Here is a 57,671-nt window from a genome sequence, read left to right as displayed (position 1 = left end):
GCATGGAGCTCGGACGCGGCGTGCGAGGGATGATCGGGCACACCCAGCCCCGCCGGATCGCCGCCCGCACCGTCGCCGAGCGCATCGCCGACGAGCTGAACACCCCGCTCGGCGAGACCGTCGGCTGGAAGGTCCGCTTCACCGATCAGGTGAACCAGGAATCCACCTTCGTGAAGCTGATGACGGACGGCATCCTGCTGGCCGAGATCCAGACGGACCGCGAGCTGCTCGCGTACGACACGATCATCATCGACGAGGCCCACGAGCGGTCCCTCAACATCGACTTCCTGCTCGGCTACCTCGCCCAGCTGCTCCCCAAGCGCCCCGACCTCAAGATCGTCATCACCTCGGCGACCATCGACCCGGAGCGCTTCGCCCGGCACTTCGGCGGCTTCGCCTCCGTCGACATGAAGGACAGCGAGGGCGAGGCGCGGCCCAGCGCCCCGATCGTCGAGGTCAGCGGCCGTACGTACCCCGTCGAGGTCCGTTACCGCCCGCTCCTGGAGGACGAGGGCGACGACTCCGACCGCGACCAGATCACGGCCATCGCGGACGCCGTCGACGAGCTCCAGTCCGAGGGCCCCGGCGACGTACTGGTCTTCCTCTCCGGCGAGCGCGAGATCCGCGACACCGCGGACGCCCTCAACAAGCGGCAGCTGAAGCACACCGAAGTGCTGCCGCTCTACGCGCGTCTGAGTCACGCCGAGCAGAACCGTGTGTTCCAGCGCCACACCGGCCGCCGTATCGTCCTCGCCACGAACGTCGCCGAGACCTCGCTGACCGTCCCGGGCATCAAGTACGTCATCGACCCCGGCACCGCCCGCATCTCCCGCTACAGCCACCGCACCAAGGTCCAGCGGCTCCCCATCGAGCGGATCTCGCAGGCCAGCGCCAACCAGCGCAAGGGGCGTTGCGGTCGCACATCCGACGGCATCTGCATCCGGCTGTACTCCGAGGACGACTTCCTCACCCGCCCGGAGTTCACGGACGCCGAGATCCTCCGTACCAACCTGGCCTCCGTCATCCTCCAGATGACCGCCGCCGGCCTCGGCGAGATCGAGAAGTTTCCCTTCATCGACCCCCCGGACCACCGCAACATCCGGGACGGCGTGCAGCTCCTCCAGGAGCTCGGCGCGCTCGACCCGAACGAGAAGGACCCCAGGAGGCGGCTGACCGAGCAGGGCCGCAAGCTGTCCCAGCTGCCGGTCGACCCGCGCCTGGCCCGGATGGTCCTGGAGGCCGACAAGAACGGTTGCGTACGGGAAGTGATGGTGATCGCCTCCGCGCTCTCCATCCAGGACCCGCGCGAGCGCCCGGTCGAGAAGCAGCAGCAGGCGGACCAGAACCACGCCCGCTTCAAGGACGAGACCAGCGACTTCCTCTCCTTCCTCAACATGTGGCGCTACATCCGCGAGCAGCAGAAGGAGCGCGGCTCCTCCTCGTTCCGCCGGATGTGCAAACAGGAGTACCTGAACTTCCTGCGGATCCGTGAGTGGCAGGACATCTACGCCCAGCTCCGGTCCGTGGCCAAGCAGTTGGGAATTCATCCGAACGAGGAGGACGCGCCGGAGGTCTCGGTGCACACCTCTCTGCTCGCCGGTCTCCTCTCCCACATCGGCCTCAAGGACACCGAGAAGAACGAGTACCTGGGCGCCCGCAACGCCAAGTTCGCGATCTTCCCCGGCTCCGCCCTCTTCAAGAAGCAGCCCCGCTTCGTGATGTCCGCCGAGCTGGTCGAGACCTCCCGCCTCTGGGCCCGGGTCAACGCCAGGGTCGAGCCCGAGTGGATCGAGCCGCTCGCCCAGCACCTGCTGAAGCGGACGTACAGCGAACCGCACTGGGAGAAGGACCAGGCGGCGGTGATGGCGTACGAGCGGGTGACCCTGTACGGCGTGCCGATCGTCGCCCAGCGCAAGGTCAACTACGGCCGGATCGACGCCGAGATCTCCCGCGACCTCTTCATCCGCAACGCCCTGGTCGAGGGCGACTGGCGCACCCATCACAAGTTCTTCGCGGACAACCGCAAGCTGCTCACCGAGGTCGAGGAGCTGGAGCACCGGGCCCGCCGCCGCGACATCCTGGTCGACGACGAGACCCTCTTCGACTTCTACGACCACCGGATCCCCGAACACGTCGTCTCCGGCGCCCACTTCGACTCCTGGTGGAAGCACAAGAAGCGCGAGGAACCCGAGCACCTCGACTTCGAGCGCGAGATGCTGATCAACGAGAAGGCCGCGGGGGTGACGAAGGACGACTACCCCGACTCGTGGCGGCAGGGCGCGCTCAAGTTCCGCGTGACGTACCAGTTCGAGCCGGGCGCGGACGCCGACGGCGTCACCGTCCACATCCCCCTCCAGGTCCTCAACCAGGTCACCGACGAGGGCTTCGACTGGCAGATCCCGGGCCTGCGCGAGGAGGTGGTGACGGAACTGATCCGCTCCCTCCCCAAGCCGATCCGCCGGCATTACGTCCCGGCTCCCAACTACGCGGGGAAGTTCCTGGAGCGGGCGGTTCCGTTGCAGGAGCCGATCCACTTCACCCTCGCGCGCGAGCTCCAGAAGATGGTGGGCGTGCCCGTCGCCCCGGCCGACTTCGATCTCTCCCGTATCCCCGACCACCTGAAGATCACCTTCCGGATCGTCGACGAGCGGCGCAAGAACCTCGCCGAGGACAAGGACCTGGAGGCCCTGCGCCTCAAGCTCCGCCCCAAGGCCCGCCAGGCCCTCTCCAAGGCGGCGGCCGCCACGGCGGAGCGCTCCGGCGGCGAGACCATCGAGCGCACCGGCCTCACCGACTGGACGATCGGCACCCTCACCAAGGTCTTCGAGACGAAGCGTGCCGGGCAGCCGGTCAAGGCGTATCCGGCGCTGGTCGACAAGGGCACCTCCGTCTCCGTCCAGCTCTTCGACACCGAGGCCGAGCAGCGGCAGGCCATGTGGGCGGGCACCCGCCGCCTCATCCTCCTCAACATCCCGGTGAACCCCGCCAAGTTCGCCTCGGACAAGCTCACCAACCAGCAGAAGCTCGCCCTGTCCAGCAACCCCCACGGCTCCATCCAGGCCCTCTTCGACGACTGCGCGATGGCCGCCACGGACAAACTGATCGCCGACCACGGCGGCCCGGCCTGGGACGAGGAGTCGTTCCGGAAGCTGTACGACAAGGTGCGCGCGGATCTGGTCGACGCGACCGTACGGACGGTGGGCCAGGTCCAGCAGGTCCTGGCCGCCTGGCAGGCCTGCGAACGCCGCCTGAAGTCCACGAAGAGCCCGGTGCTGCTGGCCAACCTCACGGACGTGCGCAAGCAGCTGGACGTCCTGATGCCGGCCGGGTTCGTGACCAGGACCGGGCTCAAGCGGCTGCCCCACCTCATGCGCTATCTCGTCGCCGCCGACCGCCGCCTGACGCAGATGCCGACCGGCGCCCAGCGCGACACCGCGCGCATGGAGAAGGTCCACGAGATGCAGGACGAGTACGCCTGGCTCCTTGAGCAACTGCCGCAGGGCAGGCCCGTTCCGCAGGAGGTTCGGGAGATCCGCTGGATGATCGAGGAGCTGCGGGTCAGCTACTTCGCACACGCCCTGGGCACCGCGTATCCGGTCTCCGACAAGCGGATCGTGAAGGCGATCGACGCGGCTGCGCCGTAGCCCGGAGCCCCCTTCCGAGCGAGTTCGACTGCACCCTCTGACCTGCTGTACAGTCTGTCTCGCAGCAACACGCACCGCCCGGTGCGAGGAGCTGCGAAGCAAGGTCCTGTGGAGCAGTTTGGAGTGCTCGCCACCCTGTCAAGGTGGAGGCCGCGGGTTCAAATCCCGTCAGGACCGCAGTAGATTCGAGGCCCGCATCTTCACGGATGCGGGCCTCAGGTCATTCCCACGGGAGTACGCCCCGGAGGCCGCGCCCGCGGCGAAGCCGCCGACAGACACAGCACATCCCGTCAGGGCCGCAGGAGATGAAAGCCCCGATCCTTTTGGATCGGGGCTTTCGCACATCTTGACTCCGGCATCTGCCACCGGGTACCCCGGACAGCAGAGACCGGAGGTGACGCATGGCGGCTTCCACCGCGCGGCACGAGACGCGTGCGCTGCTGCGCGCCCATCTGGCCGCCGCCATGAACTACCGGCACCGCACCGAGCACTGCCCGATCTGCCAACGGCTGCTGCTGCTCGCCATGGAACCCGAATGCATCCGCCCGGCTCCCGCTCCCGCTCCCGCGACCGAACCCGGGTCGGCGCCCAGCCCCGATGCCGCCCCCGCGAGCGACCGGGCCGACCCCTCCGCCCCGCAGTCCGGGACTCAGGACAAAGGTCCCCCGAGGACATGACCATTGCCCCGCGACGCGGATCCCCTTTCGGTGGCAAGCTCGGATTTGGCAAGAGTCATGAGCTGTGACGGGTGTCACCGAAAGAGTTTGTGGGACCGGGGCACTTACACCCTTCCTACAACTTCCCAATTTAATATGTGCAATTGCACCTCCCCCATGGTTCTCCCGAAGACCGCCCCAAGCCCTCCCCGGGCCAGGACCACAAGGGGCCCGGCACCCCTCCGGAACGCCGGCTCGTCGCCCTCGGCGGCTGGAGCCCCCGGAGCGGCGGAGACCGGGTCGAGGCACCCCGGAACCCCCGGAAGCCCCGGGAGCGGCCCAGAACGGCACAGGGGCCCACGAGGCGCCCACCGCCTCCCGTACGGGGACCCACCCCTCTGGGGCGCACAAAAAAGATCGCGCTGGACCCGGCGGAGTCCAACGCGATCGGTGACGGGCTCCCGTTGGGGCGGGGGCCTGCCAGGTGGAGCTATGGGGGCACAGGGGTCGAGTTGGGGGACCCGAGTCCGAAATGCCCTGTTGTACTGGGGTGTTGCAAGGTCTCGCCGTTACTGCGGGTAATGCCGTGATGCCTCAAAGCGTGGTGCCGTAAAGCGTGAAGCGGGTAAAACGTGAAGCGGTAATGCGAGGTAATGCGATGCCTCAGGCCTCGCTGCGCTGCTGCGGAATACCCGCAAGCAGTGCGCGAACCTCGGCCTCGCGGTAGCGCCTGTGTCCACCCAGCGTGCGGATGGACGTAAGCTTCCCTGCCTTTGCCCAGCGGGTCACCGTCTTCGGGTCCACGCGGAACATCGTGGCGACCTCAGCCGGCGTCAGCAGCGGCTCGGCGTCAGGGGTGCGAGCGGTCATGAGCGGCCTCCTCGGGAGAACCGAACCTTCACGGTTCTTTCCTCTAAATTCTGCACCTTGACCCGCGTTGCCCGAAATGGCAGACGCGGGCCGAGTCGGTTATAGGACGAACGGCTTGTCCTCGGCACTACAACTACACCATCCGTCCAGCCGCGTGGGCCAAACCGACGGAATTGCCCTCTGAGGTGTTCATCCGCGACGGAAGCCCGTGGACCATGCCATAGCGGACAGTCACGCCACAGTGACGATCAGTCACAGAGCGATCAGGAGTCAACAGACCCCCCATAGAGTGCAATGCCGAGCATTCCGCCCTTAGTTGGACGGAAGGAGCCCTCCCCGGACTCCTTGTCCTATTTTGACACGAGGGCGGGGGATGAGCGCAAGGGGCGATTAAGTGCCGTCCGTCACGCTTGCCACAAAAGCCCGGATCGGGACGTAGGTCCCGAGGCCCTCTGTGTCATCCCGCCTCACCTGTCACACGCACCACATCACGGTCTGGTTCAGCTGTAGCTCAGTTTTTCCTCAAATCGCATTCGGTATGCGGTATTCAATGCCCGCGAAGCGGAAAGACCGGATGGCCCGCAGGCCGCCGGCACGGGTCGCAGCACCCCGGCTCAGTTGGCGAACTGCCGGTCCCTGACCGCCCGCCACCGTTCCGCGAGCCTGCCGTACGCCTCGGCCGCCGCGTCCGGGTCGCCGGCCCGCAGCGCCCCTATTCCTTCGGCCACATCCGCCGCCGACCGGTCCGCCGCCAGTTCCCGCTCGTCCAGTACGTGCGCGAGACCGCCGTAGTCCAGTTCGACGAGGGACCGCGGGTGGAACTCCTCCAGCCACCGCCCCACATCCATCAGCCCCGTCACCAGCGGCCCCTCGTCCATGTGCTCCCGCAGCGTGCGCAGCCCCCGGGCCACCCGGCGCCGCGCCTGCACCATCGGCGTGCGGTAGCGCAGCACCGCGGTGGCGTCCGCCGAGCCCTTCACGTACTCCCGCTCCTCGTCCCCGAAAAGGACGAACCACCGCACCGGCACGTGCCACACCGAGGTCCTGATCCAGGGCCGGGCGTCCGGGTTCCGCTCCCGCCAGCGCTCGTGATCGGCGCCCGCCTGCCGGCGCAGCAGCGGCGGCAGTACGGCGTCCAGGAGGGCGGCCGGGTACTCCCGCTCCAGCTCCTCCAGGGCCAGCCAGCCGCGCAGCCGGGTCCGCCACGGGCAGACCACCAGGACCTCGTCCACCTCGGCCACATAGGCGTCGCCGCTCTCGTGGACGGGCACCACGACGGGCGGGGTGGGCAGCAAGTCGGCCAGCGAGGCACGGAGTTCGTCCTGCGGGGTGGGGTGCTCGGGGCGACGCGCGTAGCGGGCCCAGTGGGTGCGTTCCGGTTCGGGGAAGGCGGCCAGCGGTTCGTACACCCGCAAGGACGACACGTACGGGACGATCACCGATGACGCCAAGGGCACGCCTGCTCCTCACTACGAACCGGACACGAGCCGGAGCGACCGGATGCAAATCGTCCCACGGGTACTTCCGACGGGGGTGATCTGCGGCACTCCGCCTTCATGCATGGCCCACGGGGCCTAATCTCATGCCCATCGGCCCTCTCCACCCATAAGAGGGCTTCCCCGCCTCGTACTTGGGAGTCACCACAGTGACCGCATCTTCCGACGGCGTCCTGCACACCCTGTTCCGCTCGGAGCAGGGGGGACACGAGCAAGTCGTGCTCTGCCAGGACCGCGCCTCCGGCCTCAAGGCCGTCATCGCCCTGCACAACACGGACCTCGGTCCGGGACTCGGCGGCACCCGCTTCTATCCGTACGCGAGCGAGGAGGCTGCCGTCGCGGACGCCCTCAACCTCTCGCGCGGCATGAGCTACAAGAACGCGCTGGCCGGGCTCGACCACGGCGGCGGCAAGGCCGTGATCATCGGCGACCCGGAGCAGATCAAGACCGAGGAGCTGCTGCTGGCCTACGGCCGCTTCGTGGCCTCGCTCGGTGGTCGTTACGTCACGGCCTGCGACGTCGGCACGTACGTCGCGGACATGGACGTCGTCGCCCGCGAATGCCGGTGGACCACCGGCCGCTCCCCCGAGAACGGCGGCGCCGGCGACTCCTCCGTCCTCACCGCCTTCGGTGTCTTCCAGGGCATGCGCGCCTGCGCCCAGCAGCTGTGGGGCGACCCCACGCTGCGCGGCCGCAAGGTCGGCGTGGCGGGCGTCGGCAAGGTGGGGCACTACCTGGTCGAGCACCTCCTTGAGGACGGCGCGGAGGTCGTCATCACCGACGTGCGGGAGGAGTCGGTACGCCGGGTCACCGACAAGCACCCGGGGGTGCGCGTGGTCGCCGACACCGAGGCGCTGATCCGGGTCGAGGGTCTGGACATCTACGCCCCCTGCGCGCTGGGCGGCGCCCTCGACGACCACACCGTCTCCGTGCTCACCGCGACCGTGGTCTGCGGCGCGGCCAACAACCAGCTCGCCCACCCGGGCGTCGAGAAGGACCTCGCGGACCGCGGGATCCTCTACGCGCCGGACTACGTGGTGAACGCGGGCGGGGTGATCCAGGTCGCCGACGAGCTCCACGGCTTCGACTTCGACCGGTGCAAGAAGAAGGCGGCGAAGATCTTCGACACCACCCTGGAAATCTTCGCTCGTGCAAAGAGTGACGGCGTTCCTCCGGCCGCCGCGGCCGACCGGATCGCCGAACAGCGGATGGCTGAGGCGCGCGCACGGCGCTGAAAGTGGCGGCCGGCCCGGCGCACGGGGGAGACATCGCTCACCCCCTGCGGCGGGTCGGGCGTCAGGATGAGGCTAAAATCGCGGTTGACCAGCGGGGACGGATTGTCCCGCGGGTTGTGCTTCGAGGTGTCTCATGCGGGCGGCGTACCGTATGGCCAAAGAAGCAGGTACCGTTGAAGTCCTGCGGACCGGTCTCTTTACGGAGAGCCCGTTCCCAACCATGAACGCGTGTCAAGACTCTGGGGCCGTCGAGCCCCGTCACCGAGGGGGTCGAGCCATGGGGCGCGGCCGGGCAAAGGCCAAGCAGACGAAGGTCGCCCGCCAGCTGAAGTACAGCAGCGGCGGGACTGACCTCTCGCGTCTGGCCAATGAGCTGGGCGCTTCGACTTCGCAACAGCCGCCGAATGGCGAGCCGTTCGAGGACGATGACGAGGAAGACGACCCGTACGCACAGTACGCGTCGCAGTACAACGACGAGGACGAGGACGATGAGTCCGGCCCTTCGTCGCAGCGCCGCGGCGCTTGACGCTTCAGCTCTGGCGCGTTCAGTTCTGCGTTTCTAGTTCTGGCGCTCGTACACCTCAGAAATTTTCATAAGGTTTGAGCAGTACCCACCGGACCCGGTCCGAGGCTTTCGCCCCGGACCGGGTTCTGTGCGTCCCGATCCGCTCTACTTCGCGTAGTCGCCGGTCAGCGCCGCGCCTTCGCGGTGGTCGCCGCGGGCCAGGATCTCGCCCGCGACCCAGGACTCGACGCCCCGGTCCGCCAGCGTGGCCAGGGCCACGTCGACCGACTCCTGCGGGACGACGGCGATCATGCCGACGCCCATGTTGAGGGTCTTCTCCAGCTCCAGGCGCTCCACCTTGCCGGCCTGGCCGACGACGTCGAAGACGGCGCCGGGGGTCCAGGTCGAGCGGTCGACGGTGGCGTGCAGGTTGTCCGGGATCACCCGGGCCAGGTTGTTCGCCAGGCCGCCGCCGGTGACGTGGCTGAAGGCGTGCACCGGGGCGGTGCGGGTAAGGGCCAGGCAGTCCAGCGAGTAGATCTTGGTGGGTTCCAGGAGTTCCTCGCCGAGGGTGCGGCCGAACTCCGCGACCTCCCGGTCCAGGGCCCAGCCCGCACGGTCGAAGACGACGTGCCGCACGAGCGAGTACCCGTTGGAGTGAAGACCGGAGGACGCCATCGCGATCACGGCGTCGCCCTCGCGGATCCGGTCGGGGCCGAGGAGCTGGTCGTACTCCACGACACCGGTGCCGGCGCCCGCGACGTCGAAGTCGTCCGGGCCGAGCAGGCCCGGGTGCTCGGCCGTCTCGCCGCCGACCAGCGCGCAGCCCGCGAGGACACAGCCTTCGGCGATGCCCTTCACGATGGCGGCGACACGCTCGGGGTGCACCTTGCCGACGCAGATGTAGTCGGTCATGAAGAGCGGTTCGGCGCCACAGACGACGAGGTCGTCCACGACCATGCCGACGAGGTCGTGGCCGATGGTGTCGTAGACGCCCATCTGCCGGGCGAGGTCGACCTTCGTGCCGACGCCGTCGGTCGCGGAGGCGAGCAGCGGGCGCTCGTACCGCTTGAGGGCGGAGGCGTCGAAGAGGCCGGCGAAGCCGCCGAGGCCCCCCAGGACCTCGGGGCGCTTCGTCTTCTTCACCCACTCCTTCATCAGTTCTACGGCGCGGTCGCCGGCTTCGATGTCTACGCCTGCGGCTGCGTAGCTGGCACCGGTGCCCGTCTGCGGAGCAGACTCGGAAGACTCAGTAGGCATGGGAGGTGAGAACTTTCGTGTCGTACAACAGGGTGTGACGGGCGCTACTACGGGCGGCGGAGCGCGTCGGCGGCAGCCGTGTCGGCCACTCCCGCCGCGAGCTCGGACTCCAGGAGCTGCTTGCCGAGGATCTCCGGGTCGGGGAGTTCCATCGGGTACTCGCCGTCGAAGCAGGCGCGGCAGAGGTTCGGCTTGTCGATCGTCGTGGACTCGATCATGCCGTCGATGGAGATGTACGAGAGGGAGTCGGCGCCCAGCGAGATGCCGATCTCTTCGATGGTCATGCCGTTGGCGATCAGCTCGGCGCGGGTCGCGAAGTCGATGCCGAAGAAGCAGGGCCACTTGACCGGCGGGGACGAGATCCGGATGTGGATCTCCGCCGCGCCCGCCTCGCGGAGCATCTTGACCAGTGCGCGCTGGGTGTTGCCGCGGACGATCGAGTCGTCGACGACCACCAGGCGCTTGCCCTTGATGACTTCCTTGAGCGGGTTGAGCTTCAGACGGATGCCGAGCTGGCGGATCGTCTGGGACGGCTGGATGAAGGTCCGGCCGACGTAGGCGTTCTTGACGAGTCCCGAACCGTACGGAATCCCGCTGGCTTCGGCGTAACCGATCGCGGCGGGGGTGCCGGATTCGGGCGTAGCTATGACGAGATCGGCCTCGGCAGGGGCTTCCTTGGCCAGTTTCCGGCCCATCTCAACCCGGCTGAGATAGACGTTACGGCCCGCGATGTCGGTGTCGGGGCGCGCCAGGTACACGTACTCGAAGACACAGCCCTTGGGCTTCGCTTCTGCGAATCGGGAGGTACGGAGACCGTTCTCGTCGATCGCGAGCATCTCGCCCGGCTCGACCTCGCGGACGTATGCCGCACCGCAGATGTCGAGGGCGGCGGACTCGGAGGCCACCACCCAGCCGCGCTCCAGACGGCCCAGCACCAGCGGGCGGATGCCCTGCGGGTCACGGGCCGCGTACAGCGTGCCCTCGTCCATGAAGACGAGGGAGAAGGCGCCCATCACCTGAGGGAGCACCTTTGCGGCGGCGTCCTCGATGGTCAGGGGCTTGCCGTCGTCGTCGGTCTGGCCCGCGAGCAGGGCCGTGACCAGGTCGGTGTCATTGGTGGCTGCCACCTGGGTGGCGCGACCGTTCTCCTTGGGGAGATCGGCGACCAGTTCGGCGAGCTGCGCCGTGTTGACCAGGTTTCCGTTGTGGCCCAGCGCGATCGAACCGTGCGCGGTGGCACGGAATGTCGGCTGCGCGTTCTCCCACACCGAGGCACCGGTGGTGGAGTACCGCGCGTGACCGACCGCGATATGGCCCTGGAGGGAGCCGAGAGAGGTTTCGTCGAAGACTTGCGAGACCAGTCCCATGTCCTTGAAGACGAGGATCTGGGACCCGTTGCTAACTGCGATTCCCGCGGACTCTTGTCCACGGTGCTGCAGTGCATACAGTCCGAAATAGGTGAGCTTGGCGACCTCTTCGCCGGGAGCCCAGACACCGAAGACGCCGCAAGCGTCCTGGGGGCCTTTCTCACCGGGGAGCAGGTCGTGGTTGAGTCGTCCATCACCACGAGGCACGGCACCGAGTGTAGGCGAGATCGACCACTGGTCCGAATTGGGGATACGAACAGGCCCTGACCGGGGGCGAAACGGTCCTGCCGAGGGTGGTGCCCAGCACCAGGTCAGGGCCATGATCAGGAGCGCGGCGGGGGCCGGTGAGGGCACCGGTGGCCAGGTCCGCCAGGAGGGCGCCGGGCCGGTCGAGGACGAGGCCCGGGCGAGGGGTGCGGTGGGGCGGGCCCACCTTCCTTAAGAGGGTGTTAAGGGGGGCATAACGCCTGGTGGGGGTGGGTGGCGTGGGGGGTTCGGCGGTCTAGCGTGTGGCGCGCTCGCTCGCATCCGCTCCGTTTCCGCTGTCGAAGGGTTCCCCCATGCGCTCTCCCTCCCCCTTGCGCTCCCGCTCCCGCCTGTCCCTCGGCTCCCGTACGTCAGGTGCGGCGATGGCCTGTGGTGTGGTGCTGGCGGCGGTGGCCGGGGCGCCGGCCGCGTACGCCGCGGAGGGGGACGCCCCCGCCGGCAAGCGGTCCGTGCAGGTGGTGATGGTGAACTTCCAGGACAGCACGCTCACCGGCACGGCCAAGCTCAAGTCGACGCTGGAGGGGACGTACTACGGCGCGAGCGGCTCCCTGACCTCGTACTACAACGAGATCACCCGGAACAAGGCCACCTTCGGGCCGCGCGACGCCGGGCAGAAGGTGCTGGGGCCGCTGACCCTGCCCATGTCGGGGGCGGGCTGCGACACCTCGAAGATGGCGGACGAGACGTACAAGGCACTGGCCGCCCGGGGCATCGCCAAGGACTCCTTCGACCATGTCTCGATCGTCTTCCCCAACAGCACGGCCAAGTGCGAGTTCGCCGGGCTCGGGACGGTCGGCGGCGGGAAGACCTGGATGCCGGCCGAGGAGTTCTCGGCGAACGCGCTGATCCACGAGTTCGGGCACAACCTGGGGTACCACCACCACATGAGGCTGCGCTGCCCCGAGGGTGATCTGGGTGCAGGGTGCAAGGAGGACGGGACCAGCCACAAGTCGGTGATGGGCGGCGGGGGCTCGGCAGCCGGGCTGAGTGCTCCCGAGCTGATCCACAACAAGTGGCTGGGCGGCGCGGAACTGGCGCAGGTGACCAAGTCCGGTACGTACACACTGCGGCCGCTGGCCGGGTCGGGCAGTGGGGTGCGGGCTCTGAGCATCCCGCTCGGCGGGGGCGGTGAGGGCGGTGGCGACCGGCTGATCGTCGATTTCCGGGCCGAGGCGGGAGCGCTGGACGGAAAGATCCAGGGCGTCCACGCCTACCGGGTCACCGAGGGCGACTACGCCGAGTCCGCCTTCATCGACCCGACCCCCGGAGACGGCGAGTCCCCCGACGCCGACGCGCTGAAGCCGGGATCCGAGCTGACGGACACCGCACGGAAGGTCCGGGTGAAGGTGATCTCGGCAGGGACCGGCTCGGCCAAGGTCTCCGTCAGCCTGAACGGGGTCCCGGCCCCCGCCGGGGGTTCGAACCCGGCCCCGCAGACACAGCAGACATCACCCGCCGGTGGAACGGAGAACAGCGGTACGGAGCAGGGCGGCACCGACGACAAGGGCGGTACGCCGTCGGGCGGCACCGCCACACCCGAGTCCCCCGCAGGCTCCCCGGCCGCCGCGCCCGCCACATCCCCGAACAGCGACCTCGCCGCCACCGGGGGAAGTTCCACCACCCTCCCCCTGGCCCTCGGCGGAGCCACCTTCCTCGCCCTCGGCGCGGCGGCGCTGCTCAAGATCCGGCGCCGCCGCGGCTGAACCGGACCAGTGGCGGACGTAGTTGGCTGCCGGGGCTGTTGAACGGGCGGGAAGGCGGCCGAAGTTGCCCGCCTCCCCGCCCCACCCCACTCTGCCCCGCCCCGCTGGTTGCTACTTGGCCGCCTTCGCTGCCAGCCCCTGGCCGTCCGCACCCGTGATGGACAGTGAGGTCCCGTCCACCTGGTAGGTGGTCTTGCCGGACAGGACCTCAAGCAGCTGCTTCTCGACGGCCGAGCCGTCACCCTGGCACATCATCCGGGTGGTCGCGATGCGCCCGAATTCCAGGGTTCCGTCGCCCTGCTTGGCCTTGCCGTTCAGCGAGTTGCAGCCGGTTCGGCCCTGAATCGAGCCGTCCTTGCCGAAGGTGAGATACGCCTTGCCCGCCGTGCTCGCGGGCAGTGACTTGGCCGTCTTGCCTTCCAGGAAGGAGTTGACGGTCCACTTGGTCCCGGCAAGCGGCGTGGCGGGTTCGACCGGCTTCGAGGTGAGCGCGACCGTGTCGCCCCTGGCGGTGGTCAGGGTCAGCCGGCCGTCGTCGAGCTTGGCCTTCATCGGGTCCTTGAACGCCTTGCGCAGCGCGATCTCGAAGTCCTGCTGATCGCAGGCCATCTGGGTCGACAGCAACTTGTCGAGGGAGACGGTGTCGCCCTTGACCGACCCCTTGCCGGTGAAGGAGTTGCAGCCGTAGTTGCCCTTGACCGCACCCTTGCCGTCGATCTCCACGAAGACGTTCTCGGGCGCCGGGGCCTTCTTCCCGCCGACCGTCGAGCTCTCCACGGTCCACCGCACCCCGGTCAGCGGCAGATCGGTCCGGACCGAGCCCTCGCCGCCCTTTCTGTCGCCGCCCGCGCCGGAGCCCGCCCCGGCCTTCTCGGTACCGCACGCACCCAGTGCGAGCAGCGCCAGGGCGGTGACGGAAACGCTGAGCGCCTGCTTCGTGTGCCGCATCTTCCGCGTCTTGAGCTTCGGCTTCGTCTGCATGCCGGTCTGACGGAACAGGTGGGACTACTGGTTCCACTTGACCCGGCACAGGCCCGCGCATCACCCCATGATCGGCAGCACCCCCACCAGATCGGCACGCTCACCACTGGCCATGACCTGGGCTTTCTCCAGGGCGTCCGCCCATTGTGTACGTCCTGTGGCAAGCCGGATCCAGGTCAGCGGATCGGTCTCCACCACATTGGGCGGAGTCCCCCTGGTGTGCCGGGGGCCCTCGATGCACTGCACCACGGCGTACGGCGGAATCCGTACCTCGGTGGAGGCTCCCGGCGCCTTCACGGCGAGCGCGTCCGCCAGTACCCGGGTGCACGCGGCCAGTGCCTGCCTGTCGAACTTCACCTCGGCGCCGGTGGCCCGCGCCAGGTCGTCGCCGTGCACCACGAGCTCCACGCAGCGGGTGACCAGGAAGTCCGCGAACCGCATCGGTCCCACCCGGGTCATGGTGATCCGCTCGTCGTCCGCGCCGGGCAGCACCTCGGCGAGGTCCGCAGCGACCTTCGCGAACAGCTCCTGGACCGGTGCCCCCGCCGCGAGCACCCGGGTGTCCTCGGCGACCTGCCCGGCATGCGGTGCGGTGGTGAACGGCCATTGCTGGAGGCTCACTTCGGCCCGGGCCGGCGCGGGCTCACCCAGGAACCGCACGACCGAACCCAGAGCCATCGACAGATGCGCCGCCAGCTCCCGCACCGTCCACTCCCCCAGCCCGCTGCGCCCCGCCAACTGCTCCTCCGACAGGCCCTCGACGGCCTGGCGGACATGCCCGAACTGGGCGAGCACGGCGGCACGGGTCCTGGCCGCGTCGTAACTGCGCGGGCGCTTCTTCTTGGCGCGGGCGGGCGGGTTCGCGGACGTACCGGACATGGAGGCCATGGAACCGAGGTTAGATGCCGCCACTGACAATGCCGTTGATCGCGCCTGGGGCGCTGCCGTCGGCCACTCCCGGAGCGTCCTCGGGTGCCACGTCGAAGGACTCGCCCGCCCTGGGCACTCCGATGCCGTGCCAGGTGAAGGGCAGTCCGCGGGCGGTGTCCAGGTCGGGGGTGTCCATGAGCTGGAAGTGGAGGTGCGGCTCGGAGGAGTTGCCGCTGTTTCCGCAGCGGGCGAGCTGTTGGCCGGTGGTGACCCTGTCCCCCTCACGGACCGCGAGGGAGCCACGGCGAAGGTGGGCGTAGACGGCGTACGCACCGTCACCCAGATCGAGCACCAGATGGTTGCCGACCACCCTGCGCGGCCCTCCGAGCACCCGCGCGGCCCCCTCCAGGACCATCAGGTAGAGCACTCCCGGCAGGGAGTTGCGGCTGAGGTGGTCGCGCTGGCGGTCCTCCGCGTGCACCACGGTCGCGTCGGCGACGGCGTACAGCGGCGCCCCGAAGGCGGGGAATGCCTCGCTCCGGCGGGCGAGCGGCCAGAACCGGACGGCGGCGGGCCGGGTCTTCGCCGCCCCCTCGCCGTGCTCGGCCAGGATGTCGATCGCGTACGTCTGCGCGTACTTGTGCGTGCCGTGGCTCGGCACCCTGTCCCCCGGGCTGTTCAGTGCGATCCACCGCCCGGTCACCGGTGGGGCGACCTCGATCGGGTCCGGTACCTCCTGGGCCAGACGCCGCCGTCGGGCCTCGTCCCACCGCCACAGCCCGAGCGCGGCGGCCAGCCACAGCGGCACCCCGCCGGCCCAGCCCGGATACGGCAGCTGGACGAAGAACCTCGCGATCTCCTGCGCGACGAAGTACACCGCCAGGACGTACATGAGGTGCCGTGCACCCCGTCGTGCGGTCATGCCCGCGCTCCCTCGGTGGTCGGTCACGGCGTCGCCGACGGTACGTAGCTACGCCGTACCGGGCAAGGCAAGCCGGGATTCCGCCACCCGAGCCACCCGACCTACCCGAGCCACCCGAGCTACCCGAGCCACCCGAGCCACCCGAGCTACCCGAGCTACCCGAGCATCCCCACCACCACCGCGACGACCACCGCCAGCACCACGATCACCGGCCCGAGCGGCATCCCCTGCTCGGCCGGGGTGCTGTCCTCGACGGGGCGGAGTTCCGGGTCGGCGAGCATCGCGCGGATTCCTTCGGCGGCCCGCCCCGCCACATGTCCCTTGGCGGTACGCCGGTCCAGCCGCGCCCAGCCGGTGGGGCGGACGCCGCTGCGGACACCCTCCGGCCCCCGGAACCGGATGCTCTCGTCGTCGTACTCCACCTTCTCGATCTCCGCCCAGAGCAACCGCTTCACCCGCCACCCGCCGGCAATCCAGACCCCCGAACGGTCGGCGGTGATACGCCAGTTGAGTGCCGCCGCGATATAGCTGAGCGAAAAAGGCAGCAGCACCAGCGCGAACCACACCCGCCATCCGCGATCACCGTCCAGGAATGCCCCCACCACACCGATCTCGACCAGCAGAAGAAATACACCCATGGCCCGGCTTACGGGTCCGGCGGACCAACTGATCGCGGTGTCACGGTCGTTGGAGGTGAGATCGCTCAAGGGAATTCCGTTCTCGTTCTTCTTCGTCCGGTTCTCGGCCCGGTTCTTCGTACGTCGACTACTTCGCCCGGCCGGAGCCGTCAGAGCCATCGGAGCCGTCCCCCGCTCCACGGCCACCCGCCCGTCCACACCGTCCGACCCGTCCGCCCCGTCCACCGCGGCGACGTAAGCCAACTCGGCCCCGGCATCGGGGGTTCCGTACAGCACTGCCTCACGCAGCGCCCCCGGCTCAGCGCCCCGCCCCGCCTCTCCGCCCTCGTACGCCCCCCACGCCCGGAACCCGAGCAGCGGCTCGCTCCCGGCACGGTCGTCGGCGGCGTACAACCAGGTCTTCCCGTCCGCACCCTCCCGCACCAGCACCCGCAGGACGGGCTGCGGGTGGCGCAGCCGGGCGGAACGCAGGAGCGCGGCCACACCCTCCACGACCAGCGCGAGCGCGGGTACGCCGGTGACCAGCATGGCCGTGTTGTCGCCCGCCGCGGCCGCCGGTCCGCCCGCGAAGGCGGCCGCCACGAGCAAGGCCGCACCGGCCGCGAGCAGCACGTACGGGCGGCGCCCCCGGCCCGGCACGGTGGGCGGCACCTGCCGTTCCGGCCCGGCCGCCTCCGCCACCTGCTCCCACCGCCGTACGCGAACGGCCCGACGGTGCAGGAGGGCTACGCCGACCAGCGCGGCCCCCGCTCCGACCGCGATCCGCGCCGCCGGAACGGCATCGCCGAGCCCGTCCTCGAAGAGGAGACCGGCGGCGGTCAGCGGGACGAGCAGGGCCAGGGCGAGCGCGGGCCGCCGCCAGATCCAGTACAACTCCAGAAGCAGCAGCCCCAGGAACACCGTGGGCCAGCCCCACCAGGAGGCGGGGCCGGCCATCACGGCGTAGGAGGTGACATAGAGACGGGCGGTGTCGGACGCGATCGGCGGACCGCCGCTCGGCCCGACGGCTCCGAAGGTGTCCGTCAGTCCGGGGAGCCCGCCCGCCCTCATCGGCTCGTACGACCCGTGGTACTCCACCGCAGCGCTGCCGAACAGCGAGAAGTCCGGCCTCGGCGGCTCCGGCATCGCCAGCACCGCCCACACCACCACTCCCACCAGCACCAGCAGCGCCCACCCGGGGTGCGCCCAGCGGGAGGGCACGGTGGCCAGCCAGCGGCGCACCTCGGGCAGCCGCCAGGCGGCCGCGCCGTCGGGCACTCGGGACGGGGGAAGCGGAACGGGCTCCGCACCGGGCGGTGTTGGCTCTTCACTCACCCGCGCATTATGTCCATGACAATCCGCCGCCGGAGCAACAGCCCCGCCCCCGGTCTCCCCGGGGCGGGGCCGCGCTCATCGACGTGCCGTGCGAAGGACGACTCAGGCCAGCAGGCCCGGAATCGTCGCCTCGTGCGCCGCCTTCAGCTCGCTCAGCGGGAGGCTGAACTGGCCCTGGATCTCGATCTCCGCGCCGTCGACGACACCGATGCGGGTGACCGGCAGACCCCGCGCCCCACACATGTCGTTGAAGCGGAGCTCTTCGCTCCGGGGGATCGACACGACCGCGCGGCCCGCCGACTCCGAGAAGAGGAAGACGAACGGGTCGAGACCGTCCGGCACCACCAGACGCGCGCCCTTGCCGCCCTTGAGGCAGGACTCGGTGACCGCCTGGATCAGACCGCCGTCGCTCAGGTCGTGAGCGGCGTCGATCATGCCGTCGCGGGAGGCCGAGATCAGGATCTCGCCGAGCAGCTTCTCGCGCGCCAGGTCGACCTTCGGCGGCATGCCGCCGAGGTGGCCGTGCACGACCTCGGACCAGGCGGAGCCGCCCAGTTCCTCGTGCGTGTCACCGAGGAGGTAGAGGAGCTGTCCCTCTTCGGCGAAGGCCATCGGCGTACGGCGGGCGACGTCGTCGATGACCCCCAGGACCGCGACGACGGGCGTCGGGTGGATCGCCGTCTCCCCGGTCTGGTTGTAGAGAGAAACGTTGCCACCGGTCACCGGAGTTCCCAGTTCCAGGCATCCGTCCGCGAGACCACGGGTGGCCTCGGCGAACTGCCACATCACGTCCGGGTCCTCGGGGGAGCCGAAGTTGAGGCAGTCGGAGATGGCGAGCGGCTTGGCACCGGTCGTCGCCACGTTCCGGTAGGACTCGGCGAGGGCCAGCTGGGCGCCCGTGTACGGGTCCAGCTTGGCGTAGCGGCCGTTGCCGTCGGTCGCCATGGTCACACCGAGGCCGGTCTCGGCGTCGATGCGGACCATGCCCGCGTCCTCGGGCATCGCCAGCACGGTGTTGCCCTGGACGAAGCGGTCGTACTGGTCCGTGATCCACGCCTTGGAGGCCTGGTTCGGGGAGGCGACCAGCTTGAGGACCTGCTCGCGCAGCTCGTCCCCGTTGGCCGGCCGCGCCAGCTTGTTGGCGTCGTCCGCCTGGAGTGCGTCCTGCCAGGAGGGGCGGGCGTACGGCCGGTGGTACGTCGGGCCCTCGTGGGCCACGGACCTCGGCGGTACGTCCACGATCTGCTCGCCGTGCCAGAAGATCTCCAGCTGGGAGCCCTCGGTCACCTCACCGATAACGGTGGCGATGACGTCCCACTTCTCGCAGATCTCCATGAAGCGGTCCACGTGCTGCGGCTCGACGATCGCGCACATGCGCTCCTGCGACTCGCTCATGAGGATTTCCTCGGGCGAAAGCGAGGAGTCGCGCAGCGGAACGGTGTCCAGCTCGACCCGCATGCCACCGGAACCGGCGCTCGCCAGCTCCGAAGTGGCGCAGGACAGTCCGGCGCCACCCAGGTCCTGGATGCCCGCGACCAGCTTCTCCTTGAAGATCTCCAGGGTGCACTCGATGAGGAGCTTCTCCTGGAAGGGGTCGCCGACCTGCACGGCGGGACGCTTCGTCGGCTTGGCGTCGTCGAAGGTCTCCGACGCGAGGACCGAGACACCGCCGATGCCGTCGCCGCCGGTACGGGCGCCGTACAGGATGACCTTGTTGCCGGGGCCGGAGGCCTGCGCGAGGTGGATGTCCTCGTGCTTCATCACACCGATGCAACCGGCGTTGACCAGCGGGTTGCCCTGGTAGCAGGCGTCGAAGACGACCTCGCCGCCGATGTTCGGCAGACCGAGGCAGTTTCCGTACCCGCCGATTCCGGCGACCACGCCGGGCAGCACGCGCCGCGTGTCGGGGTGGTCGGCCGCACCGAAGCGGAGCGGGTCGACGACCGCGACCGGGCGCGCGCCCATGGCGAGGATGTCGCGGACGATGCCGCCGACGCCGGTGGCCGCGCCCTGGTAGGGCTCGATGTACGAGGGGTGGTTGTGCGACTCGACCTTGAAGGTGACCGCGTAACCCTGGCCAACGTCGACGACGCCCGCGTTCTCGCCGATCCCGACGAGCATCGCGTCGTTCTCCGGGACCTTCTCGCCGAACTGCTTGAGGTGGACCTTGCTGCTCTTGTACGAGCAGTGTTCCGACCACATCACCGAGTACATGGCGAGCTCGGCGCCGGTGGGACGGCGGCCGAGGATCTCGCGGATCCGGGCGTACTCGTCCTCCTTGAGGCCGAGTTCCTTCCAGGGCTGCTCGACCTCGGGGGTTCCGGCAGCGTGCTTGACCGTATCGAGCGTCATGCGTTGACCAACTTCTTCAGGATCGAGGTGAAGAATCCGAGCCCGTCGGTACGACCGGTACCGATCAGCGGCTCGACGGCGTGCTCGGGGTGCGGCATCAGACCGACGACGTTGCCCGCCGCGTTGGTGATGCCGGCGATGTCCCGCAGCGAACCGTTGGGGTTGCCGTCCAGGTAGCGGAAGGCGACGCGGCCCTCGGCCTCCAGCTCGTCGAGCGTGTGCTCGTCGGCGACGTACCGCCCGTCCATGTTCTTGAGCGGTACGGAGATCTCCTGGCCCTGCTCGTAATCGAGCGACCAGGCGGTCTCCGCGTTCTCCACCCGCAGCTTCTGATCGCGGCAGATGAAGTGGAGGTGGTTGTTCCGGAGCATCGCACCGGGCAGCAGATGTGCCTCGGTGAGGATCTGGAAGCCGTTGCAGATCCCGAGGACCGGCATTCCGGCCTTCGCCTGCTCGATGATCGTGTCCATCACCGGCGAGAAGCGCGAGATGGCGCCCGCCCGCAGGTAGTCGCCGTAGGAGAACCCTCCGGCGAGGACCACCGCGTCGACCTGGTGGAGGTCCTTGTCCCGGTGCCAGAGCGACACCGGCTCGGCGCCCGCGATCCGGACCGCGCGCAGCGCGTCCTGGTCGTCGAGCGTGCCGGGGAAGGTGACGACTCCGATACGAGCTGTCACTTGTCCTCCACCTTCACGGTGAAGTCCTCGATAACGGTGTTGGCGAGGAACGTTTCGGCCATCTCGTGGATGCGGGCGAGGGCGGCCTCGTCGACCGGCCCCTCCACCTCCAGCTCGAAACGCTTCCCCTGACGGACGTCCGCGATTGACTCGAAGCCGAGACGGGGCAGTGCACGCTGCACCGCCTGTCCCTGCGGGTCGAGAATCTCGGGCTTGAGCATGACGTCGACTACGACGCGTGCCACTGGCACTCCCGGTGTGGTGTGGTGCTTAAGGCGGTTTCACCAGCGTACCCGGCCAAAAATTCTACGCGGGTAGATATCCGGACAGGTGATCACGTTCCGGTATCGGCGGCGACAACGCCGGGAAAAATCAGGGAAAAAATAGGTGCCTGTCATTGCACCCGGACACGCGGACGGAATTGACTGGGCTTCACAATGCAATGACTCCCCCTGTACAAAGGAATACAAGGGAAAGCAGTATTGCTCCAGAGTTACTCAGAAAAGGCCGGAAGGTCGACATCTCCGCACGTCAGCGCGGGGGAGCCGATACCTCGAACCGGCATCCGTCCGCCAGGAAGGACTCATATCCGTGGCTCAGCGCGTAGTGGTCACGCTCTCCGACGACATCGACGGAGGAGAAGCAGCGGAAACGGTGACCTTCGGCCTCGACGGGAAGTCGTACGAGATCGACCTCAATCCCACCAATGCCAAGAAACTGCGCAAGGTGCTGAAGCCGTACGTCGAGGCGGGCCGAAAGCACGCGAAGTCGGGCAATGTGTACCGGCACACGGCGGTGGCCCCGGATCCTGCGGCCGTCCGGGCATGGGCGAGGTCGCACCGGATGGACGTGCCGGCCAGGGGACGTATCCCCAAGAGCGTGTACGAGGCGTTCGCCGAGGCTTCCTGACGGTGCGACAGCTGCGGCCGGCCCGGCCCGGGGGACGTCACCCAGGTCGGCCGGAACCGATTTGCATCACACCCCGGTACCTGGGCTAAAGTCTGGAGCACGCCGAAGGGCAAGGCCGCAAGGCCCCGCCTCACGCAGCGTGCGGGTGTAGTTCAGTAGTAGAACATCCTCCTTCCAGGGGGAAGGCGCAGTGTGCAATTCCTGTCACCCGCTCTGCATCGCTCAACCGGTTACCGGGCATCCCGGCGGATCGGGTAGGCTGATGCCGCACCACCCCAGCAGTACCTTGCGGACGTAGCTCAGTTGGTAGAGCGCAACCTTGCCAAGGTTGAGGTCGCCAGTTCGAACCTGGTCGTCCGCTCCATGAAGTAACCAGAAGGCCCCGGTCATTGCGACCGGGGCCTTTTGCGTATGCGCTGCCGCTCATGACATTTGTCATCGGGAGTCATGACAGCACGCACTGCCCCCGGCCCCCGTCCGACGGGAGTCTTGGGACATGACCACCAACGCAGAGCCTGTCATCGACGTCGAAGGGCTCCGGCGGACCTACGCCGGAGGGTTCGAGGCCGTCCGTTCCGTCTCCTTCTCCGTGGCGCGCGGCGAACTCTTCGCTCTCCTGGGGACCAACGGCGCGGGCAAGACCTCCACCCTGGAGCTGCTCGAAGGTCTCGCGGCGCCGAGCGGCGGCCGGATCCGGGTGCTGGGGCACGACCCGTTCACCGAGCGGGCGCAGGTCCGCCCCCATGTGGGCGTGATGCTCCAGGAGGGCGGCTTCCCTTCGCAGTTGACGGTGCTGGAGACCGCCAGGATGTGGGCGGCCTGCACCAGCGGCGCCCGGCCCGTCGAAGAGGCCCTGGAGCTGGTGGGACTGGCCAAGCGCCATTCCGTACGGGTCATCCAGCTGTCCGGCGGTGAGCGGCGGCGTCTCGACCTGGCGATGGCGGTACTGGGGCGGCCCGAGGTCCTCTTCCTGGACGAGCCGACGACCGGCCTGGACGCCGAAGGGCGGCGCGAGACCTGGGAGTTGGTCCGGGAGCTGCGCGAGCAGGGCACGACCGTACTGCTGACGACGCACTACCTCGAAGAGGCCGAGGAGCTGGCCGACCGGCTGGCGATCATGCACGAGGGCCGGATCGCCGCCGAGGGGCGGGTGGACGAGGTGGTCGCCGCGCACCCGTCGCGGATCAGCTTCGAGCTGCCGGAGGGTTACCACATGGGGGATTTGCCGCCGCTCGGCCGGCTCGGCATCACGGAGCACCAACTGACCGGCAGGCACGTCCAGTTCACGACTCCGACACTGCAACGGGCGGCCACCGGGCTGCTCGTCTGGGCGGAGTCGGTGGGAGTGGAGCTGCGCGGGCTCGATGTGCGGTCGGCCTCGCTGGAGGAGGCGTTCCTGCACATCGCCCGGGACGCGAAGGCAACGACGAACACGACGCACAAGGACAAGGAAGAGGTGGCTGCGCGATGAGCGTGACGCTGACGCAGGGCGCACGCCGGGCGGCCGAAGCCGGAGCGCGCACCACTGCCCCGGTCCGGATGAAGGCGATGGCGCGGGCCGAACTCATCCTGCTGGGACGCAACAGGGCCAGTCTGGTCATGATCCTGGTGATGCCGGTCGTCCTGACCTTCTCCTCCCTGTCGGTGGCCAAGGGCATGGACCTGGAGAAGTACGGTCTTTCGCTCGGCACGATGCTGATCCCGACGGCACTGACGTACGTGATGATCGGCAGCATCTACACCACGCTGGTCGGCACCTACGTCACCCGCCGCGAGGAGCTGGTGCTCAAGCGGCTGCGGACCGGCGAGCAGGGCGACATCGAGATCCTGGCGGGCACCTCCATCGCCGCGCTGGTGGCGGGGCTGGTGCAGAGCGTGCTCCTGCTGGTGGCAGGGGTCCTGCTGCTGGACGCGGAGATGCCGTCCAACGCGCTGTTCGTGGTGGCGGGCATCGCGTTCGGTTTCGTGCTGGCGGTCCTCCTCGCGGTGGCGACCACGGCGTTCACGAAGAGTGCGGAGGGGGCGCAGCTCACCATCGCGCCGGTGATGTTCCTGTCGATGTTCGGCTCCGGGCTGTTCTTCCCGCTGGAGTCGCTTCCGGACACCGCCGCGAGGATCTGCGAACTGCTGCCGTTCTCTCCGGTGGTGGAACTGATGCGGGGCGGCTGGTCCGGCGGGCTGACCTGGTCCGGAGCGCTCGGCGACGTGGCCATCGTGGCGGTCTGGACCGTACTGTCGGTGTACATGGCCAAGAAGCGGTTCCACTGGGAGCCGCGGCGGTAGCAGCCGGACTCCGGCCCCCGCCCCGGTCCGGGGCGGGGGCCGTTTTTTCGAGGCCGGTTCGACGCCGGTTCGAGGCCGGTTCGAGGCCGGCTTTCCGAGGGAGTGGTGACGGGGATGAAGGGCTTCTGGCGGCGGCGCAGCCGGGCCGCGAAGCTGGACCTGTACATGCGGAGCACGCTGTACGCGGTCCCGTGGGCCATCCCGCTGGGGCTGCTGTCCCCGGTGCCCGCGAAGCTGCTGCGGGACCCGGACTCCGCCCCGCTGCTCCAGGGTCTGATCGCCGTGGTGCTGGTGCAGTGCGCGCTCTCGATGTACGCCATGAAGCGCGGGTTCGACCACCGTCTGCTCGGAGCGCCGCCACCGTGGCGGACGGCCTCGGTGTCCCTGCTGCTCGGCGCGGTGACGGTGGTGCTGGCCGTGGCCCTCCAGACCGCGGGCGGGCTCGGCGCCATCGACCCCGTCGGCGCGGACATGGTCCTGTTCATCTACTACGGGCTGCTTCCCGCCGGGTTGTGCGTCTTCGGCCTCTCGACGGTGCGCCGGCTGCTGCTGGGCACGGTGGTGGCCGGGGTCCTGACCGGCGTCGGCGTGTACCTCGCGACGGGAGCGGCGCACCTCGCCCTGCCGGTCGTGCTGACGTTCCCGATCGCGGCCTGACCGTGCTGGCGGTCTACCGCCCCTCGCTCTGGTTCATGGCGATGATCTGGGAGCTCGACCGGGCCCGGGACACCGAATCGCGTCTCGCCGTCGCCGAGGAGCGGCTGAGGTTCGGGCGGGACCTGCACGACGTGATGGGCCGCAACCTCGCCGTGATCGCGCTCAAGAGCGAGCTCGCCGTGCAGCTCGCCCAGCGCGGCAGGCCCGAGGCCGCCGCGCAGATGGCCGAGGTGCAGCGGATCGCACGGGACTCGCAGCGCGAGGTGCGGGCGGTCGTGCGCGGGTACCGGGAGGCCGATCTGCGCAATGAGATCGAGGGGGCGCGTGGGGTGCTCGCCGCCGCCGGCATCAGCTGCGTCGTCGAGGACGGCCTCGCCGCCGACCTGCCGGACGGGGTGCAGTCGGCGCTCGGCTGGGTCGTCCGCGAGGCGACCACCAACGTCCTGCGACACGGCAATCCCAAGAGCTGCACCCTGCGCCTCAGCTCGGACGGGGCCCGCGCGGTCCTGGTCGTGGAGAACGACGGGGCCGGCTCCTCGCCCCCGGTCGGGCCGTCAGGATCGGGCCTGGCGGGGCTGCGGGAGCGGCTGGCCCTGGTGGGCGGTTCGCTCGTCGCGGGGGCCGTGGAGAACGGTCTGTTCCGGGTCAGGGCGGAGATCCCGCTGGCCGCTCCCGACGACCCCTCAGCACGTACGGAAGAGAAAGAAGTCGAGGGCATGGAAATCCCCAACGGCGCGTCGAAGCGCCTTCCCGGCGGGCGGCTGTTCCGACGCGCCGCTTCGAGGGCGGGTGCCGTATGAGTGCGGTCGTACGTGTGCTGCTCGCCGACGACGAGCACCTCATCCGGGGGGCGCTGGCCGCACTGCTCGCGCTGGAGGACGACCTGGAGGTGGTCGCGGAGGCCGCCACCGGGTCCGAGGCCCTCGCCATGGCGCTCCAGCACCGGCCGGACGTGGCGGTGCTGGACCTCCAGATGCCGGGAATGGACGGTGTGGCGGTCGCCACATCCCTGCGCACCCGGCTCCCCGACTGCCGGACCATGATCGTGACCAGCCACGGGCTGCCGGGACACCTGAAGAGGGCCCTGTCGGCAGGGGTGCGCGGCTTCGTTCCGAAGACCGTGAGCGCCCAGCGGCTGGCCGAGATCATCCGTACGGTACGAGCCGGAAACCGTTATGTGGACCCGGAGTTGGCGGCCGACGCGATCGCGGCCGGGGACTCCCCACTGACCGCCCGCGAGGCCGAGGTACTGGAGCTGGCGGCGCACGGGGCACCCATCGCGGAGATCGCCGAGCGGGCGGCGCTGAGCCAGGGCACCGTACGCAACTACCTGTCGTCGGCGGCCTCCAAACTGGGGGCGGAGAACCGTCATACGGCGGTGCGTCTCGCACGGGAGCGAGGTTGGGTATAGTTGTCCTCGCGCCACGGCGCAACGCGGACGTAGCTCAGTTGGTAGAGCGCAACCTTGCCAAGGTTGAGGTCGCCAGTTCGAACCTGGTCGTCCGCTCCATGGGAAAGGCCCCGGTCATCGACCGGGGCCTTTCGCGTTGCTTACGGCCGGTGGGGCTCCGGATTTCCCCGGGGCCCCACCGTCGCTGCTAGGACCAGCTCTGGCCGGTCAGCCGCTCGTACGCCTCGACGTACTTCGCACGCGAGGCGTCCACGATCTCCTGCGGGAGAGCCGGCGGCGGGCTCGAAGACCTGGGGTCCCAGCCGGAGGCGTCCGAGGTCAGCCAGTTGCGGATGAACTGCTTGTCGAAGGACTGCTGGGTGCGGCCCGGCTCCCAGTCGGCGGCGGGCCAGAAGCGGGAGGAGTCCGGGGTGAGGACCTCGTCCGCGATGACCAGCTGCTCGCCGTCGCCGGACGCGGTCGGCTCGTAGCCGAACTCGAACTTGGTGTCCGCGAGGATGATGCCCCGGTCGCGGGCGATGTCGCGGGCCCGCCCGTACACGGCGAGCGTGGCCTGGCGCAGCTGGGCGGCGGTCTCCGCGCCGGTTTGGCGGGCCACTTCCTCGTAGCTGACGTTCTCGTCGTGGTCACCGACGGCCGCCTTGGTGGCCGGGGTGAAGATCGGCGCGGGCAGCTCCGAGCCGTTGACCAGGCCCTCGGGGAGCGCGAGTCCGCAGACCGTGCGGGACTCCTGGTACTCGGCCAGGCCGGAGCCGGTCAGGTAGCCCCGGGCGACGCACTCGACCGGGACCATCCGCAGCGATTTGCAGATGAGGGTACGTCCCTGCCAGTCGGCCGGGGCGCCCTCCGGCAGCTCCGTCGACAGGACGTGGTTGGGGACGAGGTCCGCGAGCTGGTCGAACCACCACAGCGAGAGCTGGGTGAGGACGCGGCCCTTGTCGGGGATGTCGGTGGGCAGCACCCAGTCGAAGGCGCTGGTGCGGTCGCTGGCGACCATCACGAGGTCGCCCGCCTCGTTCTGGTACAGGTCGCGCACCTTGCCGGTGTGCAGATGTACCAGGCCCGGCACCTGCTGAGGCTCGGGCTTTACTACGAATCCGGACACGGTTCCTCCCCGTGGTTATGGCCAATCGATATCGATTCTTCCGTATGCGCGGGGGAAGTCCCCGGTCAGGGTGGCCGGGGCGCGCGGACGGAGTGCGGTGCGGGGGCTCGGGGGCGGGCCCAGCGGCGGGCTCAGCTGCCCTTGGCGATGCGGTCCAGGAGGTTGGCGGTCGCCCTCTGGATGCGGGGGTCCACGTGCCCGGGGCGGTCCAGTGCCGGGGACCAGGCGAAGGTGCCCGACGCGAAGACCAGGGCGCCGCTGGGGGCGCGGTAGAGGGAGGTCTCCTGGTGGCGCAGGGCGCCGTCGTTGTCCCGGTAGGGGGAGTGGGCGAGCAGGATGCGGCCGCGGTGCTCGGGCAGCGCCGTCCGCGGGAAGTACCGGTCGGCCTCCCCCGCGACCAGCCCCTCGATCTCGTCGCCCTCGCTCGCGCCGGTGTTCTCCCAGAGCCAGTGCTCCGCGTTGCGTACGACCAGAGGACTGGGCTCCGGGACTCTTCCCGCGTACTGGATTCCCAGTAACTGCTGTTCGGGCTTGTCCACTTCACGCCACAGTGCGGCCTTGCCGGTGCCCTGCCGCTTGCGGCAGGACAGGAACCGGTCCGGGACGCCGGAGGGCGCGGGGCCCAACTCCACCTGCCAGTACATGGTGTTGGCCGACAGGAAGACCAGGGACGTCCCGGCGTCCCGGGCCCGCTCCGCGGCCCTGCGCATCGGCACCGACCAGTACTCGTCGTGTCCGGGGAAGACCAGCCCCCGGTAGCGCGAGGTGTCGATCCGCCCGGCATGCAGATCCCGCGCGTCCGCGTACGCCAGGTCGTACCCGTAGCGCTCCGCCCAGCGGATGAAGTCGTAGGCGTGCCCGACGTGCAGCGGCAGCCCCTGCCCCGCGTACGGCCGGTCGAAGGAGACCGTGGTCGCGGCGTCCTCCTCGCCGAGCAGCCGGCCGCCCTCGTCCCAGGCGTGGTAGAGGCTGGCGCCGGTGCGGCCGTCCTCCGGGAAGAGGTTGTACGCCTGCCAGGTGACGTCGGGGAGCAGCAGGAGGAAGTCGGCGGGGCGGTCGTCGCGGACCGTGAAGGGGATGTGGCTGCGGTGGCCGTCCGCGCTGGTCAGCACGGCGACGTACGCCCCGAGGCTCCAGTACGAGGGAATCTGGAGGCGCCAGGACTGCCACCAGTGGTGGCAGGAGACGGTGCGGTCGGCGGTCAGCGGGGCGGGCTGGACGATGCCGGAGAGGCGCGGGCTGGTGTCGACCTTGAGGGCGCCGGCGCCGCTGTAGTGGCCGATCCGGTAGACGTATGCGGAGAACTCCTGCGGCGGGTTGACCGTGACGTGGAAGTCGACCGAACCGCCGGGGGCCACCGATCCGGACGAGGCGAAGCCCTTGATCTGGCAGTTCACGTCGTCGGCGGTGCGGGGGCCCTCGTGGCGGCGGGGCTGGGGGACCTTGGCGCCGGTGGCCGGATCCAGCTCGGCGTACCAGGGGACGACCGTGCCGTCCGCGTCGAGATACTGCTCGCCGTCGCGCAGCCAGGGCAGCGGTCCCTGGCCGAAGGGATCCGAGACGGCGTGCGCGAGTGCACCCGATTCCCAGCGAATCTGCTCCGCCCCCACGCCACATCCCTCCCTCGGTCCTCCGGGAAAACACCGGTGCCCCGGAAGAACAGTGATGCATCAGCTGTCAGCTCCAGGACCCCAGCACATCACATAACGCACGCACTCCGTCACCGTTCGTCGCGAATTGGCGAGAAACGGAACCTGATAGTCCGTTCGTGGGACCCGTCGGCGGTTCTGCGCGCCGGGCGGTTACTTCCGGAGTACGGGAGTCAGGCGCGGCCTCCCGGCAGGTCCGCGCCTCGTCCCTCGCCCTCCCGCTCAGCCTCCCTCGTCCGCCCTCCCTCGTCCGCGCTCCGGTCCGGGCGCCGGTCCGGGCGCCGCCAGGTCTCACACCAGCCGTACCGGCTTTTCCGGCCGTACGCCGACGGAGGCGAGCCAGCCGCGCAGCGGGACCGGGTCGCCGTCCTCGACCAGGCTGAGCACCGGGCCGGTGAGGTCGGAGCGGCGCTTGCCCTCGACGAGCAGCGCCGGGCCGTCCAGCCAGTCCAGGCCGGGGGCGGCGCCCGCGGTGTCGACGGCGGCGCAGCAGACCATCGCGGTGACGTGGTCGGCGAGCAGGTCGCGGCCGGTGCGCGGCGGCTGGATGGGGAAGACCGGCAACGGGCCCTCGTCCCAGGTGCCGCCCTCCCACAGCTCGTGGCCGTCGCCGAGCGCGACCGGTTCCGGTGGCGTGGCCAGGGCTTCCTCGCGAGCGGCCTCGGCGGTGATGCCGGCGGCCAGCGCGTCGGTGCGCTCCTCGTCGAGGCGGCCGTCGTCGGGGCCGGGGGCGCCGGTGAGGGCGAGGGGTTCGGCGGCGAGGTGGTCCATGACCCGGGCCAGGGTGGGGCTCGTACCCGTGGTGCCCGCGCGGCCGGGGCCTTCGCTGCCCGAGTGGGCGCCCAGGGCGTCCAGGACGCGGTGCAGACGGGCCGCCTCGGTGCGCCACTTACGGTCGACGACCTCTTCCGGGTACTCCTGCCAGTCGACCGGGGACCAGTCGGGCCCCGGGGTGGCCGGGCCGCCGTGGAAGAGCCTGGCGGCCAGCAGGGAGGCGGCCTCGTCGACGACGCCGGGCTCTTCGAGCAGGTCGCAGGCGGGGCGCTCGCCGAGCCTGGAGGTGAATCCGTCGGCGAGGCGGTCGCGGCGGGAGAGTTCGGTGAGGGCGGAGACCACGCCGACGTCGAGGCGGGACGGCCAGCGGCCCATCCGCCAGGCGGGCAGCGCGACCCTGGTCAGCAGCCGGTCCCAGCCCGCGTAGGCGAGGCCGACCTGCTCCTGGGCGACGATCCGCAGCCCGTAGTCCACAGCCTGTGCACGCTCGGAGGAGGCGGCGGCCACCCCGCGCTCCAGCTGGGTGATGTGCTCGCGGCAGGCGCCGAGCAGCACCCGGGAGATCCGGCCGAGCGGGGCCAGCGCCAGACGGCCGGCCATGCCCCGACCGGGCGCGGCGGCGGTCGCGACGGCCGCGTCCAGCCCCCGTACGAAACGGCGGGCGGCGGCTATGTCGGGGTGGGCGGCGGGTCCGGTGCCGGCGACCACCGGTGCGAGGACGGCCCGCAGCTCGGCGACGCGCATCCACCACAGGAAGGGCGAGCCGATGACCAGGACGGGGGCGGTGGGCCCGCCGCGTATGGACTCGGCGGCGGGGGGCTTCGGGAGCCCGGCGCGGGGTGTGGGGCGGGACGCGGGGTGAGCGCGCTCCTCCAGCCAGCTGTCGCAGTCCGGGGTCAGGGCTATCGCGGACGGCACGGGCACATCGAGCCGCTCCGCCAGGTCCCCGACCAGTCGGTACAGATCGGGCGCGGAGGCCTTGGTGAGCTCCACCGTGGGCGTCACGGCGGGCTTCGCCCCTGCGACCACCGCGGCCACCGCCAGACCGGCCAGGAGCACCACCAGGGCGACGCCGGACACCGCCCAGCGCGCCACGTCCCAGCCGGGACCCGTGAGCCGCCCGGTCGCCCCGCCGATCAGCAGCACGACGGCTGCCGCGGCGGGCAGCAGGGCACCGGTCATCGCCCGGCTGCGCACCCGCAGGATCGCCAGGGCGCGCTCGCGCGCGGCCTGGGCCCCCTGCTCGGGCCCCAGAGCCTGGGAGGGACGCGGCGCGCCCGCACCCTCACCCGGGCCCGAAGCACCGGTCCCACCGGCACGACCAGCGGCTCCGGAGCCGCCGGCACTACCGCCGCCGGACCCGTTCGCACCGGAACCGGACCGAGAACCGGGACCCGTGGAACTTGCACCGGAATCAGAAACACCGGACACGACCGCATTCACCCCCTCTGCCCTGCTCGCCCTTCGATGGGTTGCTCACTCCCCCACTGTGGCACCCGCCACTGACATCGCAATGTCGGTGGGCCAAGTGCCGGAACTGCTTGCGCGGCACCCTAGTTGGGGCTTCGGCACCAGTCATCCGGATGGGCGAGCCGTCACCCGATGGAATGGCTTTGGGTAAAGGTGCTGGCTTCCCGGGCGATCCCGGGATCCACATCGGGGCGGGACTCCCGGGTGGGGGTGCGGAGCGGCGGATCCGGGGGTACTGCGGTTGCGGATCCGCCGCTTCCGGACTGGTGGGCGGTGGGGTGCGGGCTTGTAGGTGGTGGAGTGCGGGCTTGTGGGCGGTGGGGTGCGGGCTTGTGGGCGGTGGGGTGCGGGCGGAGCGCGGGCGGAATGTGGCTGGATGGCGACGGGTGCTGACGGGTGCACGAAGGGGGCGACGGGTGTACGAAGGGGGCGGGCCGGGATGTAAGCCCCCGGCCCGCCCCTTCCTGCACTTCGTGCACCCGACTCAGACCCGCGCGGCCTCTGCGTCCCGTGCCGCCTTCGCCGCGATGTCCGTGCGGTGCTGCGAGCCGTCCAGCCGGATCCGCTCCACCGCGCGGTACGCGCGCTCGCGCGCCTGCGTCAGGTCGGTGCCGGTCGCGGTCACCGACAGCACCCGGCCACCGGCGCTGAGCACCGCGTCGCCGTCCTGCCTGGTGCCCGCGTGCAGCACGTACGCCGCGGGGGCGTCCTGCGCGGCGACGTCGGCCAGGCCCTCGATGGGGTCACCGGTACGGGGCGTTCCGGGGTAGTTGTGCGAGGCGATGACGACGGTGACCGCCGACTCGTCGCGCCAGTTCAGCGGCGGCAGGACGTCCAGCGTGCCGTTGGCCGCACCGAGCAGTACGCCGGCGAGCGGGGTACGGAGCCGGGCGAGGACCACCTGGGTCTCCGGGTCGCCGAAGCGCGCGTTGAACTCGATCACCCGAACACCGCGGCTGGTGATCGCCAGACCCGCGTACAGCAGTCCGGAGAACGGAGTTCCGCGGCGCCGCAGTTCGTCGACGGTCGGCTGGAGCACCGACTCCATGACCTCGTCGACCAGCTTGGGGTCGGCCCACGGCAGCGGCGAATACGCGCCCATGCCACCGGTGTTGGGGCCTTCGTCGCCGTCCAGCGCACGCTTGAAGTCCTGTGCGGGCTGGAGCGGGAGCACGGTCACACCGTCGGTGATCGCGAACAGCGACACCTCGGGCCCGTCCAGGAACTCCTCGATGACGACCCGCTCGCAGGCCAGCGCGTGGGTCCGCGCCTCCTCGACGTCATCGGTCACGACGACGCCCTTGCCGGCGGCGAGACCGTCGTCCTTCACCACGTACGGAGCGCCGAACGCGGCCAGCGCGGAGTCGATCTCCTCCGGCGTCGTACACACATAGCTGCGTGCGGTGGGCACCTCGGCGGCGGCCATCACGTCCTTGGCGAACGCCTTGGACCCTTCCAGCTCGGCCGCCTCCTTGGACGGCCCGAAGACCGGGATCCCGGCCTCCCGTACGGCGTCGGCTACGCCCGCGACCAGCGGGGCCTCCGGTCCGACGACGACAAGACCGGCGCCGAGTTCGGTGGCGAGGCGCGCCACGGCGGCCCCGTCCAGGGCGTCGACCGGACGCAGCTCCGCCACTTCCGCGATACCGGCGTTGCCGGGGGCGCAGTAGAGAGCGGTGACGTCGGGGTCGAGGGACAGAGAGCGGCACAGGGCGTGTTCGCGGGCGCCGCCGCCAATGACGAGGACCTTCACGGGGTGCAGCCTAGTCGGGTGAGGGAGGTGGGTTTCCCGGGGCGGGGTCCGGACGCCGTCCCACGGCCCCCGCGACGTACCCCCGCCCCCTCCTCCTGCTGCCCCCTGCGGCCCTCCTACTGCTCGTTCACGAATTCCTCGACCACCGTCGCCCCCAGCTCCCGCACGATCAGGTCATGGCCGGACAGCGCCGAGTCGACCAGATCCGGATCGTCGTCCTCCGGTACGTCGTCCTCGACGGAGACCGGACGCCGCTCTTCCGCGCGCGTGGGCGCGGAAGGCGCCGGTGCCGGGTTCTGGGCCTGGTGCTGCGCCTGGGCGGGGTGCACGGGCGCGGGCGCGGGAGCCGACTGCGGTACGCCACCGGCCTGCGGGGCCGGAGCCTGCGCCGGACGCGGGGCGGCCGGGGCAGGGGCCGCCGGCGCCCCGCCACCTCCGTAACCACCGCCGCCTCCGCCGCCGAAGCCGCCACCACCGCCACCACCGGTGCCGCCTCCACCGAAGCCGCCGCCTCCGCCGCCGTACCCCCCGGAAGACCCGGCAGGCGGCTGCCCGCCGCCGCTGGAGTCGACGACGGACTCGATCCGCCACTGCACATTGAAGGACTCGGCGAGGACCTGCTTCAGGACGTCCTCGCTGCCGCTGCTGGCGAAGTTGTCACGCGCTCCGGCGTTGATGAAGCCGACCTGGAGCACGGTGCCGTCGAAGCCCACGACCTGGGCGTTCTGGCTGAGCAGGATCCAGGTGAACCGGCGCTTGTTCTTCACCGCCTCCAGGATCCCGGGCCACATGTTCCGCACCTGGGCGGCGCCCTGCGAGGCGGCCGCGCTGGGCGCCGCCTGCGTGGGAGCGGCGGCGGCCGGAGCACCCGCCGGGGCCGGAGCCTGGGCGGCGACCTGCGGTGCGACCTGCTCGGGCCGCCCCTGCCCCGGAGCCGAAGCCGTCGGCCACCCGCCGGGCCGGCGCGCCGGAGCCGCGGCGGGCGGAGCGGCGGCCGGAGCCTCGTACGGCGCGGCAGCAGGCGGTGCCGCGGCAGCCGGGACGTACGGCGCCGCCACGGGCTCCGTCACCGGAGCGTGCGCCGCCGGAACCGGAGCCCCCGGCTCCTGAGCACTCGGCCCCGGGGCACCCGGCCCCTGAGAAGCCGACCCCTGAGCACCCGGCCCCTGAGCCATCTGCCCACCGCCCGGTCCCGCCCCGGGCGCCCCTCCATGCCCCTCCGCCCCCGGCACGTACCCCACCGGCGGCATCCCGGGCATCCCCTGCATGCCCCCACCAGCGGCAAAGGCCCCCGCCCCCGCAGGCGGCCCACTCCGCTCCAGCCGGTCCAGCCGGGCCTGCACCGACCGCTCGTCGTCGAAGGCGGCCGGCAGCAGCACCCGCGCGCAGATCAGCTCCAGCTGGAGGCGGGGAGAGGTGGCTCCCCTCATCTCCGTAAGCCCGGAGTTCACCAGATCCGCGGCACGGCTCAGTTCGGCCGCGCCGAACACCTCGGCCTGCGCCTGCATCCGCTCGACCACATCGGCCGGGGCGTCGATCAGCCCCTTCTCCCCGGCGTCGGGCACGGCGGCCAGAATCACCAGGTCCCGCAACCGCTCCAGCAGATCCGCCACGAAGCGGCGCGGGTCGTTGCCCCCCTCGATGACCCGGTCCACGACCTCGAAGGCCGCCGCCCCGTCCCCGGCCGCGAACGCCTCCACCACCGAATCCAGCAGCGACCCGTCCGTGTACCCGAGCAGTGCCGTCGCCATGGCGTACGTCACACCGTCCTCGGCCGCCCCTGCCAGCAACTGGTCCATCACCGACATCGAGTCACGCACCGACCCGGCCCCGGCCCGCACCACCAGAGGAAGCACCCCGTCCTCGACGGTGCTCTCCTCCTTGGCGCACACCTCACCCAGGTAGTCGCGCAGCGTCCCCGGCGGCACCAGACGGAACGGATAGTGGTGCGTCCGCGAACGGATCGTCCCGATGACCTTCTCGGGCTCGGTCGTCGCAAAAATGAACTTCAGGTGCTCCGGCGGCTCCTCGACCACCTTCAGCAGGGCGTTGAAGCCCGCCGAGGTGACCATGTGCGCCTCATCGATGATGTAGATCTTGTACCGGCTGCCGGCGGGCCCGAAGAAGGCCTTCTCGCGCAGGTCACGCGCATCGTCCACACCACCGTGGGACGCCGCGTCGATCTCGATCACATCGATCGAACCCCGCCCGTTGCGCGCCAGGTCCTGACAGGACTGGCACTCCCCGCACGGCGTCGGCGTCGGCCCCTGCTCACAGTTCAGACAGCGCGCCAGGATCCGCGCGCTGGTCGTCTTTCCACAACCCCGTGGCCCGCTGAACAGGTACGCGTGGTTGACCCGGTTGTTCCGCAGGGCCTGCATCAGCGGGGCAGTGACATGCTCCTGCCCGATGACCTCGGCGAACGATTCGGGGCGATAGCGGCGGTACAGCGCAAGGGACGACACACATACGAGGTTATCGGGACCCACTGACAACCGGCCCCGCCCCGAGCCGCGCCCCCGCCACCGGGGCCCGCGTACGGGAAACGCAAGGACCCCCCACCCCCCCGTCCGGGAACGCAAAGACCCCCCACGCACCCGCCAGAGCCAACCTACCCTTGCTGCCTTCCGGCCCTGGGGGAGTTCAGTCAGATAGCGCCACGTGAGGGGCTGACACCCACCCTAGCCGATCCCCCACCCCCAAATCGACCCACTCCCACCTCGGAACTCTTCCCGGCCCGGCCCGAACCCGCCCCCGGGCAACGCGGTCGCAAGCACCCCTCAACGTCTTGTATTGTTTGCGGCGGAGGATTCGCCTAGTGGCCTAGGGCGCACGCTTGGAAAGCGTGTTGGGGGCAACCCCTCACGAGTTCGAATCTCGTATCCTCCGCACTCGCCCAGCAGGGCAGATGAAGGCCCTGACCGGTTCGCCGGTCGGGGCCTTCGTCGTTGTCCGGTCTCACCCGAAACTTCCGCCGAATACCAGGGCGCTGTAATAATTCCTGTACTACATTGGCGGCATGTCGACCCAGCGTGCGGGACACACCGAGAACGTCTCCGTCTCCCTGCCAGCCGACCTGCTCTCGGCTCTCCGAGAGCGGACGGGCAAGCGCGGCCTGTCGTCCTACGTCACCGACGCGGTACGGCACCAGCTGGAGATGGACGGTCTGACGGAGATCGTCTCCGCCCAGGAGGCGGAACACGGCCCACTGACCGAGGCCGAGATCGAAGCCGCAGCCCGAGAACTCTTCGGCCACGCCGACGGCGCGGGACAGCACGCCGCATGAGGGAAGTGACCGCCCGCTCGGTCGTGTTGGACTCCCAGGCGCTCTCCCTCCTGCTCCGTCACGACCGCGCCCTGACGGCACGCATCGAAGCGACCCGCCGAGCAGGCATCCCGGTCCGCGTCTCGGCGTTGACAATCGTCGAGGCGGTGCACGGCAAGACCGACATGCCACGCCTCCAGTGGTACCTCTCCCGTCTACGGCTGGAGCCCGTGACACCGGAGGACGCACTCGCTGCCGTGAACCTGCTGCGCGACGCCGGCGGACTGCACGGCCACAAGTACGCGATCGATGCCCTGGTCGCCGCCATGGCCCTCCGCTCGCCTGCCCCTGCCCTGGTTCTCACCTCGGACCGCGACGACTGGGCCCGGCTCTGCGGCGACCGCGTCATCATCCGCGACGTCTGACGCCGTCGCGTGGCGCTGCGCGGAAGCCGCCGTCGGTCGCACCGGCCGCCCAGTTCCGTGGTTGCAGTTCTGGTTGCGTTCACCGGCGTACAGCACCGTTCGGAAACCCCACCGGCACCGGTTGCACCGCAGGTCAGGACGTCCCCGTACACCCCCGTACCCCCAGGCGAACATTTGGAAAGCGTGTTGGGGGCAACCCCTCACGAGTTCGAATCTCGTATCCTCCGCAGCTAGAAGGCTCGGACCGCTCAGGCGGTCCGGGCCTTCTGCTTTGTCCCGTCAACAGCCTCAGCAGGATCCCTCGGAGTCCTCCGGGCGCTCCGGTCCGTTCCCCTCGGCATGCTGGGCCGCCGACGTCTGACGCCACTCCGCCAGAAGCACGCGGACTTCCTGCCATACGCAGAGCACGTCCCTGAGTCCGGCGAGCAGTGTTCGGACCTGAGCGAGCAAGCACCTGACGGCATCGCGTTCACGGAGGGCGCTGGATATATCCAGCGAGATATACTTGCGGTACGAGCTGATATCACCGGAGGTGCTCGATGAGTCGCACAGTGATTGACCTCGACGACGAACTGCTGGCCGCCGTGGCTCAGGCGCTGGGGACCGGCACCAAGAAGGAGACGGTCAACACCGCTCTGCGCGAGGTACTCGAGAACCGCCGGCGGGCTCTCGCTCTCACTCGGCTGCGGGCCGCAGCGGCCGAGGGTGGACTCGATCTGGATGTCTTCGAGGACAAGAGGGACTACCGGCGGTGAGCGCGGCACAGTTCCTGATCGACACCAGCGCGCTCGCCCGATTCTTCCGCCATGACGCCGAACAGTACGGCTGGGATCAGGCCGCCACGGCGGGGCTCATCGCAACCTGCCCTGTTACCGAGCTGGAGTTCTTCTACAGCGCCCGCTCCGCTGCGGACCGTGCGCGCGGCGTTGAGGACATGCGGCTGCTGTTCGGCTGGGTGCCCGTCGATGACCGCGCTTACGACCGCGCCTGGCAGGTTCAGGAGCTGCTGACCCAGCGCGGTCAGCACCGTAGTGCGGGAGCCGTTGACCTCGTCGTCGCCGCCACCGCGGAACTCCAGGGCCTGACCCTCCTGCACCGCGACCACGACTTCGAATGCATCGCCGCCAGCACGGGCCAAGCCATGCAGTGGTACGGCCCGCAGGCCGGTAAGTGAACGCGCGCCCGGTCTCATGCGCAGCCGTGCACCACCGTTCCCATGGCTCATCCCCCCGCCCCAGTTGTGACCTCCCTCACCCCGCACCGGCCGTGACCGCAGCCCATCCCGCGCGTTGAACCTGTCGTGCCGAAGACTGCGTCCAGCTCCAGCGCCCGTTCCAGTGCCCCCGCCCACTCCACCTTCAGCGACGCCGCCGCACCGGCCGTGCCGCCCCCACCGGCGCCGTTTCTCCTGACGGGTCGCCAGGGCGAGGCGGCGCGTGCGCTGCTGCGCTATGTGACCTCGCTGGCGCTGCCCGGGCCCGACGCGCAGCTGCTGGCCGCGGTGGTGGCCATCCGGGCGGCGCGGGGCGGGATCGGCAACCTCACCGGGAAGGATCTGTCCTCGCTGCGGCTGGGCGATGCGCGGGGTGCGGTGGACGCGTTGCGGGGGCTGGGCTGGCGGGTGGACGACGCGCTGCTCGACGGTGATCCGTCCGTGCCCGTTCCGTTCACCGTGCCGGATCTGGAGCAGGGGGACGGCCACCCGCTGCCCCTGGGGAAGAACGTGCGGTCGCGGGTTTCCGGCTGGGCCACCCGGACCCTGGCCGCGAAGCCCGTCCGGAAGCTTCCCGCCGTGGCACGGCTGGCGGGGCTGTTCCTCGCCGCGCACAGCACGTCGCAGCTCCAGGGGCGGTTCCCGGCCGGCCTCTCCCTCCCCGATGCCTGCCGGGACGCACTGCCCGGGTTGCTGGAGAAAGGCTTCCTCGCCGAGTGGTCCGGGGAGGGGAACGGGGGCGGGAGCGGGGACGGGGAGCGCTGGCTGCTGGGTCCCGCCGTACGTCATCTGTCGGGCAGGCGTCCGCCGACCGCCGAGGAACTCCCTGACGAGGTGGTGCCGCAGCAGTCCGTCGAGGCGGCGTCCCCCAAGGCTCCGAAGTTCCGGTTCGACGCGGAGGAGTGGGCCGGGTGGAAGGGCACTCTCACACCGGCGCTGCGCAAGCACGTCGAGGCCGTCGAGTTCTGCGCCGTGTGCGCGCTCCCGGCCGAGCGGGTGGCGGAGGCCTTCCTGACGTCCTGTCCCCGTCAACCCGTCGCTGAGAAGGTCGAGGCCCAGTACGGGAAGTGGCAGGAGGAGCACCCGGACCGGGGCCCGCTGGCGGCCCGGTTCAGCGTGGAGTTCCGGGCCGAACACGGGCACGGCCCTTCGTACTCCCAGCTGTGCACGGGTCTTGGATGGAAGAAGCTGCGGCGTTCGCTGCGGGGTCTCGTCGTGGAACGGATGCTGACGGACGGATGGCTGACCGACACCTCGCCGGTCCCGTGGACACTGCGCCCGGGAAAGGCCGCTCAGACGCGCGGCATCACGTTGCCTGCGGCGCGGAGCGCGGCGGCGGCTGAGACCGAGGCTGCTCGGGCGGTGCCTGGGGTGTAGAGCGCTGGTCCGGGTACTTGTTACCCCGCGCGCGGTGTCCCCGTGATAGTCCGTATCCGGCACTTACGGATGGTCAACTCGCAGGGGAAAGCATGGATTTCGCGTCGCACACCGCAAGGCTGGACAGTATCTCGGCCACCGACTCCCGCGAGCTGGACCGCGTCTGTGAAGAGGTCGCCACCGCACTGTACGAGGGGGGTGGAGAGCCGCCGTTCACCGTGGAGTCCGCCGATTTCGCCGCCGACGCACATCTGATCTGCGCCGACCGGTACTGGCGGCTGCGATTCCTGGAGCGGCCGGACATACGTACCGCAGCGGACTGTTCCCGCTGGCTGAACGTCCATGTGACGCGTGAGCACCGTACCGAGGTGCTGGAGAAGTGGAGTCTGGGGTACGCCTTCATCACCAAGGACACCGTGGAGTCAACCGCCGAACTCTCGCGGGCGGTCGAGGAGATCGTCGGGCAGGAGAACTCGTCGGGCGATGTGGCGTACTTCGCGACGCTCTACCACGCGGGGAAGCTGCGCTCGAACTTCTGGTTCGACGAGCTGCACCAGTTCCTGGACTCGTCGCTGCTGACACTGGCGGCGGGGGTGCACCGGAGGTCCGCCCTGTTCACGGCGCTGCGTTCCTTCGCCGCGTTCGGCAGCCGGGCGATCACCGCCGAGCATGCGACAGGACTGCTGGACCAGGCCTGGAACTCGCCGGAGCGGACCCGTCACGTGGTCGACATCTGTCTCAACGGGATCAATGTCGCCGCCCCCTTCGAGGGGCACGGGGAACTGCTCCGCGACCGGGCCGCCGAGGCCGTACGGGATCACCCCTTCGACCACATCTTCCACTTCCGTCTCGCCGCCGGGCAGCACCTGGTGCGGGACGAGGACGCGGCGCTGGTGAGCATCACCACCGCCCTGCGCCACCTTCCCGCGCTAGGCAGCCGGGGCAGCCACAAACTCCTCCAGGAGCAGTACCTGGCCAAGCGCGACGCCATCCTCGAAGGCGGGCGGCGGGCCCTTCTGGACGCCGAGCACGAGCAGCGTCTGCGCGCCCAGGAGGCCCGCCACCAGCAGCGTTACGAGCAGCTCGAAGCGGAGCTGCACCGACGAGGCGACGAGCAGGCCAAGGCGCACCGCGAGGGCCAGGAGGCCGCGCGCGCCAACCACGTCCGTTCGGTCGAGCTGGTCGCCGTCTTCACCTCCGCGATCGCCTTCGCCGTCGGCTCCCTCCAGGTCTCCCTGACCGGATCCTTCACCCTCCGCGACCGGCTGTTCCTGATCGGGGCCTGGGGCGTCGCGCACGTGGTCTTCGCGCTGCTGGTGGTGGGCGGGACCTGGCTGATCACCCGCCCGCGCCCGAGCCGCGACGGCAGCTGAACCCCGGGACCGGCAACTGAGCCAGAGGGCCGGCAGCCGACCGAACGCCCGTCATCTGAGCCACAGGCCTACAGCCCCACATCCCGCATCCGTACGTCGTCCAAGGTTTCCCGGCGTACCAGCAGTCGTGCGTGGCCGTCCGTCACCGCGACGACCGGGGGGCGTCCGACCAGGTTGTAGCCGGAGGCCATGGAGAGGTGGTAGGCGCCTGCGACCGGGACGGCCAGTAGGTCTCCGGGGTGTACGTCGGTGGGGAGTTCGACGTCCGCGGCGAGGATGTCGCCTGCTTCGCAGTGGCGGCCGACGACCGTGACGGGGGCGGGAGTCGCTGTGGTGGGGCGGCCGATCAGACGGGGGGCGTAGCGGACGCCGTACAGGGCGGGGCGGGGGTTGTCGCTCATGCCTCCGTCTACGGCGACGAAGGTGTGGGTGGGGGTGCGTTTCACCGTGAGGACGCGGTAGAGGGCGATGCCCGCGGGGCCTGCGATGGCGCGGCCGGGCTCGATGAGGAGGCGGGGGACGGGGAGGCGGGCGGCGGTGCAGGCGGCGGTGAGTTCGGTGCGGATGCGGCGGGCGAGGGTGGTGAGGTCAAGGGCGGGTTCGCCGGGGCGGTAGGCGATGCCGTGGCCGCCGCCGAGGTCGAGTTCGGGGAGGAGGAGGCCGTGCTGCTCGTACAGGCGGCTCATCAGTCCGACGAGGCGGCGGATCGCCGTCAGATAGGGCTTGGCGGTGGTGATCTGGGAGCCCAGGTGGCAGTGCAGGCCGGTGAGTTCCAGCTGGGGCTGGTCGAGAATGCGGGCGATGGCGTGCTGTGCGGAGCCGTCGGTGAGCGAGAGGCCGAACTTCTGGTCGTCGGTGCCGGTGCGGATCTTGTCGTGGCCGCCGGCGGCGATGCCGGGGACCACCCGGACCATGACCTTCTGGTGGCCGTCGGGGCCGACGGCCGACGCGAGCCGGGCGATCTCGGAGGGGCTGTCGATGACGATGCGGCCGACGCCCAGGCGCAGTGCGGCGGCCAGGTCCTGGGGGGATTTGGCGTTGCCGTGCAGGACGATGCGTGAGGGCGGGAAGCCGGTGGTGACGGCGAGTTCGAGTTCACCGGCCGAGCAGACGTCCAGGCCGAGACCCTCCTCCTCGACCCAGTGCGCCATCGCGCGGCAGAGGAACGCCTTTGCCGCGTACAGGACTTCGGTGTCGGGGAAGGCCTGGAGATAGCCGCGGCAGCGGGCGCGGACCTCGCCCTCGTCGAGGACGTACACCGGAGTGCCGAAGCGGTCGGCGATCTCCGCCAGGGGTACGCCGCCGACGCCCAGGTCGCCCCGGCGCGGCTCGGTGGTGGAGGCGGGCCAGACGGAGAGGCCGTCGGTGGTAGGCGGGTTGAGCGGGGGCTCGTGGACGGTGGTCATCGGGTGCCTCCTCGTACGCCGACGGGCTGCGGGCTCCTGGGCTGCTGACGTAGGGCGGCGGTGGGCCTGTCCGGCGCGGGGGCGGTGAACTGCGGGTCCACCGTGAGGATCGTGATCCCGAGCGGCGCGGTGAGCGCCCGCAGTGCCGGTTCGGCCAGCCTGATCCAGGACTGCGCAGGACCGAGGGTCGCGGCCAGCTGTCGTACGGAGGTGAAGGCGACGCTCGTACGGTCGCCGAGGGGGGTACGGAAGCAACGCGCCACGCACCCTGACGGGCCCGGCCGGACGGGAACGAAAAGCGGTCCGGCCGGGCCCCGTTCGCAGGGCTCGGGGTCTTCGGCGCTCAGCGGTGCTGACATAGGGGGTCCTCCTGGAGGATCGGTGAGGCGGTGGGCGGTGAGGTCGTGGGCGGTGAGGCGGTGGGCGGTGAGGCGGTGGGCGGTGAGGCGCTGTGAGGCGGTGAGGCGCTGTGAGGCGGTGAGGGCCTCGACGAGGACGCTATGCCCGCGCCTCAGGGGTCACGGTGTCCCCGTGACGGGATGCTGACGGAGATCGGCCCGGCGCTGACGGGACTCTGACGCGAGGGGCGGGGGAGCGAGGGGGCGAGCGGGCGAGCAGGCGCCAGGAGGCGGGGGCTGCGGATTCGGACCGTCCGGGGCAGGAATCGGACGGAATGCGGAGATCATGGGACGGTTCCCCCGCAGTGCCGGGACCATGTTCCGCGTCGTACCGACGTCGTGGGAGGACGTGGAGGACGCATGGGCAAGCAGGTCAAGTGCAAGTCGACCAGGACCAGTACCGGGAAGCCGTGCCAGAAGCCCGCGATGGTCGGGTACTCGCGCTGTCAGCTCCACCGCGGGGAATGGACAGCGCCGCAGAAGCAGCAGCGGAAGAAACGCTGAGCGGCCGCGGCACGCGCCCGCTCCGGTCGGCACGGAGAGTGGGTCAGAGCCAGCCCTTCTCCTTGGCGAGGAGGCCCGCCTGGAAGCGGTTGGCGGCGCCGAGGCGGAGCATCAGGTCGGCGATGTAGCGGCGGAAGGTGCGCAGCGAGACGCCCATTTCACGGGCGGCGGACTCGTCCTTGTCGGTGCGGGTGAGGACGTCCAGGACGCGGCGTTCGGTGTCGGAGAGGGGCTGCGGGGCCGGGGATTCGTCGGCGGCGGGGAGCGGGTGGGAGGTTTCCCAGGCCTGGTCGAACCAGGCGACGGTGTTGGCGACCACGCCCGGCTGGCGGACGATCAGGACGGACTGGAGGTGGTCGTCCGGGTCGACCGGGACCATCGCGACGCCCCGGTCCCAGATCACCATCCGGCGGATGGACTGCTGGGTGCAGCGGACCTCGCCGCCCAGCGAGGCGAGTTCGGTGAGGTAGGCGCGGGTGAGGGGTTCGGCCGCCGCCTCGGCACTGGCGACCGTGCGCCAGCGGATGCCGCGGCGGAGCATGCGGAGGTCGGACTCGCGGGCCTCCTCGATGGTGGCGCGGGTCCAGGGGACGGGGAGCAGCGACATCAGCTCGCGGAAGGTGAAGAAGGCGAGGTCGTTGAGGCGTTCACGGATCTCGTCCCCGCCGTCCACGCGCTCGATGTCGCCGGGCGTGCGGTCGGCGCCCTGGCGGTGGTCCTCGGTGAGGGAGGGGATGATGCCGCGGGCGGCGGACACCTGGTCGGTGCTGGACTTGAGTTCGCCGAGGCGCTTGTCCACCAGCCACTCCACCGCGACCGCCGGGTCGGAGACCAGGACGGTGTGCCGGTCCGAGAGGCGCAGCAGATTGTGCTGCTGGAGCCCTTCGAGTGCCTCGTCGACACTGTCGCGGTCCCAGCCGAGTGCGTGCTGGGCGGACTGGGCGCCCTGGCCGGGGTGGCGCAGGAAGTAGCGGTAGAGGCGGAGGTGGTCGTCGGGGACACCCACGGAGGTGAGGGTGGGGGTGGGGGTGGTCGCCCCCGGAGTGGCCGGTACCGGGGTCGCCGCCGCTCCGAGCGGCCGCTCCGCTGCCGGTTCCTGCGTGGTGGTCCCGTTCATCCGTGCTGCTCCCCCTGGCCGTCCCGTACGCCACCCGCCCCTGCCGCGCGCTGGCCGGCCAACAGCTCGTACCGTACGCCCAGTTGGCAGCAAGGTGACACCGGCTGCCCATTCTGACCCTGGAGCAGCACCCCGCGTCACCGCACGCTGAAGCCATGACTCAGCCCTCTGCCCCGGCGGATCGCACGGCGACCGCACCCGCTCCGACCGCACCCGCCCCCTCCGCACCCGCCCCCACCGGTGCGGCCGTACGACTCGATGGCGTCACCAAGGTCTACGGGCGCGGCACCGGTGCCGTCCACGCACTGCGCGGCGTGGACGCGGTCGTTCCACGAGGCAGCTTCACCGCCGTGATGGGCCCCTCCGGGTCCGGGAAGTCGACCTTCCTGCACTGCGCGGCGGGACTCGACCTCCCCACCGGCGGCAGGGTGTCGCTCGGCGAGCAGGACCTGAGCGGACTGAACGAGGACGCGCTGACCCGGGTCCGGCGGGAGCGCATCGGGTTCGTCTTCCAGGCGTTCAACCTGATGCCCTCACTGACCGTCGAGCAGAACATCACGCTCCCCCTGCGCCTGGCCGGCCGGAAGGCCGACGCCCGTTGGCTGGCGGAGATCGTGGAACGGGTCGGGCTCACCGGACGTACCGGCCGGCGCCCCTCCGAACTGTCCGGCGGACAACAGCAACGCGTCGCCCTCGCGCGGGCGTTGGTCACCCGCCCCGAGGTCGTGTTCGGTGACGAGCCGACCGGCGCACTGGACACGGTGACCGCGAAGGAGGTCCTGGGGCTGCTGCGCCGGACCGTGGATCTGCTCGGCCAGACCGTGGTGATGGTGACCCATGACCCGGTGGCGGCGAGTTACGCGGACGCCGTGCTGTTCCTGGCCGACGGACAGATCGTCGACCGGATGGCCGCCCCGACGGTGGAGCGCGTCTCCGACCGCATGACCCGGCTGGGAGCGTGGGCCTGATGCTGTATCTCGCCCTGAGTACGTTGCGGGCCCGCAAGGGGGCCTTCGTGGGCGCGTTCGTGGCGCTGCTGTGTGCGGCGGCGCTGGTCACCGCGTGCGGTGCGCTGCTCGACACCGGGCTGCGCGGGAAGATCCCCACCGAGCGGTACGCGGCGGCGGGGGTGCTGGTCACCGCCGATCAGGAGGTCCACTGGGCGACGGAGAAGAAGGGCAAGACCAAAGAGAAGTCGAAGCCGCTGACGGAGCGGGCCTGGCTGGACGCGGGGCTCGGCAAGCGGCTGGAGGGTGTGCCGGGGGTACGTCGAGTGGTCCCGGAACTGACCTTCCCCGCGCAGGTGTTGAGCACCTCGGCGGGCAGCACCGCCCCCTCCTGGGGCCACGCCTGGAGCTCGGCCGCCCTGACTCCCTTCACCCTGCGGGACGGTCGCGCGCCCGCAGCCGCCGACGAGGTCGTCGCGGACGCCGGCTCCGGGCTCCGTACCGGCACCCAGGTCACCGTCCAGTCCACCGGCGCCCCCGCCGCCTACGAAGTCGTCGGCATCGCCGAGGCCCAGCGGCCGCTCAGGCGCCAGAGCGCCCTCTTCTTCGCCGAGGCCGAGGCCCGACGGCTGGCCGGGCACGCGCACAAGGTGTCCGTCCTCGGACTGCTCACCGAACCGGGCGCCGACACAACCGCCGTACAGGCCGGGGCACTTGAAGTCCTGCGGGGCACCACCGCCAAGGTCCGCACCGGTGACGAACGTGGCCCCGTCGAGTTCCTCGACGCCGACAAGGCGCGGGTGCGGCTGATCAGCATGGGCGGCGCGATGGCCGGCACCTCGCTGATGGTTGCGCTGCTCGTGGTGACCGGGACGTTCACGCTGTCGATCCAGCAGCGGTCCCGTGAGCTGGCGCTGCTGCGGGCGGTCGGGGCGACGCCCGGCCAGTTGCGGAGGATGGTCGGGCGGGAGGCGGTCGCGGTGGGGCTGCTCGCCGGGATCCCGGGCGCGGCGGCCGGGTTGCTGCTCGCGCAGTGGCTGTACGGGCGGTTCGTGACGATGGGTGCGCTGCCGGACACCCTGGAGCTGACGCTGAGCGCCTTCCCGCCGCTGGCGGCGGTACTGGCGACGCTGGCCGCCGCGTGGGGGGCGGCGCGGGTGTCCGCCCGGCGGCCCGCCCGGATCAAGCCCACCGAGGGGCTCGCGGAGGCTGCCGTACGGCCGGCCCGGCTCGGCCTGCCTCGCATCGTCGGCGGGGTGATCGCCGCCGTCGGATACGCCGTCCTGGTCTTCGTGCTCTCCGGGCTGAGGACGGACGCGGCGGCGACCCCCGTCACCTTCTTCTCGGTGATCCTGGCGACGCTCGCCCTCGCCCTGCTCGGCCCGCTGATCGCCGGGGCCGCGACGGCGGCGCTGGGCGCGGTGGCCCGGCTGGTGTCCCCGGCCGCCGGTTTCCTGGCCGCGCAGAACACCCGGGCCCACGCCCACCGGCTGGCCGCCGTCGTCACCCCGCTCGCCCTCGCCGTCGCCATGGCGTCCACGGTGCTCTTCACCCAGACCACGCTGAGCCGCGCGGCCGGTGCCCAGGTGGTGGCGGGGACCAGCGCCCCGTACGTGCTCTCCGGCGCCGGGCCCGGTGTCCCCGCCGTGGCGGCGGAAGCGGCGCGGAAGGTGCCCGGCGTCACGGCGGTCACCGAGGTGCTCCGTACGACGGTGCGCTCCGGACAGGACAAGTTCCCTGCCCAGGGTGCCAGTTGGAGGAATCTGGACCGGGCCCTCGACCCCGGGGTCGTCGCCGGATCGCTCGGCGCGATGACGGCGGGCACGGTCGCCGTGAGCGAGCTGGCCGCCACGACCAAGGGCGTCGGGCTCGGCGACACCCTCCCGGTCACCCTGGGCGACGGCACCGGCATCGACCTCCGTATCGCCGCCGTTTACCAACGGGGCCTGGGGTTCGGTGACTTGATCCTTCCGTACGAGCTGGTTGCGGCCCATGTCGACAACCCGCTCGCCACCTCTGTGCTGGTCGCAGGCACACCCGCCCCCGGCGCCCTGCGGGCCGCCCTGCGCGGCTACCCCGCCGTCCACGTCCTGGACCGCACCCGGGCCGAGGCCGCACGCGGCGAGCAGGAGGCCGTACAGGCACAGCTCAACTACCTGACCATGGGCCTGATCATCGCCTTCACCTCGATCGCGGTGATCAACACCCTGGTGATGGCAACCAGTGCCCGCCGTCGCGAGTTCGCCCTGCTCAGGATGGTCGGCACCACCCGGCGGCAGCTGCGGGCGATGCTCCGCTGGGAGACCCTCGCGGTCGCGCTGCTCTCGGTGGTGCTGGGCGCGGGCGTGGCGTACGCGACCCTCGCGGCGTACAGCACGGGGATGGCCCGGACCTCCGTACCGTACGCACCGCTGCTGGGGTGTGCGGGTGTGGTCGCGGGCGCCGGGCTGCTGGCCTTCCTGTCGACGGCGCTGCCGGCGCGTGCGGCGCTGCGTGGGGGTCTGGCGGGGGCGGCGGGGGCTCGGGAGTAGGTGGGGAGCAGAGCAGGCCCGGCGGGGAACGGAGCAGGCCCGGTGGGGAACGGAGCAGGCCCGGTGGGGGGATAGCACCACCCCCGATCGGCAGGGTCGCCCCATCCTCATCGGGGGCCGGTTCCGGGATCGTTTCCCTTGTCAGAACGGAACGTTGCGAGACGTCCCCACCGCGATGATTCGAGGCCCGCCATGACTGCCACCGCTCCCGCTCCGACCTTCAACTCTCCTTCTCGCGAAGCCGGTTACCACGGCGTCTGTGACCACGACGACCACTACGCTCCGGCCCCGGTCAGCTTCCTGCGCGGCCCCTTCGCCGCCGGCACCTGGCGCGAGATCGGCTACACGATCACCTCGCTGCCGGTGGCGATCGTCGGGTTCGTCTACGCGGTGACCCTGTTCTCGCTCGGCACCGGGCTCGCGGTGACCGTCCTCGGGCTGCCGGTGCTGGCCGCGATGCTGGCGGGGGCGCGTGGGCTCGGGGCGGCGGAACGCGGCCGGGCGCGGCTCGCGCTCGGGCTGCGGGTCGAGGGGCCGGGCGCGGTGACCGGGGACGACGGGCGGACCGGGTTCTGGGCGGCGATGGGGCGGCGGCTGAAGGACGCGGCCGGGTGGAAGGCGCTGCTGTTCCAGGTGCTGATGTTCCCGTGGCGGGTGTTCAGCTTCGTGCTGTCGGTGACGTTCCTGGCCGTGGGCTGGGTGGTCGCGCTGCTGCCCGCGTACAACTGGGTCTTCCCGCGGTACGTCGACGGCTGGGCCGGATACCGGGTGTTCGACTACACCTCGGGCGGCGTGCAGCACGTCTACGAGATCACCTCCCCCGCGCAGCTCGCCATGGTCTCCCTGATCGGCCTGGCCCTCGTCTTCCTCACTCCGAAGCTGGTCCGGGCGCTGACCAACGTGGACCGGGCGGCGGTGCGGGGGCTGCTGGGGCGGTGAGTCCACGGGGGAGCCGCCGGAGGAGTCGCCGGGTGAGCTGCCGGGCCGGGGGAGCCGCAGGGTGAGCCGCCGGGTGAGCTGTCGAGGAGTCTCCGTACTGGCTCGACCGGAAACGACGCAGGGCCCGGACCGGGTGCATCCCGGTCCGGGCCCTGCGTGTTGCCGTTGCTCAGGCGGGTGGTGGCCTCGGGCCTCGCGGCCCGTGCTCACCCCCCGCTGCTCAGCCCTGTCGGCCCGTGTTGCGGCGGCGTACCGCGAAGACCGCGCCGGCGCCGAGCACGAGCGCCGCACCGGCCGCGAGGCCGATCTGCGGGGTGCCCGAGGAGCCGGTCGCGGCGAGGTTGCCGGTCGGGGTGGTGTTCACGCCGCCCTGCGGGACGGGGATGTTGGAGGCGTCCTTCACCTTGGTGGGCGTGGCGTCGTCGACCTTGCCGGGCTTGCTGCCCGCGGCGAGGATCGAGAAGCCGTACTCCTTGAGGTCGTTGCCGCCGCAGGAACCGTTGGCGTTCCAGTAGTCACCGGCGATGAAGGCGATGCCCTCGGCCGCCGGGGCCTTCTTGTCGACGATCAGCCGCAGCTTCAGGTCGGCGGAGGCGCCGGCCTTCAGGTGGGTGAGGGTGCCCGCGTACGCGTTCTCCTTGACGTCCTTGAAGTCGTTGGAGCCGGCCGGGGCGGACTGCAGGCGGAGCAGGTTGCTGATGTCGTTGTAGCTGGTCTCGGCGTTGCCGTAGACGGTGGCGAACGGCTTGACCTCGTCGATCTCCTTGCCGGTGCCGTTGGTCACCTTGAGGGTGAAGTTGACCGTGGTGCCGGCGACGACCTTGGACGGCAGGCCGTGCAGGGTGGTGGAGAGGGCCTCGTCGATCTTGCAGTCCTCGCCGACCGGGGGCTGCGTCGGGTCGACGGGAGGCTTGGTCGGGTCGACGGGAGGCTTCGTCGGGTCGACCGGCGGCTTCGTCGGGTCCGGCTTGGCGGCCTCGGCCTTGGCCTCGGCGAGTGCCTTGTCGGCGGCGTCCTTGGTCACCTTGGCGTTGGCGAGGGCGGCGTTCGCGGAGTCCAGGGTGCGGGCGGCGTCGACCCGGGCGTCGTCGAGCTTGTCGACGGCCACCCGGCGTGCCTCAATGGCATCGACGTGGGCGGCGGCCTTGGCCGTGGCGTCCTTCTCCGCCTCCTCGACCTTCTTCTGTGCGGCGGTCTTGTCCGCGTCGGCGGGCAGTGCGGCCAGAGCGGCCTTGGCGTCGGTGAGCGCCTGGTCGGCATCCTGCTTGGCGACGCCCGCATCGTAGGCGGCCTTCCGCGCCTTGTACGCCTCCACCGCGAGCGGGCCGTCCTCCTTGAGTACGGCTTCGAGCGCGACGTTGGCGGCGGTCACGGCGGCAGTGGCCTCGTCGAACGTCTTCTTCGCGGCGAGGGCCAGCTTCGCCAGCTCCTCCAGCTCGGCCGGCGTCGGCTTCGCCTTCTGGCCCTGCACCTGCGCGGGCGACGGGTCGGCGGCGAAAGCCGAACCGGTCGAGAGGAACACGGCGGGCGTGGTGACGGCGGCGACCACGGCCGTAGCGAGCATGCGGCGAATCTTCACGCGGGCCCTTTTCTTGGGTGTGCGCCCAGCCCGAAAGCGAACGCGGGAGAACAAAAAGTGGGGGAGCCGCCACGGAGTCCTGCTCACGCGGGCGACTGCCCCGAAATCGTAAGGCCGCAATTCCCGTCGGGACAGTGAGAATTGGCGTCACCGGGCCGGGCGGGCCAACAACGCGCCCTTTATATCCGGGCATTCGCGACAGTTGCCCGCGGTTCCGTCGTTTTCTCTGTGACGTGATTCATAACGAGGGCCCCGGCTGCATGGGTCGCGCCCAGGAAACCCACCGCGCCTTCACAGTGCGGCGGCGCGCTCCCGCCCCCGGGCGACCTCCGCCGCCGTATGCGCGAAGACCCTCAGTGCCTGCGTCTCGTCACCCGCGCGCCACACCAGACCGTGCCCGACCGGCTCCGCGTCCACGAAGGGGACATAGGCGACGCCTGGCCGGGGGTAGTACGTCGCCGCGTGCGCGGGAGCGAGCAGCGCCCCCTTTCCGGCCGCCACCAGCACCAGCGCCTCCTGCATATTGGTGACCGCCGGACCGCGTGCGATCTCCCGCCCGGCGGGCGTCCGGGTCGGCGCCAGGTATTCCTGCCAGTAGTCGGGAAGTACGCCGATGGCGGGCATCAGCGGAATCTGGGCCAAATCCTCCAGCGAAAGGGAGATACGGGCCGCAAAGGGATGTCCGGCAGGGACCGCGAGAACACGCTCCTCAATGAGGAGTGGCGCCTTACTGGTCCCCAAATCAGTCTCCCGGGACGGAAATTCGGTCAACTGGACGTCGAATTGTCCGCTGCGCAGCGAACCGTACGGATCGGAAAGCGGAACCTCGCAGACTTCCACCGCCATTTCCGGATGACTTTCCCGCAGTACATCCGCCGCTTTCAGGACGATTTCCCCGCCGAGCGGACTGGAGAACCCGACGAAAAGGGTCGACTCGACACCGCGTGCGCTCTCCACCGCCCGGGCGAGCGCCGCGTCGATGCCCCGATGGTGCGGCTCCAGGTCGCTGCGGAGCCGGCGGCCGAGGGCGGTGAGGCCGACCCGGCGGCTGGTGCGGACGAACAACGGGGCACCGACCCGGCGTTCGAGTCGCTGCACCAGCTGGCTCACCCGGGCGCGGGAGAGGCGCATACGGTCGGCGGTGCGGCCGAAGTGGAGCTCTTCGGCGAGCAGCAGGAAGCATTCCAGTTCGTCGCGTTCCATCGGGCACCTCGGGTCGGTATGGCGGGTGGAGGACGGTGGGCCGGGCGAGGGCCGGCAGGCCCACCGGCGATCGGTAAGCCTGGTTGAACGAACGTTGCGTTCTTCGCCGTTGTTCCGTCCCGCGCGCCGCCGGACGCTTGCCGCATGACCAACTCCCCCTCCGTACCGGCACCTTCCCGCATGTCCGCCCGCCAGTGGGGCGTCCTCCTCGTCCTCTGCGGCGCGATCTTCCTCGAAGGCATCGACATCGGCATGCTCAATGTCGCGCTGCCCACCATCCGGGCCGATCTCGGCCTGGAAACGGGCGAGTTGCAGTGGGTGGTGAGCGCATACGTACTGGGCTACGGCGGCTTCATGCTGCTCGGCGGGCGGGCCGCCGACCTGCTCGGACGGCGCCGGATGTTCGTGCTCTGGCTCGGCGTCTTCATCGCCTTCTCCGGGCTCGGCGGGTTCGCCACCGAGAGCTGGATGCTGCTGGTCTCCCGGTTCGTGACGGGCGTCGCCGCCGCCTTCATGACCCCGGCCGGGCTGTCGATCATCACCACCGGCTTCGCGGAGGGCCCGCAGCGCACCAAGGCGCTGCTCGTCTACTCGGGCACCGGCGCCGCCGGGTTCACCATCGGGCTGGTCGCGGGCGGGCTGCTGACCTCGTTCGGCTGGCGCTGGGTGTTCTTCGCGCCGGTGGTGCTGGCCGCCCTGATCCTCTTCGCCGCGCTCAGCGTCGTACCGAAGACCCCGCGCCCGGACCCCACCGGGCAGCGGATGGACCTCGCGGGCAGCGGCGTCCTCACCCTCGCGATCGTGCTGCTGGTGCTCGGCGTCGAACGGGCTCCGCACGCGGGTACCGGGGCGACCGTGGCCACCATCGGCGGCGCGCTCGCGCTGCTGGCGCTGTTCACCGTGCTGGAGCGGCGGACGGAGCGGCGCGGCGAGGTGCCGCTCGTACGGCTGGGAATCCTCCGCAACGCCCCACTGATCAGGGCGAACGTCATCATGATGCTGTTCGCGGGCGGCTTCTTCGCCTTCCAGTTCCTGGTCGTCCTCTACCTTCAGGAACTGCGCGGCTGGTCCACCCTCACCACCAGCTTCGCGATGGTCGCCACCGGCCTCGACGTCATCCTGGCGCCGACGCTGGCCCCCGTTCTGGTCAACCGGTTCGGCCACGCCCGGGTCATCTTCGGCGGGTTGCTCTCCGCCGTCCTCGCCTACGCGCTCTTCCTGCCGGTCGGCGCGGACTGGGCGTATCTGTCCATGCTCCCGAGCCTGATCCTGGTCGGCTTCGCCTTCGCGCTGGCGTACGGGCCGCTGACGGTCGCCGGGACCGAGGGCATCGACGCGAGGGAACAGGGACTGGCCGGCGGACTGCTGTACACCTCCGCCCAGTTCGGCGCCGCTCTGGGACTGTCGGCGGCGAGCGCGGTCAACATGGCCGCCACCCACGGCAGTTCACCCGCCGCGGTACTGGAGGGCTACCGGGCGGCGTTGTGGGTGCCGCTGGTCGCGGTGGCCATCGCCACGGTGGTGGGTGCTTTCGGCGTACGTCGTCGGAAGAGCCCCTCGGCCGAAGCGGGCCTCACCGAACCTGCTCCCGCTACCGCTCGCACTCCCACTCCCACTCCCACTCCCACTCCCGCCGGACCGGGCGCGACCGGAGCGGCCACCACCGGAGCGACCGCCTCCGCAGCACCCGTCACCCCGCAGGGCCCCGCCGCCCTCCTGCCCCAGCGCTCGCCCGTCCCCAACTCCACGCACACAACCACCGGGTGACACAAGAGCGCCATTCGGCCGTCGCCACATGCCTCTTCGCACCTGTGTACCCACACTCGGTCATGAGATTTATGGCACAGGCATTCCCAGACGCCCCCTGAGTCGCTAACTTCCCCTCACCTTTGTTCGCACCGAGAGGATCCCTGTGAACGCTTCATCCCGCAGTCGCAGAGCCATGGCCGCCGTCGCGTCCCTGGCCATCGCCACCCCGCTGCTGCTCGCCGCGGCCTCCCCGGCCACCGCTCAGCGCGGTGGGACGGACCCGGCCAAGGACGCCGCCAAACTGTCCAAGCAGCTGGTCAAGGACTCCTCGGGGCAGGGCGCTTACCAGCACCTGAAGCAGTTCCAGGCGATAGCGGACTCGGCCGGCGGCAACCGGGCGGCCGGCTCGCTGGGCCACGACGCCTCCGGGGCGTACGTCTTCAGCCTGCTGAAGAAGGCGGGCTACGACGTCCACTACGAGACGTTCAGCTTCATCGACCTGAAGACGCAGGCGGAGAAGCTCTCGGTGGTCTCGCCCACTCCGCGGGACGTGAACATCATCGCGATGTCCTACACCAAATCCACCCCTGTCGGTGGCCTGAATGCAGCGCTCGCGGCCGTTCCGCTCGACGCCACCACGGGTTGCGAGGCGGGCGACTACGCGGCCGGGTTCACCGGCAAGATCGCGCTGATCCAGCGCGGCGGGTGCTCCTTCGCGCAGAAGCAGGCGACGGCCGCGACGGCGGGCGCGGTCGGCGCGATCATCTACAACAACGTGGCGGGCGCCCTCAACGGCACCCTCGGCACCCCCGAGGACGGCAAGATCCCCACCGGCGGCATCACCCAGGCGGACGGCGAGGCCCTGGCCGCCGACGTCGCCAAGGGCCCGGTCACCATCAACCTGGACATCCGCCAGCTCCAGACGAAGCGGACCACCCGCAACGTCATCGCCGAAACCAAGGGCGGCAACGCCGCCAACACGGTGATGCTCGGCGCCCACCTGGACTCGGTCCCCGAGGGTCCCGGCATCAACGACAACGGCTCCGGCTCGGCCGGCCTGATCGAGGTCGCCCTCAAGCTGGCGAAGGCCACCAAGGAGGGCAAGAAGCCCGCCAACAAGGTCCGCTTCGCCTGGTGGTCGGCCGAGGAGCTGGGTCTGCTCGGCGCCGAGGACTACGTCGCCAAGCTCACCCCGGAGCAGCTCAAGAAGATCAAGCTCTACCTGAACTTCGACATGATCGCCTCGCCGAACTTCGCCCAGTTCGTGTACGACGGCGACAACTCGGACGGCGTCGGCGAGCCCGCCGGACCGGAGGGTTCCGCCCAGCTGGAGAAGGGCATCAACGACTTCCTCGACAGCAAGAAGTTCCCGCACGAGGGCACCGACTTCGACGGCCGCTCGGACTACGGCCCGTTCATCGCGGTCGGCGTCCCCTCCGGCGGCACCTTCACCGGCGCCGAGGGCGTCATGACCGCGGCCCAGGCCGCCAAGTACGGCGGCACCGCTGGCGTCGCGTACGACAAGTGCTACCACTCGAAGTGCGACGACCTCTCCAACGTCAACATGAAGGCGCTCGACATCAACGTCGACGTCATCGCCAACGCGGTGGGCACCTACGCCCACGACCTCTCGTCCCTCACCAAGCCGGTCGTCTCCACACCGACCACCGGCAGCGGCAGCGGCTCGGGCGGCATGCACGGCCACGACGGCGGACTGAAGTCCTAGTGCGCGTGCGGTAGTTCACGCCCGCTGGTTGGGCGGGTGAGAGTCCTCGTCCGTCGGCCGGCCAGGTGGCACGGCTCCGCGTCCCCGGAGCCGTGCCGCCTCACAGCGCCGCCGGTCCGCCCCGCGCCGCCACCGCCTCCCGTACCGCCTCGATATACGCCTCGGCACGCGCGTTCGTGCCGCCGGTCCGCCACACCAGCGCGACCTCGCTCACGGGCAGATCACGCAGGGGTACGAAGGCCAGGTCCGGCCGGGAGTGATACGTCGCGGCGGACGCGACCACCGGTGAGATCCCCTGGCAGGACGCGATCAGCGACAGCATCTCCGGGAACGTGGACACCGCCTGCCCCCGCTCCAGTACCTCCCCGCCACTCGTCCGGGGCGGCACCTGGGCGTCCCACCAGTACGCGGGCGCCCCACCCGCCACACCGAAGAAGCGTTCTCCCGACACCTCGTCCAGCGACAGCGACTCCTGGTGGGCGAGCGGATGGTGGCAGGGCATGGCCAGTACCCGGTGCTCGGAGACCACCGTGGGGCCGACCGTCAGGTCCGGTTCCTCGACCGGCAGCCGGGTGAACAGCAGCTCCACCTCGCCCGCCCTGAGCGGCCCGAACGGATCGGCGAACTGCGTCTCGCGCATCCGGACCTCGCAGCAGGGTGCCCGCTCGCGAAAGATCCGCTGGATGTCCCGGGTGAGCTGACCTGCGCCGGAGCCCAGGAATCCAACGGTGAGGACCCCGTCGATACCGCGTGCGGCCGCCTTCGCCCGATTGACGGCCTTTTCCATCTCGGCGTACAACGGGCCGAGATCGAGGCGGAGCTGCTGTCCGATCGGCGTCAGTTCGACCCGGCGGCTGGTGCGGTGGAAGAGGTCGGCGCCGATACCGCGCTCCACCCGCTTCAGGACCTGGCTGACCCTTGCCTGCGAGAGCCGCAGCTTCTCGGCGGTACGTCCGAAGTGCAGCTCCTCGGCCAGCGTCAGGAAGATCTCCATCTCGTGCCGCTCCACGGCCTCACCGCCCCCCCCAGTTGACCTGCATTCATCGTTCAGGGTTATCGATCGTTTCATGGATCGTCGTTGTTCGGGCGAAGACGGGAACAGAGAGTGGAGGCATCCGGAACGAGGAGCCCACCTCCTCGCACCGACCTCAACTCGCCCTGAACGCACAGGAGTCGTCATGCTCACCGGCACCCGCAAGACCGTCCTCGCCTCCGCCGTCGCACTCGCCCTGAGCGCCGGTACGACGGCCGTCACCGTGAACCACTCCACGCCACGAACCCCCGCCGCCACCACATCCACCGCCTCGTCCGCCACCGCCTGGACGGCGGGCTGGGCCGCCTCCCCGCAACGCGCCTCGGTCAGCTTCAAGCCCAACTGGTCGGAGGCCGGCTTCGACAACCACACCGTCCGCCAGGTCGTCCGCGTCAGCGCAGACGGCACCCAGGCCCGCATCCGCCTCTCCAACGCCTACGGCACCTCTCCGCTCCTGATCGAGCGCGCCACGGTCGCCCGTACGGCCAAGGGTGCGTCGGTGAGACCCGGCAGCGTCCGCGAGCTGACCTTCTCCGGCAGTCGGTCCGCATCCGTCCCGGCCGGCGGCCAACTCTCCAGTGACCGGGCCGCGCTGGGCCTGCGCGCGAACGACCAGGTCACCGTCACCCTCCACCTCAAGGCCACGACCGGCCCCGCCACCTTCCACGCCCAGTCCTTCACCGACAGCTACCGCGCCAAGGGCGACCACACCACGGACACCGCCGCGTCCGCCTTCACCGAGAAGACCGAGTCCTGGTACTACCTCTCCGGCGTCGACGTCACCGGATCCAAGCCCCCCGCCCCGCACTCGTCGGAATCCGGCGCCGGCCATTCCCACGACCACCCCCGCGACCGCTCCGGAATCGTCCTCTTCGGCGACTCCATCACCGACGGCTTCGCCTCCACCCCCAATGCGGACCGCCGCTACTCGGACGCCCTCGCCGCCCGCCTGAAGTCCCTCGGCAAACAACGCCCCGTCCTGAACTCCGGCATCGGCGGCAACCTGATCCTCAACGACTCCGCCTGGTACGGCGAACGGGCCACCACCCGCTTCTCCCGCGACGCCCTCGACCTCCCCGGCGTCGGCACGGTCGTCGTCCTCGGCGGTCTCAACGACATCGGCTACCGGGAGACCACCACCCAGCCCACCTACCACCCGGCCGCCGACATCACCGGCCGCCAACTCATCAACGGCCACCAGGAGTTGATCCGCCAGGCCCACGCCAAGGGCCTGCGCGTCGTCGGCGCCACCCTGCTCCCGCTCGGCGGCTCCGACCACTACGGCAAGCACTCCGCCGCCGCGAGCGACGAGTTCAACAACTGGGTCCGCACCTCGGGCGCCTTCGACGCCTACGTCGACTTCGACAAGGCCCTCGCCGACCCGGCCGACCCCGAGCACATCCGCCCGTCCTTCGACAGCGGCGACCACCTCCACCCGAACGACGCGGGCTACCGGGCGATGGCAGCCGCCCTGAACCCGAACGCACTCTGAGGCACCGGCCACCGGACGCCACCCCGCTTGCCACTCCATCCGCCGCCCCAAGGCCCCCGCGCCGCCTACGCCACCGCCGCCGATGAAGTGGACCGCGCCGGGCACAGATCGAAGTGGCTGATCCGACAGGTGTCCGCCGGTATCGCCGACCCCAGGTTGACGGCCGTCCCGTCCCCCGCGATCCGCCACCGCTTCCCGGCAGGCACCGACCCGACGGCCCGCTCCCCGGGCTCGATCAGGATCCACTTCCCGCGCACCGTCCGGTGCCACTCCGCCGACGCCCCGCACCGCTTGCACGACGTACCACCGGAGCCGCGCGGATCCGGCACGGCCCGCAACTGCCGTGCGGCCGACCCCAGTTCGATGGCCGTACTCGCCAGCACCTCCGCGAGCAGCACCGGCTCCCGCCCGCCACCGCCCTGCTCGCACCCGGCGCACACGGACCGCCCCAACGCAGACCGCCACTTACCGTGCGGTCCCCCGCACGCGTCACATCCGTACGAAATCATGACCCCCACCCGCAGACCACGTCGTTTGCAGCTGACGTGAAGAATGCTTCCACAAGGGTCTGACAATCAGTCCTGCCGAACGAATACCCACAGGTCAGGCAGAGTCCAAACGCCGTT

47 protein-coding genes, 5 tRNA genes and 1 other RNA gene (1 of these 53 running past the window's edge) are annotated in these 57,671 nt (G+C 70.5%); 29 read left to right on the top strand and 24 right to left on the bottom strand.

Translation table 11 applies throughout. The annotated features are described in order from the left end of the window. The 3 genes from hrpA to ACIA73_RS23340 form a co-directional block, all read left to right on the top strand. Positions 1-3,644, top strand: the 3' portion of a protein-coding gene (gene hrpA / locus ACIA73_RS23350) for an ATP-dependent RNA helicase HrpA (RefSeq protein WP_399440570.1). 328 nt of this gene lie to the left of the window's left edge; the window shows 3,644 of its 3,972 coding nt (coding positions 329-3,972); the start codon falls outside the window, past its left edge; it ends in the stop codon at positions 3,642-3,644. Between the two features lie 102 nt (positions 3,645-3,746). Continuing rightward, positions 3,747-3,821: transfer RNA gene (locus tag ACIA73_RS23345), tRNA-Asp, on the top strand. Between the two features lie 224 nt (positions 3,822-4,045). Further along, a complete protein-coding gene (locus ACIA73_RS23340) occupies positions 4,046-4,321 on the top strand; it encodes a DUF6274 family protein (protein ID WP_399440569.1) in 276 nt (91 codons plus the stop codon). A 642-nt stretch (positions 4,322-4,963) separates the two neighbouring features. On the opposite strand, the gene bldC is transcribed toward ACIA73_RS23340, so the two are convergent. Together bldC and ACIA73_RS23330 are read right to left on the bottom strand one after the other, a co-directional pair. After that, entirely contained in the window at positions 4,964-5,170 is a 207-nt protein-coding gene (gene bldC / locus ACIA73_RS23335) for a developmental transcriptional regulator BldC (protein ID WP_003949541.1), read from the bottom strand. A gap of 614 nt (positions 5,171-5,784) precedes the next feature. After that, positions 5,785-6,627 carry a hypothetical protein gene (locus ACIA73_RS23330; RefSeq protein ID WP_399440568.1) on the bottom strand — a complete coding sequence of 281 codons (843 nt, stop codon included), beginning with the start codon at positions 6,625-6,627 and terminating at the stop codon, positions 5,785-5,787. Positions 6,628-6,815: 188 nt separating this feature from the next. Between ACIA73_RS23330 and ACIA73_RS23325 the strand changes: the two genes are divergently transcribed. Together ACIA73_RS23325 and ACIA73_RS23320 are read left to right on the top strand one after the other, a co-directional pair. Beyond that, a complete protein-coding gene (locus ACIA73_RS23325) occupies positions 6,816-7,901 on the top strand; it encodes a Leu/Phe/Val dehydrogenase (RefSeq protein ID WP_399440567.1) in 1,086 nt (361 codons plus the stop codon). Positions 7,902-8,178: 277 nt separating this feature from the next. Further along, the gene (locus ACIA73_RS23320; RefSeq protein ID WP_384343443.1) at positions 8,179-8,427 is read left to right on the top strand and encodes a DUF3073 domain-containing protein; all 249 of its coding nucleotides are present in this window, start codon (positions 8,179-8,181) and stop codon (positions 8,425-8,427) included. 144 nt (positions 8,428-8,571) lie between these two features. Here the strand turns inward: ACIA73_RS23320 and purM are convergent, their stop codons facing one another. After that, positions 8,572-9,666, bottom strand: a complete 1,095-nt coding sequence (gene purM / locus ACIA73_RS23315) for a phosphoribosylformylglycinamidine cyclo-ligase (RefSeq protein WP_399440566.1) — start codon at positions 9,664-9,666, stop codon at positions 8,572-8,574. A 47-nt stretch (positions 9,667-9,713) separates the two neighbouring features. Next, on the bottom strand, positions 9,714-11,240 hold the full coding sequence (gene purF, locus ACIA73_RS23310) for an amidophosphoribosyltransferase (RefSeq protein WP_399440565.1): 1,527 nt from the start codon (positions 11,238-11,240) through the stop codon (positions 9,714-9,716). Positions 11,241-11,352: 112 nt separating this feature from the next. Here purF and ACIA73_RS23305 point away from each other — a divergent pair, with 112 nt between their 5' ends. Then, the gene (locus ACIA73_RS23305) at positions 11,353-11,475 is read left to right on the top strand and encodes a hypothetical protein (RefSeq protein ID WP_399440564.1); all 123 of its coding nucleotides are present in this window, start codon (positions 11,353-11,355) and stop codon (positions 11,473-11,475) included. 118 nt (positions 11,476-11,593) lie between these two features. Next, the gene (locus ACIA73_RS23300) at positions 11,594-13,003 is read left to right on the top strand and encodes an LPXTG cell wall anchor domain-containing protein (RefSeq protein ID WP_399440563.1); all 1,410 of its coding nucleotides are present in this window, start codon (positions 11,594-11,596) and stop codon (positions 13,001-13,003) included. 111 nt (positions 13,004-13,114) lie between these two features. On the opposite strand, the gene ACIA73_RS23295 is transcribed toward ACIA73_RS23300, so the two are convergent. The 7 genes from ACIA73_RS23295 to purS all read right to left on the bottom strand — a co-directional run bounded on the left by ACIA73_RS23295 (position 13,115) and on the right by purS (position 21,008). Continuing rightward, positions 13,115-13,984 carry an META domain-containing protein gene (locus ACIA73_RS23295; protein WP_399440562.1) on the bottom strand — a complete coding sequence of 290 codons (870 nt, stop codon included), beginning with the start codon at positions 13,982-13,984 and terminating at the stop codon, positions 13,115-13,117. Between the two features lie 60 nt (positions 13,985-14,044). After that, positions 14,045-14,872: a sterol carrier family protein gene (locus ACIA73_RS23290; protein WP_399440561.1), complete on the bottom strand. Its 828-nt coding sequence runs from the start codon at positions 14,870-14,872 to the stop codon at positions 14,045-14,047. Positions 14,873-14,882: 10 nt separating this feature from the next. Further along, positions 14,883-15,776, bottom strand: a complete 894-nt coding sequence (locus ACIA73_RS23285) for a M23 family metallopeptidase (protein ID WP_399440560.1) — start codon at positions 15,774-15,776, stop codon at positions 14,883-14,885. Between the two features lie 155 nt (positions 15,777-15,931). After that, positions 15,932-17,728 carry a hypothetical protein gene (locus ACIA73_RS23280; RefSeq protein ID WP_399440559.1) on the bottom strand — a complete coding sequence of 599 codons (1,797 nt, stop codon included), beginning with the start codon at positions 17,726-17,728 and terminating at the stop codon, positions 15,932-15,934. Between the two features lie 102 nt (positions 17,729-17,830). After that, on the bottom strand, positions 17,831-20,080 hold the full coding sequence (gene purL, locus ACIA73_RS23275; protein ID WP_399440558.1) for a phosphoribosylformylglycinamidine synthase subunit PurL: 2,250 nt from the start codon (positions 20,078-20,080) through the stop codon (positions 17,831-17,833). Further along, positions 20,077-20,757 carry a phosphoribosylformylglycinamidine synthase subunit PurQ gene (gene purQ / locus ACIA73_RS23270; RefSeq protein ID WP_399440557.1) on the bottom strand — a complete coding sequence of 227 codons (681 nt, stop codon included), beginning with the start codon at positions 20,755-20,757 and terminating at the stop codon, positions 20,077-20,079. Before purQ ends, purL begins: the two co-directional genes overlap by 4 nt. Beyond that, positions 20,754-21,008 carry a phosphoribosylformylglycinamidine synthase subunit PurS gene (purS, locus tag ACIA73_RS23265; protein WP_399440556.1) on the bottom strand — a complete coding sequence of 85 codons (255 nt, stop codon included), beginning with the start codon at positions 21,006-21,008 and terminating at the stop codon, positions 20,754-20,756. The genes purQ and purS overlap by 4 nt, the downstream gene beginning before the upstream one ends. Positions 21,009-21,348: 340 nt before the next feature. Between purS and ACIA73_RS23260 the strand changes: the two genes are divergently transcribed. The 9 genes from ACIA73_RS23260 (at position 21,349) to ACIA73_RS23220 (ending at position 26,116) form a co-directional block, all read left to right on the top strand. Continuing rightward, positions 21,349-21,666: an Lsr2 family protein gene (locus ACIA73_RS23260; RefSeq protein WP_399440555.1), complete on the top strand. Its 318-nt coding sequence runs from the start codon at positions 21,349-21,351 to the stop codon at positions 21,664-21,666. A 141-nt stretch (positions 21,667-21,807) separates the two neighbouring features. After that, positions 21,808-21,879 (top strand) — tRNA-Gly (locus ACIA73_RS23255). A 75-nt stretch (positions 21,880-21,954) separates the two neighbouring features. Further along, a tRNA-Gly gene (locus tag ACIA73_RS23250) sits at positions 21,955-22,030 on the top strand. 132 nt (positions 22,031-22,162) lie between these two features. Continuing rightward, on the top strand, positions 22,163-23,137 hold the full coding sequence (locus ACIA73_RS23245) for an ABC transporter ATP-binding protein (protein WP_399440554.1): 975 nt from the start codon (positions 22,163-22,165) through the stop codon (positions 23,135-23,137). Beyond that, a complete protein-coding gene (locus tag ACIA73_RS23240) occupies positions 23,134-23,949 on the top strand; it encodes an ABC transporter permease (RefSeq protein WP_399440553.1) in 816 nt (271 codons plus the stop codon). Before ACIA73_RS23245 ends, ACIA73_RS23240 begins: the two co-directional genes overlap by 4 nt. 105 nt (positions 23,950-24,054) lie before the next feature. Beyond that, positions 24,055-24,606 carry a hypothetical protein gene (locus ACIA73_RS23235; RefSeq protein WP_399440552.1) on the top strand — a complete coding sequence of 184 codons (552 nt, stop codon included), beginning with the start codon at positions 24,055-24,057 and terminating at the stop codon, positions 24,604-24,606. A gap of 35 nt (positions 24,607-24,641) precedes the next feature. Further along, a complete protein-coding gene (locus ACIA73_RS23230; RefSeq protein ID WP_399440551.1) occupies positions 24,642-25,406 on the top strand; it encodes a sensor histidine kinase in 765 nt (254 codons plus the stop codon). Continuing rightward, on the top strand, positions 25,403-26,017 hold the full coding sequence (locus tag ACIA73_RS23225) for a response regulator (protein WP_399440550.1): 615 nt from the start codon (positions 25,403-25,405) through the stop codon (positions 26,015-26,017). Before ACIA73_RS23230 ends, ACIA73_RS23225 begins: the two co-directional genes overlap by 4 nt. Positions 26,018-26,040: 23 nt before the next feature. Further along, positions 26,041-26,116 (top strand) — tRNA-Gly (locus ACIA73_RS23220). Positions 26,117-26,204: 88 nt separating this feature from the next. On the opposite strand, the gene ACIA73_RS23215 is transcribed toward ACIA73_RS23220, so the two are convergent. From ACIA73_RS23215 to ffs, 6 genes are all read right to left on the bottom strand, one after another. After that, positions 26,205-27,122: a phosphoribosylaminoimidazolesuccinocarboxamide synthase gene (locus tag ACIA73_RS23215; RefSeq protein WP_399440549.1), complete on the bottom strand. Its 918-nt coding sequence runs from the start codon at positions 27,120-27,122 to the stop codon at positions 26,205-26,207. 131 nt (positions 27,123-27,253) lie between these two features. After that, positions 27,254-28,732: a N,N-dimethylformamidase beta subunit family domain-containing protein gene (locus ACIA73_RS23210; RefSeq protein ID WP_399440548.1), complete on the bottom strand. Its 1,479-nt coding sequence runs from the start codon at positions 28,730-28,732 to the stop codon at positions 27,254-27,256. 330 nt (positions 28,733-29,062) lie between these two features. Next, a complete protein-coding gene (locus tag ACIA73_RS23205; protein WP_399440547.1) occupies positions 29,063-30,727 on the bottom strand; it encodes a hypothetical protein in 1,665 nt (554 codons plus the stop codon). A gap of 772 nt (positions 30,728-31,499) precedes the next feature. Then, positions 31,500-32,768, bottom strand: coding sequence for a phosphoribosylamine--glycine ligase (gene purD, locus ACIA73_RS23200; protein ID WP_399440546.1), 1,269 nt, complete (start codon positions 32,766-32,768; stop codon positions 31,500-31,502). A 116-nt stretch (positions 32,769-32,884) separates the two neighbouring features. After that, on the bottom strand, positions 32,885-35,233 hold the full coding sequence (locus ACIA73_RS23195) for a DNA polymerase III subunit gamma and tau (protein WP_399440545.1): 2,349 nt from the start codon (positions 35,231-35,233) through the stop codon (positions 32,885-32,887). A gap of 115 nt (positions 35,234-35,348) precedes the next feature. After that, positions 35,349-35,439: signal recognition particle sRNA small type (gene ffs / locus ACIA73_RS23190), an RNA gene on the bottom strand. Positions 35,440-35,572: 133 nt separating this feature from the next. Between ffs and ACIA73_RS23185 the strand changes: the two genes are divergently transcribed. From ACIA73_RS23185 to ACIA73_RS23155, 7 genes are all read left to right on the top strand, one after another. Beyond that, a tRNA-Ser gene (locus ACIA73_RS23185) sits at positions 35,573-35,657 on the top strand. 130 nt (positions 35,658-35,787) lie between these two features. After that, the gene (locus ACIA73_RS23180) at positions 35,788-36,054 is read left to right on the top strand and encodes a hypothetical protein (RefSeq protein ID WP_399440544.1); all 267 of its coding nucleotides are present in this window, start codon (positions 35,788-35,790) and stop codon (positions 36,052-36,054) included. Next, positions 36,051-36,458 carry a type II toxin-antitoxin system VapC family toxin gene (locus tag ACIA73_RS23175; protein WP_399440543.1) on the top strand — a complete coding sequence of 136 codons (408 nt, stop codon included), beginning with the start codon at positions 36,051-36,053 and terminating at the stop codon, positions 36,456-36,458. The genes ACIA73_RS23180 and ACIA73_RS23175 overlap by 4 nt, the downstream gene beginning before the upstream one ends. A gap of 539 nt (positions 36,459-36,997) precedes the next feature. Continuing rightward, the gene (locus ACIA73_RS23170) at positions 36,998-37,213 is read left to right on the top strand and encodes a type II toxin-antitoxin system VapB family antitoxin (RefSeq protein ID WP_399440542.1); all 216 of its coding nucleotides are present in this window, start codon (positions 36,998-37,000) and stop codon (positions 37,211-37,213) included. After that, positions 37,210-37,632, top strand: coding sequence for a PIN domain nuclease (locus ACIA73_RS23165; protein WP_399440541.1), 423 nt, complete (start codon positions 37,210-37,212; stop codon positions 37,630-37,632). The genes ACIA73_RS23170 and ACIA73_RS23165 overlap by 4 nt, the downstream gene beginning before the upstream one ends. Before the next feature lie 126 nt (positions 37,633-37,758). After that, positions 37,759-39,048: a hypothetical protein gene (locus tag ACIA73_RS23160; RefSeq protein ID WP_399440540.1), complete on the top strand. Its 1,290-nt coding sequence runs from the start codon at positions 37,759-37,761 to the stop codon at positions 39,046-39,048. A gap of 92 nt (positions 39,049-39,140) precedes the next feature. After that, positions 39,141-40,421, top strand: coding sequence for a hypothetical protein (locus ACIA73_RS23155; protein WP_399440539.1), 1,281 nt, complete (start codon positions 39,141-39,143; stop codon positions 40,419-40,421). Between the two features lie 68 nt (positions 40,422-40,489). On the opposite strand, the gene lysA is transcribed toward ACIA73_RS23155, so the two are convergent. The 3 genes from lysA to ACIA73_RS23140 form a co-directional block, all read right to left on the bottom strand. Continuing rightward, the gene (lysA, locus tag ACIA73_RS23150; protein ID WP_399440538.1) at positions 40,490-41,827 is read right to left on the bottom strand and encodes a diaminopimelate decarboxylase; all 1,338 of its coding nucleotides are present in this window, start codon (positions 41,825-41,827) and stop codon (positions 40,490-40,492) included. Next, positions 41,824-42,186 (bottom strand): SAV_915 family protein, encoded by a 363-nt coding sequence (locus ACIA73_RS23145; RefSeq protein WP_399440537.1) that lies wholly within the window; start codon positions 42,184-42,186, stop codon positions 41,824-41,826. Before ACIA73_RS23145 ends, lysA begins: the two co-directional genes overlap by 4 nt. Positions 42,187-42,772: 586 nt before the next feature. Then, positions 42,773-43,846 (bottom strand): LuxR C-terminal-related transcriptional regulator, encoded by a 1,074-nt coding sequence (locus ACIA73_RS23140; protein ID WP_399440536.1) that lies wholly within the window; start codon positions 43,844-43,846, stop codon positions 42,773-42,775. Between the two features lie 155 nt (positions 43,847-44,001). Here ACIA73_RS23140 and ACIA73_RS23135 point away from each other — a divergent pair, with 155 nt between their 5' ends. The 3 genes from ACIA73_RS23135 to ACIA73_RS23125 all read left to right on the top strand — a co-directional run bounded on the left by ACIA73_RS23135 (position 44,002) and on the right by ACIA73_RS23125 (position 48,263). Beyond that, positions 44,002-44,814 (top strand): ABC transporter ATP-binding protein, encoded by an 813-nt coding sequence (locus ACIA73_RS23135; RefSeq protein ID WP_399440535.1) that lies wholly within the window; start codon positions 44,002-44,004, stop codon positions 44,812-44,814. Next, positions 44,814-47,324, top strand: coding sequence for an FtsX-like permease family protein (locus ACIA73_RS23130; protein ID WP_399440534.1), 2,511 nt, complete (start codon positions 44,814-44,816; stop codon positions 47,322-47,324). The genes ACIA73_RS23135 and ACIA73_RS23130 overlap by 1 nt, the downstream gene beginning before the upstream one ends. 192 nt (positions 47,325-47,516) lie before the next feature. Then, positions 47,517-48,263 (top strand): sensor domain-containing protein, encoded by a 747-nt coding sequence (locus ACIA73_RS23125; RefSeq protein WP_399440533.1) that lies wholly within the window; start codon positions 47,517-47,519, stop codon positions 48,261-48,263. Between the two features lie 220 nt (positions 48,264-48,483). Here ACIA73_RS23125 and ACIA73_RS23120 read toward each other — a convergent pair whose 3' ends face one another. After that, a complete protein-coding gene (locus ACIA73_RS23120; RefSeq protein WP_399440532.1) occupies positions 48,484-49,842 on the bottom strand; it encodes an LPXTG cell wall anchor domain-containing protein in 1,359 nt (452 codons plus the stop codon). Positions 49,843-50,133: 291 nt separating this feature from the next. Continuing rightward, positions 50,134-51,045: a LysR family transcriptional regulator gene (locus tag ACIA73_RS23115; protein WP_399440531.1), complete on the bottom strand. Its 912-nt coding sequence runs from the start codon at positions 51,043-51,045 to the stop codon at positions 50,134-50,136. 180 nt (positions 51,046-51,225) lie between these two features. Between ACIA73_RS23115 and ACIA73_RS23110 the strand changes: the two genes are divergently transcribed. Beyond that, positions 51,226-52,812 (top strand): MFS transporter, encoded by a 1,587-nt coding sequence (locus tag ACIA73_RS23110; protein ID WP_399440638.1) that lies wholly within the window; start codon positions 51,226-51,228, stop codon positions 52,810-52,812. 175 nt (positions 52,813-52,987) lie between these two features. Beyond that, positions 52,988-54,520 (top strand): M28 family metallopeptidase, encoded by a 1,533-nt coding sequence (locus ACIA73_RS23105; RefSeq protein ID WP_399440637.1) that lies wholly within the window; start codon positions 52,988-52,990, stop codon positions 54,518-54,520. Between the two features lie 100 nt (positions 54,521-54,620). Here ACIA73_RS23105 and ACIA73_RS23100 read toward each other — a convergent pair whose 3' ends face one another. Next, positions 54,621-55,529, bottom strand: a complete 909-nt coding sequence (locus ACIA73_RS23100) for a LysR family transcriptional regulator (protein ID WP_399440530.1) — start codon at positions 55,527-55,529, stop codon at positions 54,621-54,623. A gap of 169 nt (positions 55,530-55,698) precedes the next feature. On the opposite strand from ACIA73_RS23100, the gene ACIA73_RS23095 reads away from it, so the two are divergent. Further along, positions 55,699-57,045 carry an SGNH/GDSL hydrolase family protein gene (locus tag ACIA73_RS23095; RefSeq protein WP_399440529.1) on the top strand — a complete coding sequence of 449 codons (1,347 nt, stop codon included), beginning with the start codon at positions 55,699-55,701 and terminating at the stop codon, positions 57,043-57,045. A 65-nt stretch (positions 57,046-57,110) separates the two neighbouring features. Here ACIA73_RS23095 and ACIA73_RS23090 read toward each other — a convergent pair whose 3' ends face one another. Then, on the bottom strand, positions 57,111-57,485 hold the full coding sequence (locus tag ACIA73_RS23090; RefSeq protein WP_399440528.1) for a DUF6083 domain-containing protein: 375 nt from the start codon (positions 57,483-57,485) through the stop codon (positions 57,111-57,113). Positions 57,486-57,671 lie beyond the last annotated feature (186 nt).

The sequence above is a fragment of the Streptomyces sp. NPDC051561 genome, assembly GCF_044454195.1.
Lineage (GTDB): Bacteria > Actinomycetota > Actinomycetes > Streptomycetales > Streptomycetaceae > Streptomyces.
The sequence above is the reverse complement of the archived record's forward strand: the minus strand, read 5'-3'. Positions and strand labels throughout refer to the sequence as shown.

Coding starts and splice junctions, on each gene's coding strand:
- purM (WP_399440566.1), bottom strand. CDS start 9,666: ATGCCTACTGAGTCTTCCGAGTCTGCTCCGCAGACGGGCACCGGTGCC.
- ACIA73_RS23115 (WP_399440531.1), bottom strand. CDS start 51,045: ATGGAACGCGACGAACTGGAATGCTTCCTGCTGCTCGCCGAAGAGCTC.
- ACIA73_RS23095 (WP_399440529.1), top strand. CDS start 55,699: ATGCTCACCGGCACCCGCAAGACCGTCCTCGCCTCCGCCGTCGCACTC.
- ACIA73_RS23145 (WP_399440537.1), bottom strand. CDS start 42,186: ATGTCAGCACCGCTGAGCGCCGAAGACCCCGAGCCCTGCGAACGGGGC.
- ACIA73_RS23125 (WP_399440533.1), top strand. CDS start 47,517: ATGACTGCCACCGCTCCCGCTCCGACCTTCAACTCTCCTTCTCGCGAA.
- ACIA73_RS23155 (WP_399440539.1), top strand. CDS start 39,141: ATGGATTTCGCGTCGCACACCGCAAGGCTGGACAGTATCTCGGCCACC.
- purL (WP_399440558.1), bottom strand. CDS start 20,080: ATGACGCTCGATACGGTCAAGCACGCTGCCGGAACCCCCGAGGTCGAG.
- ACIA73_RS23205 (WP_399440547.1), bottom strand. CDS start 30,727: ATGACCGGTGCCCTGCTGCCCGCCGCGGCAGCCGTCGTGCTGCTGATC.
- ACIA73_RS23300 (WP_399440563.1), top strand. CDS start 11,594: ATGCGCTCTCCCTCCCCCTTGCGCTCCCGCTCCCGCCTGTCCCTCGGC.
- ACIA73_RS23135 (WP_399440535.1), top strand. CDS start 44,002: ATGACTCAGCCCTCTGCCCCGGCGGATCGCACGGCGACCGCACCCGCT.
- ACIA73_RS23290 (WP_399440561.1), bottom strand. CDS start 14,872: ATGGCCTCCATGTCCGGTACGTCCGCGAACCCGCCCGCCCGCGCCAAG.
- ACIA73_RS23130 (WP_399440534.1), top strand. CDS start 44,814: ATGCTGTATCTCGCCCTGAGTACGTTGCGGGCCCGCAAGGGGGCCTTC.
- ACIA73_RS23305 (WP_399440564.1), top strand. CDS start 11,353: ATGATCAGGAGCGCGGCGGGGGCCGGTGAGGGCACCGGTGGCCAGGTC.
- ACIA73_RS23180 (WP_399440544.1), top strand. CDS start 35,788: ATGTCGACCCAGCGTGCGGGACACACCGAGAACGTCTCCGTCTCCCTG.
- ACIA73_RS23140 (WP_399440536.1), bottom strand. CDS start 43,846: ATGAACGGGACCACCACGCAGGAACCGGCAGCGGAGCGGCCGCTCGGA.
- ACIA73_RS23340 (WP_399440569.1), top strand. CDS start 4,046: ATGGCGGCTTCCACCGCGCGGCACGAGACGCGTGCGCTGCTGCGCGCC.
- lysA (WP_399440538.1), bottom strand. CDS start 41,827: ATGACCACCGTCCACGAGCCCCCGCTCAACCCGCCTACCACCGACGGC.
- ACIA73_RS23295 (WP_399440562.1), bottom strand. CDS start 13,984: ATGCAGACGAAGCCGAAGCTCAAGACGCGGAAGATGCGGCACACGAAG.
- ACIA73_RS23320 (WP_384343443.1), top strand. CDS start 8,179: ATGGGGCGCGGCCGGGCAAAGGCCAAGCAGACGAAGGTCGCCCGCCAG.
- ACIA73_RS23105 (WP_399440637.1), top strand. CDS start 52,988: ATGGCCGCCGTCGCGTCCCTGGCCATCGCCACCCCGCTGCTGCTCGCC.
- ACIA73_RS23110 (WP_399440638.1), top strand. CDS start 51,226: ATGTCCGCCCGCCAGTGGGGCGTCCTCCTCGTCCTCTGCGGCGCGATC.
- ACIA73_RS23225 (WP_399440550.1), top strand. CDS start 25,403: ATGAGTGCGGTCGTACGTGTGCTGCTCGCCGACGACGAGCACCTCATC.
- ACIA73_RS23230 (WP_399440551.1), top strand. CDS start 24,642: ATGGCGATGATCTGGGAGCTCGACCGGGCCCGGGACACCGAATCGCGT.
- ACIA73_RS23170 (WP_399440542.1), top strand. CDS start 36,998: ATGAGTCGCACAGTGATTGACCTCGACGACGAACTGCTGGCCGCCGTG.
- bldC (WP_003949541.1), bottom strand. CDS start 5,170: ATGACCGCTCGCACCCCTGACGCCGAGCCGCTGCTGACGCCGGCTGAG.
- ACIA73_RS23245 (WP_399440554.1), top strand. CDS start 22,163: ATGACCACCAACGCAGAGCCTGTCATCGACGTCGAAGGGCTCCGGCGG.
- ACIA73_RS23240 (WP_399440553.1), top strand. CDS start 23,134: ATGAGCGTGACGCTGACGCAGGGCGCACGCCGGGCGGCCGAAGCCGGA.
- ACIA73_RS23175 (WP_399440543.1), top strand. CDS start 36,051: ATGAGGGAAGTGACCGCCCGCTCGGTCGTGTTGGACTCCCAGGCGCTC.
- ACIA73_RS23285 (WP_399440560.1), bottom strand. CDS start 15,776: ATGACCGCACGACGGGGTGCACGGCACCTCATGTACGTCCTGGCGGTG.